Origin of the sequence: Micromonospora sp. KLBMP9576 (genome assembly GCF_050941805.1) — a bacterium.
GTDB lineage: Bacteria > Actinomycetota > Actinomycetes > Mycobacteriales > Micromonosporaceae > Micromonospora.
This window is the reverse complement of sequence record NZ_CP194567.1, coordinates 4,236,226-4,293,578: the sequence shown is the minus strand read 5'-3', so window position 1 is coordinate 4,293,578 and position 57,353 is coordinate 4,236,226. Positions and strand designations below refer to the sequence as shown.

The window sequence follows — 57,353 nt, the reverse complement described above, 5'->3', positions numbered from 1 at the left end:
AGGCCGATCGGCGTCCACATCCGGCGCTTGATCGGAATGGGCCAGAGGATCGGCACCCCGGCGCGAGTGATCATGTCGCCGAGGATGTGCACGAAGCAGCCGACCCCGACGGCGGTGCCGATCAGCGGATAGCCCCGGCCGCCGGGCAGGTTCACGAAGGTGAACCAGGCGGCGGCGGCCGACGCGAGGGTCACGATGACCCAGCCGGCGCGCTCCGCCCACTTGTCGAACAGGCCGCGCAGCGCGAGCCCGAACATGAAGAACAGGACACCGATGACCGCCCACTTGCCGTACGCGGCGCAGAGCGTGGTGGTGCCCCAGCCGACGAGCAGGGTGAACGGGATGGTGTGGGTCAGGGTGCGGTGGCCGTTGTTGCGGCGCGGATCCTTGCTGAGCTTCGTCGCGTAGTAGACCCCGAGCGAGACCTTCTCCATCACCTCGGCGATGAAGAGCGAGAACACGCCGAAGGTGCGGGCGACCGTCGCCCCGCCCTGGTTGCGGGTCACCTTGCCGGACAGGTCGAGATCGGGGAAGAGCGCCCCACCGGCACAGACCGCGGTGCCGACGGCGAGTTCCAGCGGCGACTGGTGGTAGTCGGCGAACTGTTGCAGCGCCCAGGACCCGGCCAGCCACACCGCCGCGCCGGACAGCGCGTGGGACGGTCCCATCATGTCGGCTCACCCTCCCCAGGGATCTTGAGCGCCAAAGCTACGCCACTGTAGTTCGCCGGTGTGGCGCAGGGGCATCGCCCGGACGGTCCACCGGGGACGGTGATGGGGAAGGGGTGGGTGGTTCTGCCGCACCGGCAGGAAGTATGCCCTGCCCAGCACCCGACGGGGCCGGTGTGTCGGGCATCGGACGGCGGTGCGGGCGCGGTCCTGACGGTCGCCGAACTGCCCGTGGGGAGGCGACCGCGGTGCTCTCCGCTCAGCGGGCGGCGCCGACCGCGAGCAGGTTCCCCTCCGGGATGGTGATCTTCTGGTGGGCCCCGCCGAGCCGGGCGGCGGCGCGGCGGGCCCGCGTCGGGCCGTGCTCGCGACGGGCGGTCGCGTACGTGCCCGCGGTGCGGGCGGCGATGGTCGCCCAGCCGTAGCGCTGGCCGACCATGGCGCGCGCCCGTCGGGCGACCCGCCGGGCGAATACCTCGTCGCCGAGGAGCTGGTCGACGGCCGCGCCGAGGGCGACCGGGTCGCTGTGCGGGAACGTCACCCCGGTGACGCCCGGCTCGACGATCTCGGCGAGACCGCCGGTGCGGGCCACGGCCAGCGGCGCACCGGCCGCCGCGGCCTCCAGGGCCACCATCCCGAACGGCTCGTAGAGGCTGGGCACCACGGTCGCGTCGGTGGCGCCGAGCAGGGCGGGCAACCGGGTCGCGTCCAAGAAGCCCGCGAAGCGGACGGTCTGCCCGAGCCCGAGGCGGTGGGTCTCCTCCGCCAACTCGGCGCGGTGGGGGCCGTCGCCCGCGATCACCACACGCAGCCCGGGGTGCCGCTCGCGCAGGTACGGCACGGCACGCACCAGGTGCTGCACGCCCTTCTCGTAGACCAGCCGGCCGGCGTACCCGACGAGCGGGCCGTCGCCGGCGAAGCGGGCCCGGGCGGCGGTGACCGCCCCCGCCCCGGCCCGCCAGGCCCGGCCGTCGACCCCGTTGGGCACCACGTCGACCTGCCCGGCCGGCACGTCGAAGAGCGTCGTGACCTGGTCGCGCATATAGCCGGAGCAGGCGATGACCCGGGTGGACGCCCGGCTCAACCAGTGCTCGACGCCGTGGATGGTGCGGTTCATCTCCGCCGGCAGCCAGCCCTGGTGCCGGCCGGCCTCGGTGGCGTGGATGGTGGTCACCAGAGGCAGGTCCAGGTGCTCGGCGAGAGTCGCCGCGGTGTGCGCGACGAGCCAGTCGTGGGCGTGCACGACGTCGTAGGCGCCGGCCTCGGTGGCGCGCAGCGCGGCGCGGGTGAGGGTGTGGTTGAACGCCATCGTCCAGGCCAGCAGGGAGGAGGTGGCCAGCGGAAAGGTGACCGGGTCCTCGGCGGCCCGCAGGATCCGGACGCCGTCGGCGTACTCCTCCAGGGCGGCGCCGTCGGTGTGCCGGGTGACGACTGTGACCTCGTGCCCGGCGGTGGCCAAAGCCACGGACAGGGCGTGCACGTGCCGCCCGAGCCCACCGACCAGGACCGGCGGGTACTCCCAGGAGAGCATCAGCACCCGCTGTCGCCGGGCGGGACAGATGTCGATCACGTCGGCGTCAGGTGACATGCAACCCCCTTGAGTTGTCCCCCGCCTGCGCCCGCCGGGCACCGCAACCGGCGCCCGTGGCGGGCACGACGGGATCGGGACCCATCCTGCTGGTGGTCGGTCAACCGGTGGAGACGCCGCCGTTGCGGTCGTGTAAAGCGCTACCGGCCGTCGGCGCGGACGCGCAGCAACTCGGCGACCGACCACGCCTGGAAGGGACACCCGGTGGCGGCGTGCGGCGCCAGGGCGTCCGCCGTCTCGCTGACCGAGCCCAGGCCGTACTCGCTCAGGTGGGCCTCGAGGCCGACGAGGACGTCGTCGGCCGGCATCCCGGCCCGCCGCGCGGCGTCGACGTACGGGCCGACCAGCCACGGCCAGACGGTGCCCTGGTGGTAGGCGCCGTCCCGCTCGGCCGGACCGCCCCGGTGCCGCCCCACGAACTCGGGCGAGTCGGGGGAGAGGCTGCGCGGGCCCAGCGGGGTGAGCAGCCCGGCGGCGACCCGGCGCACGGTGGGCTCGTCGGGCGCCAGCGGGGCGTACGGCAGCGACCAGGCCAGCAGCTGGTTGGGGCGCAGCAGGTCGTCGTCGTGGTGCGCGGCCCCGCCCAGCGGGTACGCCGGCGCGGGCGCGTCCAGCACGTCGTGCAGCCAGCCCGTCGGGGCCGGGAACCGGTCCCGGAACGAGGTGACGGCCCGCCCGTGCAGCCGCCACAGCCCGCCCGCGTCGCGCCCCGCCAGCTCGGTCAGCTCGGCCAGGCCGGCCAGCCCGTTGACCCAGAGCGCGTTGACCTCCACCGGCTTTCCGGTGCGCGCGGTGACCGGCACCCCGTAGACCCGGGCGTCCATCCAGGTCAGCGCCGTGCCGGGGGTGCCGCCCTGGGTGAGCAGCCCGTCGGCCGGGTCGACGGCGATGCCGAAGCGGGTGCCGGCGAGGTGCGCGTCGACGACCCCGTGCAGCGCCGGCAGCAGTTCGTCGCCGAGGTCGGTGTCGCCGGTGACTGTGACGTGCCGGCTCACCGCGTGCAGGAACCACAGGGTCGCGTCGACCGTGTTGTATTCCACCCGCCCGGTGTCGGCGGTGTTGGCGAGCATCCCCTCCGACAGCGTCGCCGCGTACGACCGCAGCAGCTCCCGGCCCTCGTCGGCCCGGTTCGTGCAGAGGAGGAGCCCCTCGTAGGAGATCATCGTGTCCCGCGACCAGGCGCCGAACCACGGGTAGCCGGCCACCACGTCGGGCCCGTTGGCGGTGTCGACCACGAACGCGTCCGCGGCCAGCGCGAGGGTCTCCCCGACCGGATCGGCCGGCTTGGCGGCGGCCACCACCCGCCGGTTGCGGGCCCGGCGTGCCGCGACCACCTCCGTCGCCGGGGGCGGCTCCTCGGCCAGCTCGCCGGCCCAGGCGAGCACGGACACCGTGTCGCCCGGGCGTTGCAGCTCGCCCGAGAACCGGCCGGCGTACCAGAGGTCCTCGTCCGGGTTCAGGCCACGCGCCGCCTCCTCCCGGTGGTGCGCCCCGACCCACCACTGGCCCTGCGGGGTCCAGTCCGGCCCGGCGAGCCGGTACGCGCCCTCCACCACCGCACCGCCCGGCACCGGCTCCACGCGCGGGGCCGGGCCGTCGGCGCGGCGTTCGCCGTGCGCGTCCCGCCACGTGCAGACCGCCGCCAGGTCCAGGTGCACCGGGGTGCCGCAGACCAGTCGGTGCACCACGGCCACGCAGGAGCGGCCGTGCGTCATCGCCAGTTCCCGCTCGATCACCACGTCGCCGATCCGCCAGCGCCACCGGGGCAGACCGTCGGTCAGGTCGAAGCGTTCCAGCAGCTCGAAGCCGCGCGGGTCGACGTCGCCGGAGGACCACTCGTGCGCACCGAGGCGCACCCGGGCGCCGGAGGGGAACACCACGGCCGGGTCCAGGCCGACGAGTCCCACGCGGCGGGACGCGGGCGTCTCGCCGGCCGCCACGAGCAGGCCGTGGTAGCGGCGGGTGCGCAGCCCGCTGACCGTGCCGGTGGCGTACCCGCCGAGACCGTCGGTGACCAGCCACTCCCGGGCGGCCCCGCCGGTCAGGTCGCCGCACACCTGCGGGCCGAAGCGAATGTCGATCAACTTTCCTCCACCGGCGGCGGCGTGTAACACGCCACGACGAGAACGGCTCCCTTGGTGAAGTCCCCCGCCGGCGTCGAAGATGTGCGAGTGATCACCGACGCGCCGACCCCCGACGACACCGCGCCCGACCCCGAACGGCTCCGGCTGGCTCAGGCCGACGCCGGGGAGCAGGACTGGCGCGCATGGGGTCCCTATCTGTCCGAGCGGGCGTGGGGGACGGTACGGGAGGACTACAGCGAGCACGGTACGGCCTGGGACTACTTCCCGCACGACCACGCGCGGTCGCGAGCCTACCGGTGGAGCGAGGACGGCATGGCCGGGGTCTGCGACGAGCGGCAGACGTTCTGCTTCGCCCTCGCCCTGTGGAACGGCAGGGACCCGATCCTCAAGGAGCGGATGTTCGGCCTCGGCGGCGACAGCGGCAACCACGGCGAGGACGCCAAGGAATACTGGTTCTACGAGGACTCCACCCCCACCCACTCGTGGATGCGCTGGCGGTACCACTACCCCCAGACCGCCTTCCCGTACGACGAACTCGTCGCGGTCAACGCGCTGCGCGGCCGGGACGACACCGAGTACGAGCTGGTCGACACCGGCATCTTCGACGACGACAGGTACTGGGCGGTGACCGTCGACTACGCCAAGGCGACCCCCACGGACATGTGCGTCGTCGTCACCGTCGCCAACCGGGGCGACCGGGCGGCCACCCTGCACGTGCTGCCCACCCTGTGGTTCCGCAACACCTGGGCGTGGGGGCTGCCCGGCGGTGACCGGGTGCCCCGACTGGTCGGCGAGGGGTCGCGGCTCGTCGGCGAGCACCGGGTGCTGGGCCAACTGCTGCTGGAGGGCGACGGCGAGCCCACGCCGCTGCTCTGCGACAACGACAGCAACGCCGAGCGGCTCTGGGGGCTGCCCGGCCGCTCCCGCTACCCGAAGGACGGCATCAACGACCACGTGGTCGACGGGGCCCCGACGGTCAACCCGGCCCGGGAGGGCACCAAGGGCGCGCTGCACTACGTGCTGGACGTGCCGGCCGGGGCGCAGCGGCGCATCCGGCTGCGGCTGACCCGTACCGCCCCGCCGCCGGCCGCCGCCCCGCCGCCGCCCGCGGACCTGGGCGACGGCTTCGACGCGGTGGTGTGGGCCCGCCGGGCGGAGGCGAACCGGTTCTTCGCCGGGGTGATCCCGGCCGCGGCGACCCCGGACGAGACCCTGGTCGCCCGGCAGGCCTTCGCCGGGCTGATGTGGGGCAAGCAGTTCTACCACTTCGACGTCAAGCGCTGGCTGGAGGGCGATCCCGGCTCGGCACCGCCGTCCGGGCGCCGGCACGGGCGCAACAGCGCCTGGTGGCACATGACGAGCTTCGACGTGATCTCCATGCCGGACCCGTGGGAGTACCCCTGGTACGCGGCCTGGGACCTGGCCTTCCACTGCGTCAGCATCGCCCGGGTCGACCCCGGTTTCGCCAAGGAGCAACTGCTGCTCCTGCTGCGCGAGTGGTACCTGCATCCCAACGGCCAGATCCCCGCGTACGAGTGGGCGTTCGGCGACGTGAACCCACCGGTGCACGCGTGGGCGGCGCTGAAGGTCTTCGAGATCGACGGCGGTCGGGACCACGAGTTCCTGGCCCGGGTGATGCACAAGCTGCTGCTCAACTTCACCTGGTGGGTCAACCGCAAGGACACCGGCGGCAACAACGTCTTCGAGGGCGGCTTCCTCGGGCTGGACAACGTCGGCCCGTTCGACCGTTCGGCGGCGCTGCCGGTGGCCGGCGTGCTGGAGCAGTCCGACGGCACGGGCTGGATGGCCATGTACGCGCTCAACCTGCTCGACATCGCCGTCGTGCTGGCCGAGCACGACCGCACCTGGGTCGACACCGCCACCAAGTTCTTCGAGCACTTCGCCTACATCGCCGCCGCCGCGTACGAGCAGGGGCTGTGGGACGCCGAGGACGCGTTCTTCTACGACGTGCTGCGGCTCGCCGACGGCACGAAGGTGCCCCTGAGGGTCCGCTCGGTGGTCGGCCTGCTGCCGCTGGCCGCGACGACCCGACTCACCGCCCGCACCCTGCACCGGTTGCCGGAGCTGAGCGCCCGGCTGCGCTGGTTCCTGACCAACCGGCCCGAGTACGCCGACGTGATCGGCACCCGGCGGCTCGGGCCCGACGGCCGCCAGCACCGGCTGCTCTCCATGGTCGGTCCGGAGCAGATCGTCCGGCTGCTCGCCCGGATGCTCGATCCCGACGAGTTCCTCTCCGAGTACGGCCTGCGCACGCTGTCGCGCGCGCATCTCGACAAGCCGTTCTCGGTGACCCTCGGCGGCCAGGAGTTCAGCGTCGGCTACGAGCCGGCCGAGTCGACCAGCGGCCTGTTCGGCGGCAACTCGAACTGGCGCGGCCCGATCTGGATGCCGACCAACTTCCTGCTGATCAGCGCGCTGCGCGACTACGCGGCCTTCTACGGCGACGACCTGCGGGTGGAGTATCCGACGCACTCCGGGGTGAAGCGGACCCTCGACGAGATCGCCGACGACCTCTCCGCCCGGCTGATCTCGCTGTTCACCCGGGACGGCTGGGGGCGGCGGCCGATCTACGGCGCCGCCCAACTCTTCCAGACCCACCCGGACTGGCGGGACCTGATCTCCTTCCCCGAGTATTTCCACGGCGACAACGGCGCCGGGCTGGGGGCCTGGCACCAGACGGGCTGGACGGCCCTGGTCGCCGACCTGATCCTCACCCTGCGCCGCTAGCCGGGCGGTTCGCCGCAGAGTCGTCAATCCGTCGCGATGCCCTCACGGGCGGTGACGCTCGCTAGCATCGACGGGGTGTCGCCAGCAGACGGAGCAGACGCCGAACCGGGCGATCGGGAGCGCGTCGTCCTCGCCGCCCGGGAGTTGGCCGAGGCCGAGGGCTGGGTGGCGGCGACCCACCGCCGGCTGGCCGAGCGGGCCGGCGTCGACATCGAGGCCCTCTACCGCCGCTTCCCGGACCAGGCCGCGCTCATGTCCGCCGTGGCGGTGCGCGGCTTCGCCGACCTGGCCACGGTGCTCGCCGCGGCCCGCGCCACCGCCGCCGGACGCGGAGACTGGCCGGCGGTGGTGGCCGCCTACCTGGATTTCGCGTACGCCAATCCCGAGGTGTACGACGCGATGCTCGCCCACACCGCGGACCTCACCCTGGGCCGCGATCCGGGCCCGGGCGCGCCCCGGGCCGCCTTCGCCGAGTTGCGTGCCGCGCTGTCGCCACTGGCCGCCGGCCGCGATCCCGACACGCTCGCGGAACTGGGCTGGGCGCTGCTGCACGGCACGGTCATGCTCACCCGGGGCGGGCGGTTGCGCCCCGACAAGCAGGAACAGCGCGAGGACATGATCATGGCAAGACTGCTCGCCGGCCCGTGAGTCGGACGCCCGCCGACAGCGCGCAAAATCGCCTGCCGGGGCCGACGCCGCCCAGTATCGTGGCCCCCGCCGACACCAGGGGGAGGAAAACCATGGGGTACGCGACCGGCCGGCGCGACGGGCAGGTGCTCGTCTTCGACGCCGACGACACGCTCTGGGAGAACAACGTCCTGTTCGAGCGGGTGATCGACGACTTCCTGGAGTGGCTGGACCATCCGACCCTCGACCGGGCCGAGACCCGGGCCATCCTGGACGACATCGAGCGGGCCAACGCGGACGCGCACGGCTACGGCAGCAAGGTGTTCCTGCGCAGCCTGGCCGAGTGTCTGGAGCGGCTGCGCCAGCGGCCCGCCACGGAGGCGGAGCGGCGCGAGATCGACGGCCTGGCGGCGGCCCTGGTCGCGCACCAGGTGGAGCTGATGCCCGGGGTGGCCGAGGCGCTGGACGCCCTGGGCACCCGCCACGACCTGCTGTTGCTCACGAAGGGCGAGCGCGAGGAACAGCAGCGCAAGCTCGACGCCTGCGGGCTGCTGCACCACTTCCGGGCCGCGCACATCGTGCCGGAGAAGGACGTCGAGACCTACCGGTGGCTGACCCGGGAGCACGGCGTCGACCCGGCCGTCACCTGGATGGTCGGCAACTCCCCGAAGTCCGACATCCGGCCCGCCCGCGCCGCCGGGCTGAACGCCGTGTTCATCCCCAACGACAACACCTGGGTGCTGGAGCACGACGAGCTGGACCCGACCGACCCGGGCGTGCTGCGGCTGTCGGCCTTCCCCGAACTGCTGCACCACTTCTGAGGCGCAGCAGTCCGGCTCCCGACCGGAAACCGCCGCACCGCCACACCGCCACACCGCAGCGGCGGGCCGCCGCACCGCCGCACCGCCGGGCCGGTCAGCCCGGCTGGCGGTGCACCTGCAAGGGCGCGACGCTCTGCGCGACCGGCGTCAGTTCGATGGTGTTGACGTTGACGGTCTTTCCGGTCTTCCGCGGCGGTGGCCCGCGCCTCTTCGACGACGGCCTGCCCGGCAGGGCGGTGGGCGCTGGCCAGCCAGGAAGCAGGCGCGCACGGCACGCTGGCGCTCGTCTACGACCGGGTCCGCTGAGCCGGCGATCAGCGCACTCAGCCGGACGGCCACGTGGCGTGGGTCGGCGCCGACCAGGACGGGACCATGAGCACGGGGGAACCGCACGGCCGGTGATGCCGGGCGGTTCCCCTGTGACGCGTTTCGCGGTGCGGGTCTTGTCCTTGCGGTTGGTGGAGGGGGCAACCTGGTGTCATGTTGTCGATCAGCGAGTTCAGCGAGATGTGCCACCTCTCGCCCCAGGCCCTGCGCTTCTACCATGCCGAGGGCCTGCTCGTGCCCGCCGAGGTCGACGAGCGCACCGGCTACCGCTCGTACGCCTTCGAGCAGGTGGAACGGGCCATGCTGATCACCCTCCTGCGGGACACGGGGATGAGCGTCAAGCTCGTCCGGCAGGCCCTCGACGAACCGGACCGCGCGGCTGCCCTGCTCGTCCGGCACGGCGACGAGGTACGTCGCCAGCGCACCGCCCAGGACGAGGCGATCCAGGCGGCTCGTGCGGTCTTCGACGCGCAGCCGGAACCCCGGTTGCGACGGGTGCCGGCGATGACCGTGGTGGCCAAGCTGGTGCACGGCACACCTCGTGGACGTGACGCCCGGGAGTGGGACGAGGCCGAAACCCTCATCGAGGCGACCCTGACCGAGCTGGTGAAGACCGTGCGGGAGGGCGGCGTCACGACGCTGGGCAGGCCGTGGCGGAGCCTGGCGATCGAGACCCAGGAACAGGACCGCCGCGTCCTCGACGGCGAGGGGCCCTTCTGGATGGTCAAGGTTCCGGTGGTCGCGCCCGAGGAGGCGCTGGTGGCGCTGCCCGCCGAACTCCTGGTGCAGGAACAGGAGGCGTACGACGAGCTGTCGATCTTCATGCCGGGGCGCAACACCATGGCCAAGTACTGCACGGTGATCCTGCGCCTGCTCAACGCAGCCCCGCTCGACGGCGAGGCGTTCGTGAACCTCGCGCGACTGCGCCACGAGGTCCATGACGACGGTGTCCTGACCGGTGCCCCTGTCGAACGACGACCGCAGTGACCAGGCTGCGGGCCACAGGTTGGATCTGCGACTCGCGCGGGGCCCGATCCCGTTCCCGCTGAGGAACAGCGACCGGCGGCGGGGCGTTGACGCAGGCATGATCACTTGTGTCGTGCGCTACACCATCGATCCGGCCAAGATCGAGGACTTCGAACGCTTCGCCCGGGCGTGGATGCGGCTGGTGGCCAAGCATGGTGGCGTGCACCACGGCTACTTCCTGCCCGCCGAGGGGGCGAGCGACCAGGCCGAAGCGTTGTTCAGCTTCGAGAGCCTGGCCGTCTACGAGCGTTATCGCGCCCGCTTCGGCACCGACCCGGAGTTCCTCGCGGCTGATCGTATTCGCGACGATTCGGGCTGCGTCGCCCGGTACGAGCGCACGTTCATGCGCCCGCTCCTGCCGACTGACTGACCGTCCACCGTCAATCGATGCCGGAGAGCCCCAACAGGTCGTGCACCGCCACCTTTCCGGCCGGCGTGAGCCGCACCGCCCGACCGGACCCGATGCGCACCACCCAGCCGTTGCCGAGGAACGTCTCGCACACCCTCGCGCCGGCCAGCCCGGCGAGGTGCTGCCGCCGTTCCGTCCAGTCGAGGCAGCCGCGGGCGAGGGGGCGTCCGCCGGGCCGCAGGCTCTCCGGGCTCAGGCCCAGTGCGTCGGTCAGCCAGGCCAGGCCGGCCGAGGTGAGGGCGAAGCCGCCGGTCTGCTCCAGCAACCCGGCGGCGGTCATCGCGTCGGTCACCGCCACGCCGAGCCGCCCGGCGAGGTGGTCGTAGCAGGTACGACCCCGTTGTAGGGCCGTGCTGGCGGTGACGGCCCGCAGCCCGCGCGGCGAGGCCGCAGGGCGCTCGATCCGGCCCGCCAGGTCCTCGAGGAGTTGCGCGACGGACGCGTCGGCGAGTTGCACGTAGCGGTGCCGGCCCTGGCGTCGCTCGACGAGCAGCCCGCCGTCGATGAGGCGGTGCAGGTGCTCGGTCGCGGTGGAGGGCGCGACGCGGGCGTGGGCGGCCAACTCCCCGGCGGTCCACGCGCGGCCGTCGAGCAGCGCCAGGCACATGGCCGCCCGCGTCCGGTCGGCCAGCAGCGCCGCGAGCGACGCCAGGTCCGCGGCGGAAGTCACCCCTGCAGCCTAGGTCCCGTCCGTTCGGCCGCTGCCGAAGCGTCCGGGCCGTAGTTTCGCCCCATGCGCCAGATCAACGACCACGATGCCGCCCTCGCCGTGCTTACCGACCCGGCCTTCGTCGTGCCGCCGGTCCCACCCGCCTGCGCTGGCGTTGCCTGGCTCCGCGCCACGGTCGGCCGGTTCAGCACCGGAGAGACCCACGAGCGCCGACGCGCGTCGGCGGTCGCGGTCCTCGACGCGATCGCGCCGGAATCCCTCAGGAGCCATGGTGCGACGGACCCGGTGGCGGCCCTTGCCCTCGAGATGGGCATCGACGAGCCCGTCATCGATCTGGTGCGGGACGTCGCGCAGGCATACCAGCCGGGTACGGGAGACGAAGCCAGGGCAGACGCGGCGGTTCCCGGGTTGGTCGCGGCCCGCGGTGGCGTCTTCGACGAGCCGACGGCAGCTCGCATCGGGGTGCTCGTGCAGGCTTGCCAGCCCACCATGACCCTGATCGAACGCGCCCGGCGCCGACACGTCGACGACGTGTTGCGCGACGACCCACCGGTCCCGACGACCAGGCGGCAGGCGCTCGTCGCCACGACCGTCGGCGGCGTCCCGGTCGAAGCCGGTGCGGTGGTGCGGGTGCGCCTGGCGGCCGACCTGGCGTTCGGCGCCGGGGCACACCGCTGCCCCGGCCGCGAGCACGCCCTCGCCCTGGTGCGGGGACACCTCGGATGAGGAGCTTCGCCGACCTGCACCGTCTGGGAGACCCGCTCGTGCTGCCGAACGTGTGGGACGTCGCGTCGGCCCGCTGCCTGGCCGGGGCCGGCTTCGCGGCGCTCGGCACCACCAGCCTGGGCGTCGCGGCCGCGGGTGGCCTGCCCGACGGTGTCGGCGCCGCCGACGCGGAAACCCTGCGCCTCACCCGCAGCCTGGCGGAGCTGCCCGTGCACCTCACCGTCGACATCGAGACCGGTTCGGTCGGCGCCGCGGTCGCCGTCGCGGCGGCCGGGGCGGTCGGCGTCAACATGGAGGACGCCATGCGTCCCGCCGCCGTGCACGCGGCGTTGATCCGATCGGTGAAGCAGGAGGTGCCCGGGCTGTTCGTCAACGCCCGGACCGACACCCACTGGCAGCGCACCGGCGAGCTCAGCGAGACCCTGCTCCGGGTACGGCGCTATGCGGACGCCGGCGCCGACGGGGTGTTCGTCCCCGGCCTGGCGGAGCCCGCCGACATCGCCGCCGTCGTGGCGGCGGTGGAGGTGCCGGTCAACATCCTGTTCCTGCCCGGCCGGCACACCGTCGCCGCGCTGACGGAGCTGGGGGTACGGCGGATCAGCACCGGCTCCCTGCTCTTCCGCGCCGCGCTGGCCGCCACTGTGGACACCGCGCGGGCCGTCCGCGACGGCCGAACCATCGGCCCGCACCTGCCGTCCTACGCCGAGGTCGCGGCCTGGTCGCCGCCGGCGTGACACACCGGCTGTGGTGGCACGCCCGCCGGACCCGCGGTGCCGGGAGGCGGGTGGTGCCGCCTCGACGGGAAGTAGCGTCTGCCCCGGGGGCCGCGTTACGTCGACCTGCCGCTTTTCCACCTTGACGTCAACCCCGCCCGGATCGTCCTTGTCCGGACCGGTGCGCACGCCTAACCTGATCCGGCGCTCGCGGCCCGTCGGGGTGGGTCGGGGGCGTGCCGAAGTCCGGCGGTCGGGCACAGTGGAGCTGAGTGCGGGCGGCGGGCTCACCATGTTGGGCCCGGCGTGCCACGCCGAGGCGCTCATCCGGCGACGCCCGCCACCACGCCGGACGGCTGGGGCAGGATCGGGGAGTTGCGGCCCCGGTCCTGACCACCCCTTCGGGTCGATGCACACCCCCGGTGCCACGTCGAGATCGGGGTAGACCGTGCTGCGTAGGGATCATCAGAAATCGGGTCGGCTGTCAGATTGGCCGGCGTGAAGCGGAGGACCTTCATCCTCGCCGCCGCCAGCGGCGCGGTGGCGCCCGCCCTCGTCGCCCCCCGCGGCGAGCGCGGCCACGGCGACCGGGGACGCGACCTGGAGCACGACCACCACGGGCCGCTACCCCGCCGACCGGCGTATGTGGGTCGAGCCGGGCAACCGCGCCGCCGCGCTGCGGACGCTGCCGGTGCAGACCAGGCAGGTCATCATCGTCGGCGGCAACGGCTACGCCACCACGCACGCGACGCCGGAGACGTACACGAAGGTGTTGGGCCACTGGCGGCGGATGTCGGCGGCGTTGCCCGCCCGGATCGGGTCGAAGGGGTTCAGCGACAACCACGTGGAGGGCGTGCCGACCACCCCGACGGGGGTCTACTCGATCGGCCCGACCATGTACGGCATCGCGGCCGACCCGGGGGTGCGGTATCCGTACCACCGGCTGGTCAGCGGCGACTGGTGGAACGAGAACCCGCCGGCTGGTTCCGGTCGTTGGTCGCCGGTCGACGGCTGCTGCTCGTGGTGGACGGGGTCACCCGCGCCGCCCAGGTCCGCCCGCTGCTGCCGGCCGGGCCGGGCCCGGGCCTGATCGTGGTCGGGCAGCGCCGGTTGGGCAGCCTGGACGGCGTACGGGGGGTGCCGCTGCGCCCGCTCGCCGCCGCTGACGCGCATGACCTGCTGGCGGCGCTCGCCGGCCCGCAGCGGCTGGCAGTCGACCCGGCGGCCACCGGCGAGCTGGTGCGTCTCTGTGCCGGATCGGTGCTCGCGCTGCGGGTCGCCGGCACCCGCCTGGCGGCCCGACCGGGGCTCTCGGTGGACACCCTGGTCGGTCAGCTCGCCGACGGGCGGGAGCGGCTGGACCTGCCGGACTACGAGGACCTGTCGGCGCGGGCCAGCCTGGACACTGCCGTCGCCGCCGTCCGCGCCGACGACGAGGCGGCCGGGCGGCTGCTCGCTCTGCTCGGCGCGAGGCCCGACGCCCTGCTCCAGCCCGAGCGGGTCGGCCGGCAGCTCGGGATCTCCGCCGCGCGGATGCGCCGCACCCTGGACGACCTGGCCGACGCCCACCTGCTCCAGGTCCGCCGGACCGAGCCCGGGGGTCACCTGCTGCCGGCGCTGGTCCGGGAGTACGCCGCCGAGCTGGCCGCCGTACCGACCGTGGCGGCACACCCGTTGACCGGCGCGCGGGTCGACCCGCGCGCCGCCTGAGGGGCGCAGCCCGCGACGTTCGGCCCCGGCCAGGGCATGACATGCCAGCGTGCGGGTCGCCTCGGTGCACGTGGGTCGGAGCTGACACGCGTCGACCGCGCCGGCCCGGGAGCCGGCACGGTCGGATGTCGCGTGTCTCAGGAGCCCTCGCGGCGCACGATCGCCACCGCCACGCGGCAGAACTCGTCCATGTCCGGGTTGAACCCGGCGGCGATGTCGGGGTGCAGCCCGGAGCGGGTCTCGTCGAGCAGCCGCTGGCAGATCTGCTCGACCGGCTCGCCGGCGTAGCTGGCGCTGACCCGTTCCGTGGCGGCCTGCAACGCCGAGGTCAGCTGGTCCTCCAGCGGGCCCCGCAGCTTCTGCTGCACGGGGTCCAGACCGCGAGGGTCCAGCGTGACATGTGGCTCCGACATCGGCACTCCCTTCGTCGGCGTCCGCGGTACCCCACGACGGCAATCGGTCAAACCACAGTGGCAGGCCGCGCGCCCCGGGCGTCGGCACGGCAGCGTGGGTGCCCGGCACGACGGGCGCCTCCTCGTTGGGGCCGATCCTGCCCAACGCCCGGGGTGGCAGCAGGAGGTTCGGCGAGAATCAACCGATCGGGCGGGTACGGATCGGCCCGTCGGGCGGCCCCGCCGGTCAGTGGCCGGGGCGTGGGGCGAAGGCGCAGAACTCGTTGCCCTCGGGATCGGCGAGGATCCACCAGCTGATCGCGTCGTCCGGCTCGCGCAGCAGCGTCGCGCCCGCCCCGACCAGGGCCGTTGGCGCCGGGTCGGTCAGGTCGACGTCCCAGTGCAGCCGGTTCTTGACCGTCTTACGCTCGGGCAACGGCTCGAAGACCCACCGCCGCCACGGAAACCCGGCGGCGTCCACCACGGACGCGGCGCCGATCGCGCCCTGCACCGACGCGGTGCCGGTGTCGCCCGCCTCGACCGTGCCGCCGGTCACGCCGGCCCACCAGGCGGCCTGGGCGGCCGGGTCCGCCGCGTCGACGACCAGCGCGAACGGGCCCGGGCGGGCGCCGTCGCGGGGCGGGAACGCGCAGAACAGGTTGCCGTCCGGGTCGGCCAGCACCCACCTGTCGCCCTCCGCGTCGGGCTCGCGGACCAGCCGGGCGCCGGCCGCCAGCAGCGCCGCCGGATCCGCGCCGGCCAACCGCAGGTCGAGGTGTACGCGGGTCCTGCCCGTACGCGGCTCGGGCACCGGGTCGACCCAGATCGACTCCGCGTCGGAACGGGCCGCCCGAGGGACGATACGAACGCCGCCGTCGCCGACGTCCACCAGATCGCCGTCGAGCACCCGGCTCCAGAATCCGCCCAACTGCCGGGCGTCGGTCGCGTCCAGGCAGACGTCCTTGAATCGCGCGATCATCCGCCCATCCTGCCACCCCGGTCATGGAGTCGGCGGTGGCGGAAGCGGGCGGGGCGGCCGTCCCGGCGCCTGACCGGACGCCGCCCCGCCGAGGGTCAGTGGCGGGCGCGCTTGATCTCGTGGAAGGCGGGCATGCGGATCAGCGGGAGCAGCGAGTCCCAGATCGTCAGCGCGTCGTCGGTGCCCGGCACCTCGGTCAGGATCGGGCCGTGGATGCCGCGCTCGGCGCCGGGCACCATGAGCACCGGCGCGCCGATGTCCGGGCCGGCCGAGGCGTACGCCAGGGCATGTGACTCGCGTACGGCCTCGTCCCAGCGGTCGTCGTCGAGGGCCGGCGCCGCGGCACCCAGGCCGGCCGCCTCGACGGCCGCGGCCACGATCCCGCTCGACAGCGGGTTGCCGGCGTCGTGGCTGCGGGCGCCGATCTCGGCGTAGACCCGCGCGATGTCGTCGTGGCGGCCCTCGGCGCGCAGCGCCTCCACCAGTCGCAGCGCGCGGCTCGATGCCGTCATCGCGTCGGCGTACTCCGGCGGCACCTGCCCGGCGTTGAGGATGGACAGGCTGAACGCCCGCCACTCGATGCGCAGGCCGCGGGCGTCGGCGACCGCGACCAGCCAGCGCGAGGTGCGCCAGGTCCACGGGCAGGCGGGGTCGAAGAAGAAGGTGGCGTCCATCGGCCGAGACTACGGCCCGCCGGTGGCGGCCGCAGCACGGTGACCCACGGCACACGCGGCGTTGTCGGCCCCGTCTCCGCGGCGCCAGGTTTCGTGCCCGCGCTGCTCGGGCAGTGTCTGTGCCACGAAACGTCCGGGGCGACGAAACCGCTGGTCAGCCGCTCCGAGCGGCTCGCCGTGCGCCGGGGCGCGGAGCCCTCACCCCGGTTGGCAGAAACGAGGGGAGGGGCGATGAGCGACCCTGGCAGGGCCCGCCGGCGGCGGCCACGCGTGCGCGCGGTGGCCGCCGCCGCGGCGTTGACGCTGGTGGCGCCGATGGCGGCGGCCTGTGGTTCCGGCGAGGACGGCGGTACGCCCACGATCAACCTGTACCACCCGCCGGAGCAGAACATGCAGAGGGTGGTCGACGACTGCAACGCGCAGGCCGGTGGGCGCTACAAGATCGTCTACCGGGTGCTGCCCCGGCAGGCCGACGACCAGCGGGTGCAGATGGTGCGTCGGCTGGCCGCGCAGGACACCGGCATGGACGTCCTCGGCCTGGATGTCACCTGGACCCAGGAGTTCGCCAGCGCCGGCTGGATCCGGGAGTGGACCGGGCAGGACCGGGCGGAGGTGGAGCGGGGTACCCTCGCCGGCCCCCTGGAGACCGCCCGCTACGAGGACAAGCTCTACGGGGCGCCGAAGAACACCAACGTCCAGCTGCTCTGGTACCGCAAGGACCTGGTGGCGCAGCCGCCGAAGACGTGGGACCAGATGATCTCCGCGGCGCAGGAGCTGAAGCAGCAGGGCAAGCCGCACCAGGTGCTCACCATGGGCGCCCAGTACGAGGGCCTGGTCGTGCTCTACAACACCCTCGCCGAGAGCGCCGGCGGCAAGATCCTCAGCGACGACGGCAAGCAGGCCGTGATGGACGCCGGCACCGTGCGGGCGCTGGAGCAGCTCCAGCGGTTCGCCACGTCGGGCGTGGCCTCACCGTCGTTCAGCAACGCCACCGAGGACCCCGTGCGGCTGGAGTTCCAGTCCGGCGACGGCGCGTTCCAGGTGAACTGGCCGTTCGTCTACCCGGCGATGCAGGAGGCCAACCCGGAGCTGGCGAAGCAGGTCGGCTGGGCGCGCGTCCCCGGCATCGACGAGAACACCCCGAGCAAGGTCACCATCGGCGGGGCCAACATGGCGGTCAGCGCCTACTCGGAGCACCCCGAGGAGTCCTTCGAGGCGGCCCGGTGCCTGCGCAACGAGAAGAACCAGAAGTTCTCCGCCATCAACGACGGCGTGCCGCCGACCATCGAGAGGGTCTACGACGAGCCGGAGATGGCCGAGGCGTACCCGATGCGGGACGTCATCGTCGAACAGCTCAAGGAGCCGGCGGTCCGCCCGCTGACCCCGGCGTACCAGAGCATCTCCACCGTCATGTCGGCGCTGTTGTCGCCGCCGTCGGCGATCCGCCCCGAGCAGACCGCCGGCGAGCTGCGCGACGCCATCGCCGACGCCCTCGAGTCGAAGGGGGTCCTGCCGTGAGCGTGAACGCCACGCCCGCGGGCGCCGACGTGACGGCCGACGAGACCGCCCGCCCCGGCGGCGACGCCAGGGTGCCGGCCCAGCGCTCCGGTGGGGGCCGCAAGGCCCCGCTGAGCGAGAACAAGAAGGCCGAACGCCGGCTGGGCTGGCTGCTCTGCGCGCCCGCCGCGCTGGTCATGGTGCTGGTGACGGCGTACCCGATCATCTATTCGGTCTGGCTGTCGTTGCAGCGCTTCGACCTGCGCTTCCCCGACGAGCGCGAGTTCGTCGGGCTGGAGAACTACGTCACCGTGCTGACCAACGAGTTCTGGTGGACGGCGTTCGGGGTCACCGCCCTGATCACGGTGGTCACCGTCGTCATCGAGCTGGCGCTCGGCATGGGCCTGGCGCTGATCATGCACCGGACCCTGGTCGGCCGGGGCATCGTGCGCACCGCCGCGCTGATCCCGTACGGCATCGTCACGGTCGTCGCCGCGTTCTCCTGGCGGTACGCGTGGACGCCCGGCACCGGCTACCTGGCCAACCTGTTCAGCGACGGCGCGCCGCTGACCGAGCGGGCCAGCTCGCTGGCGATCATCATGCTGGCCGAGATCTGGAAGACCACGCCGTTCATGGCGCTGCTGCTGATGGCCGGCCTGGCCCTGGTCCCCGAGGACCTGCTCAAGGCCGCCTCCACCGACGGCGCCACCGCCTGGCAGCGCTTCACCAAGGTGATGCTGCCGGTGATGAAGCCGGCGATCCTGGTCGCGCTGCTGTTCCGCACCCTGGACGCGTTCCGGGTGTTCGACAACATCTTCGTGCTGACCGCGGGCGGCAACGAGACCTCGTCGGTGTCGATGCTCGCCTACAACAACCTGATCCGGGGTCTCAACCTCGGCATCGGGTCGACGATGTCGGTGCTGATCTTCCTCACCGTGGCGGTCATCGCCTTCGTCTTCGTGAAGCTGTTCGGTACCGCTGCTCCCGGCAGCGACGACGGGGAGAGGCGCTGAGATGGCTGACACCGCCACCATCCGGGCCAAGGCGCGCTGGGGGCTGCTGGACGCCATCGTGGTCGTCTTCGCGCTGGTCCCGGTGCTCTGGATCATGTCGCTGTCGTTCAAGACGCCGGCGACCCTGACCGACGGGAAGTTCATTCCGCAGGAGTGGACGCTGGACAACTACCGGTCGATCTTCCAAACCGACCAGTTCGTCCGCGCCCTGTTCAACTCGATCGGCATCGCGCTGATCGCCACCGTGATCGCCGTGGTGCTCGGCGCCATGGCCGCGTACGCCATCAGTCGGCTGGACTTCCCCGGCAAGAAGCTGCTGGTCGGCGTCTCCCTGCTGATCGCGATGTTCCCGCAGGTGTCGCTGGTGTCGCCGCTGTTCGAGATCGAGCGGCAGCTCGGCCTCTTCGACACCTGGCCGGGCCTGATCCTGCCGTACATCACCTTCGCGCTGCCCCTGGCGATCTACACGCTGTCGGCGTTCTTCAAGCAGATCCCGTGGGACCTGGAGAAGGCGGCGAAGATGGACGGCGCCACCCAGGCCCAGGCGTTCCGGCGGGTCATCGCCCCGCTGGCCGCGCCGGGGCTGTTCACCACGGCGATCCTGGTCTTCATCTTCTGCTGGAACGACTTCCTCTTCGCCATCACGCTGACCTCCACCGAGCGGGCCCGCACGGTGCCGGTGGCGCTGTCGTTCTTCACCGGCGAGTCGCAGTTCGAGGACCCCACCGGGGCGATCTGCGCCGCCGCCGTGGTGATCACCGTGCCGATCATCCTGTTCGTCCTCTTCTTCCAGCGCCGCATCGTGTCCGGCCTGACCTCCGGCGCTGTCAAGGGATAGGTGGTACTCATGGCTGACATCGTGCTCGACAAGGTGAGCAAGAGGTTCCCGGACGGGACCGTCGCGGTGGCCGACGTCGACCTGGAGATCGCCGACGGCGAGTTCGTCATCCTCGTCGGCCCGTCCGGTTGTGGAAAGTCCACCACCCTGAACATGATCGCCGGTCTGGAGGACATCAGCTCCGGCGAGCTGCGCATCGGCGGCCAGCGGGTCAACGACAAGGCCCCCCGGGACCGGGACATCGCCATGGTGTTCCAGTCGTACGCCCTCTACCCGAACATGACCGTCCGGGAGAACATGGCCTTCCCGCTGCGGCTGGCGAAGCTCGACAAGGAGACGATCCGCCAGAAGGTGGAGGAGGCGGCGAAGGTCCTGGAGCTGACCGCGCTGCTGGACCGCAAGCCAGCCAACCTCTCCGGCGGCCAACGCCAGCGGGTGGCGATGGGGCGGGCGATCGTCCGGCAGCCCAAGGCGTTCCTGATGGACGAGCCGCTGTCCAACCTCGACGCCAAGCTGCGCGTGCAGATGCGCACAGTCGTGTCCCGGCTGCAGAAGAAGCTCGGCACCACCACCGTCTACGTGACCCATGACCAGACCGAGGCGATGACCCTCGGCGACCGCGTGGTGATCATGCGAGGCGGCGCGGTGCAGCAGGTCGGCCCCCCGCAGGAGCTGTACGACCACCCGCGCAACCTCTTCGTCGCCGGGTTCATCGGCTCGCCGTCGATGAACTTCCTGCACGCCGCCGTCGAGGACGGCAAGCTGCGTACGGCGCTCGGCGACGTGCCGATCGGCGAGCGGCTCCGCCGCGAACTGGAGGGCGCCGACGCCCCACGCGAGTTGATCGTCGGCGTCCGGCCGGAGCACTTCGAGGACGCGGCGCTGATCGACGACGACACCCGCCGCCGGGGCATGGAGTTCGAGGCGCCGGTCGACATCGTCGAGTCGATGGGCTCCGACAAGTACGTCTACTTCAGCATCGAGGGGGAGCGGGCCAGCGCCGCCGAGCTGGAGGAGCTGGCGGCCGACGCCGGCGCCGACTTCAGCGGCGGCGGCACCAGCCTGGTGACCCGGCTGTCGGCCGAGTCCCCGGTCGAGGAGGGCCAGACCCGGCGGGTCTGGTTCAACCTGGAGAAGATCCACCTGTTCGACCCGTCCAACGGGCGCAACCTCACCCTGCACGAGGGCCGGGCGGCCGGCGCGCTCGCCGACTGACGTACGCCGCACCGGGCGGGTGGTTCGCACCGATCCACCCGCCCGCCGCCGTGTCAGCGGCGGGACGGCTGGTCGCGGTGAGTGGACGGCCCTCCTGGTCACGACGGTCGCGTCGTGCCCGGGGTCAGCCGGGCCAGTCGATGTCAAGCGGCAGGCCCAGGAAGTCGGCGTAGCGGCCCAGCGCGCCCGCGACGCGGGCCCGGCTCCGCTCGTCGAGGGGCACCAGCGGGAACACCGTGACCGTCGCCCGGGTCCTGCCGACCACGCGCTTCCAGGTGCCCACGACCCGCCCGTCGTGGACGACCGTGGCCCGGAAGACGCCGTTGCGCCCCGGCACGATCGCGTCGGCGTGGGCGGGATCCAGCATCAGCGAACGGTCCTTGAAGCCCAGCAGGTATTCGTCGAAGCCGGGCAGCACCAGCAGGTCGTCGACCGGCTCCCGGGGCGCGTCGAGCAGGGCCGCGTCGACCAGCGCCTCCTGCCCGTCGACCCGCACCACGGTCAGGGCGTCGCCGGCCGCCGCGAAGCCCCGGCGCGCGTCGGTGAGCGTCAGCCCCGTCCAGCCGGCGAACTCCCGGGCGGTGACCGGCCCGTGCCCGCGCACGTAGCGCAGGGCGAGGGTCGCCAGCGCCTCGTCCCGCTCCGGCCGGCGCGGGTCGGGCGCCCACTCGTCGAGCAGGGCGAAGGTCTGTTCGGTGCCCACGTTGGGTGCCAGGCAGGTGACGCCGCGCACGCTCGCGTACCAGAGCAGGTGGTAGCCGCGCTGGCCGCCGGTGTCGATGCCGGCCGCCCGCAGCGCGGCCAGGCAGTGCGTGCGGGTGAGCCGGCCGCCGCCGGCCAGCGCGACGCCGAGCACGTCGAGCGCGCGTTCCGCGTCGGCCTCGGGCAGCCCGAGTTGCGCGCGGCGGGCCGTGACGGTGGCCAGCGAGCGCACGCCTGTCAGCTCCAGCATCCAGCGGGCGTCGCGGGGCGGCACGAGGTGCACAGTGCCCCGCATCGGCCAGGTGCGCATCGCCTCCCGGCGTTCCAGCGCGGCGTGCACGTCGGCGTGCCCGAGCGCCGGCAGCCGCGCCCCGAGCGACCACATGCCGCTGGCCAGGTCCTGCGCCTGCATGGCCCCGAACCACTCCACCACGCCCGCCACCCCGCCCGGGCACACCGTGGGGTGCGGGCGAAGCAGCAGGCTGGTCATCCGTAGCGCGAGCGCCTCGCGCCCGGTCAACTGCGCGGGCATGGCGCTCCTCCGGGTCAGGTGAGGCCCCAGCCTAGGGCCGACCCCCGACATCCGACGCATGACCGTCGCGGCAGCGGGAAAGCGGCCGGCCAGCAGGCGCGCCGTCCGCGCGCCCGAAGGGAGCGACATGACCGCGTCCAGCGAACCGGCCCGGGGTGCCGGCGTACCGGGCCGTGCCGGCCGTCGCGGGCCGACCGCGAAGACCAGCGCCGCCGCCGCCTTCGCACTGGTGTTCGGGGTGGCCGCGCTGATCAGCGTGCTGACCGTGATCCTGTCCTGGATCGGTCTGCTGCTCGGCGTCATCGGCGTGATCCTGGGCATCGTCGGGCTCAAGATGGCCGCCCGGCCCGGGGTGACCGGCCGGGGTGTGGCGATCGGTGGCCTGGTGCTCAGCGCCCTGGCGGTGCTGATCGGGCTGGCCTTCGCCGCCGGGATCAGCACCTTTCTCAACAACGAGAGCGGCGTGGACCGGATCCAGGAGAAGGTCGACGACCTGCGCGACCGCCTCGACAACTGACCCGACGTGAGGAGGGAACACCCGATGGCTGCCCAGACCAAGGTCGCGGTGATCTACTACAGCGCCACCGGCATCACGTACCAGATGGCGCAGGCGGCGTGCGAAGCCGCCGGCGAGGCGGGTGCGGAGGTGCGGCTGCGCAAGGTCCGCGAGCTGGCGCCGGACGAGGCGATCCGCTCCAACTCGGGCTGGCAGGCGCACCGCCTGGAGACCCAGGACGTCATGGAGGCGGAACCGGACGACCTGTCCTGGGCCGACGTGGTGATCTTCGGGACCCCGACCCGGTACGGCGTGATGGCCGCCCAGCTCAAGCAGTTCATGGACACCACCGGGCCGCTGTGGTCGCGGGGCGCGCTGGCGAACAAGGTCTATTCCGCCTTCTGTTCGACGGCCACCTCGCACGGCGGCCAGGAAGCGACCCTGCTGTCCATGTTCAACGTCTTCTACCACTGGGGCGGAATCGTGGTGACGCCCGGCTACACCGACCCGAGCCAGTTCGTCGCCGGCAACCCCTACGGCGCCTCGCACACCAGCAACAACGGTGAGACGGCGCCGGACGACATCGCGCTGGGCGCCACCGCGCTGACCGCGAGGCGGGCGGTGCTGATCGGCGCGGCGCTGAAGGCGGGCCTGGCCGGCTGAGCCCGGTGGCGACCGGCGGTCCGGGCGGGGGCTCTCGACCCGTGCGGACCGCCGGTCGCAGCACCCCTACCCCCGGCCGTCGCGACTATGCGTGGTCCGCCGCCCCCGACAGCCGCCCGGCCGGCAGCAGCCCGCTCAGCAGGTCGGCGAGGACGGCCAGGCCGTCGGGGCTGAGCACCGACTCGGGGTGGAACTGCACCCCCGCGAACCCCCGCCCGCGCAGCGCGTGCACGGCCCCGTCCGCCGGGTCACGGGCCAGCTCCACCGGGCCGTACGGGGTCACCAGCCGGTCGACGTCGGCGCGCGCCGTGAAGGTGGCGTAGAAGCCGACCCGGCGGCGCGTGCCGAAGAGGTCCACCTCCCGCTGGAGCCCCTGGTAGGGCGCGTCCCGGCGGTGCGACGCCAGCCCGAGCAGGCCGGCGAGCAACTGGTGGCCCAGGCAGACGGCCAGGGTGGGCCGGCCCTCGGCGAGCAGCCCGGCGAGCAGGGTGCGCATCGCGCGCTGCTTCGGCGCGGTCGTGCTGCCCGGGTCGCCCGGACCGGGGCCGACCACCACCAGGTCGTGGGCGTGCACCGGGCCGGCGGCGTGCCACGGCCGCAGCGTCACGGCCAGGCCGAGCGCGCCCAACTGGTGGGCCAGCATGCCGGTGAAGGTGTCCTCACCGTCGACGATCAGCACCCGCCGGCCGGTCAGCCCGGGTGGCCCGCCGGCATCCGGCGAGCGCTGCTCCAGCCAGAACCGGGCCAGCGGCGCGTTGCGCGCGGCCAGCGCGGCCCGCACCGCCGGGTCGTCGGCGAGGCGTACGGCGGGTTCCGCGCCGGTGGCGGGCGCCTGCGGGCCGAGGCCCAGCGCGGCGAGCACGCCGGCCGCCTTGGCGTGCGTCTCGGCCACCTCGCCCTCGGTCGTCGAGTGCCGCACCAGCGTCGCCCCGACGGGCACCCGCAGCGCACCGGCGGGGGAGATCTCGGCGGTGCGGATCAGGATCGGCGCGTCCAGGGTCTGCCGGCCAGCGTCGTCGCGGCCCAGCAGCGCCAGCACCCCCGCGTAGTAGCGCCGCCCGGTGCGCTCGTGCCGGGCGATGACCCGGCAGGCGTTCTCCATCGGGCTGCCGGTGACGGTCGGCGCGAACATGGTCTCCCGCAGCACCTCCCGCACGTCCCTCGTGCCGCGTCCCGCGAGCAGGTACTCCGTGTGGGCCAGGTGGGACATCTCCTTGAGGTACGGCCCCACCACCTGGCCGCCGTGCTCGGCGACCGTGGCCATCATCTTCAGCTCCTCGTCGAGCACCATGTACAGCTCCTCGACCTCCTTGGGGTCGGCGAGGAAACGCAGCAACGCGCTCCGGTCGGCGGCCGTGCCGGTGTGCCGGAAGGTGCCGCTGATCGGGTTCATCATGACCAGGCCGTCGTGGACGCTGACGTGCCGCTCCGGGCTCGCCCCGACCAGGATCCGGGTGCCGGTGTGCACCAGGAACGTCCAGTACGCCCCCCGCTCGGCCACCAGCAGCCGGCGCAGGGCGGCGAGCGCGGCGACCAGCGGGTCGCCCTGCACGGTGGCGCGCAGGCAGCGATGGATGACGAAGTTGGCGCCCTCGCCCCGCCCGATCTCGTCGGCGAGCACCCGGGCGACGGTCGCGGCGTACTCGTCGTCGGCGACGTCGAAGGCGGCGTCGGCGGTGCGCACGGGCACGTCGGGCAGGGCCGCGAGCGCCTCGGACAGGGCGATTCGCTCGTGCCCGACGATCTCCAGGAACTCCAGCGGAACACCGTCGTCGACGCAGGCGAAACCCCGCTCGGTGATCTGCCGGTAGGGCACCAGCGCCAGGGTCCGCGGGCCGGGCGCCCCGTCGGGCAGCGGGAGGTCGGCGAGCCGGTCCGCCGCGCGTACCGGGCCGGTGAACAGCTCCAGGTGGGTGCCGCCCTCGCCGCGCACGAGCGCGAACGGGCCGGGGTCGACGCCGTCGGCGACGGCGGCGAGCAACTCGGTCAGGTGGGTCATGGGTCTCCTCGGCCGGGCGGCGTCCGGTGGGGCGACCGGGAGGGCCGGGGAGAGACCGGCGGCCGCCTCGTCGGGCGGCCGCGTGGGAAGCTACGCGCGGGAGATGGCCGCCGGGTCGGCGGGCCACCAGCAGGACAGGTGCGCGAGCATAGGGTCACCCTACGGCTCCCCGCGCACCCCGGGAAGCCCGTCGGGCGTACGGTCCATCGGCTGGGACGCGGGCCACGGGCACACCGGGTAACTTGACCCGCGATGAACATCCTCGCGCTCGACCTGGGCACCTCCTCGGTACGCGGGCTCGTGCTGGACGCGGACGCCCGCCCGCTGCCCGGCGCGCTGGCCCGGCGGCGGCTGAGCCTCGCCGCCGCCGACGACGGCACCGGCACCCTGGACGGCCCGGGTTACCTGGCCTGCCTGGTGGAGTGCCTGGACGAGCTGGCCGCCGGCGGGCACCTGCGCGAGGTGTCGCTGGTGGCGACCTCCGCGCAGTGGCACTCGGTGCTTCCCCTCGGGGCCGACGGCGCCCCCCTCGGGCCGGTGCTGACCTGGTTGGACACCCGCCCCACGGCCCCCGCCGGGGCCACCGGCCCCCTCGACGTCGACGACTTCCACCGGCGCACCGGCACGTGGTGGCACCGCTGCTACTGGTCGGTCCGGCTGCCCTGGCTGCGGGAGCGGGCGGGCGCCCCGATCGCCCGGTTCGTCGGCCTGGCGGAGTACGTGCTGGGCGAGCTGCTCGACGCGGCACCCATGTCGATCTCCCAGGCCTCCGGCACGGGCCTGCTGGACCTGCGGACGCTGGACTGGGACGCCGAGGCGTTGGCGCTGGCCGGCAGCCGCGCCGAGGAGCTGCCCGAGTTGGCCCCGCCGGGGTGGCGGGGCCGGCTGCGCCCGGCGTACGCGCGGCGCTGGCCGCAGCTCACCCAGGTGCCGTGGGCCGCCCCGGTGGGCGACGGCGCGGCGTCGAACGTCGGCTCCGGGTGCGTGCGGCCGGACCGGGTCGCGGTTACGGTCGGCACGTCGGCGGCGGTCCGGCTGGTGCAGCGCGTACCGGCCGGGCAGGAGATGCCGCCGCTGCCCGCCACGCTGTGGCGCTACCGGGTCGACCACGAGCACGTGGTGACCGGCGCGGCGTACTCGTCCGGCGGGAACCTCTTCGCCTGGGCCGACCGGGAGCTGCGGCTGCCCCGGGGCGCCGAGCTGGAGGCCGCCCTGGCCCGGGTGCCGCCCGACGGGGGTCGGCCGGCGAACGTCCGCTTCGGCGGGGACCGGCCGCCCGGTCTGGTGCCGGCCGGCTCGGGTGAGCTGCGGGGCCTGAGCTTCGGCACCACCGCGGTGGAGCTGCTGGCGGGGCTGATGCGGGGCCTGTGCGACCTGGTTGCCGAGGACCTCGTGGTGCTGGAGTCCACGGTCGACGGGCCGGTCGAGGTGGTGCTCGGCGGGGGAGCGGTGGCCGCCTCCCGTTGGTGGCGTACGACGTTCGCCGCGGCGCTGGCGCCCCGACCCGTGTGGCACGGGCGCAACCCCGAGGTGGGGGCGAGCGGCGCGGCGCTGGTGGCGTCGGGCCGCCTCGGCGACGCCCGCCGGCTCGCCGCCATCGGCCGGACGGACGAACCCGCGTCGCCCTCCTGAGTCGCACCTCAACCCGGCCCGTTGACACAGCTCGCGGGACTGATTGGATGGACTCCGCTCCCCGGTCGCGGCGGACGCGAGACAGGCAGGAGACAGGGTGGGGCAAGGTCCGGAACCATCCGCCGGGGAGGTGTCGGCGCACCGCCGGCGCCGGTTCGACGTCCGGGTCGTGCCGCACCGCCGCCGCTCGCCGTTCCGGCTGCGGGACTGGCGGATGCGCACGAAGCTCGCCACCGTGCTGGTCATCCCGTCGGTCGCGTTCCTGGTGCTGGCCGGCGTGCAGACGCACACCCTGGTCGGGCGGACGACGGCCCTGGGCGACTTCGCCCAGCAGGTGGGCATCGGCCGGGAGATCGTCGCGGCGGTGCACCAGCTCCAGGAGGAACGCGACCAGGCCGCCGGCGAGCTGGGTGAGCTGCGCCGCGGTGGGGCGGGCGCCGACGACCGGGACGCGGCGATCGTGGTGCTGAAGCCGTTGCAGAACGCCGTCGACCAGGCGCTGCGCGACCTGCGCCGGGCCGCCGAGCCGCTGACCGACGCGGACGCCGCCTGGCGGGTCGCCTACTCGCAGGTGCTGGAGGCCTACGACCAGGTCATCTACATCCGGGCCGCGATCCCTCCGGCGGTGCTCGGCACCGACACCATCCTCGGCCACTACCACCGGGCCGTCGACGCGCTGCTGCGCCTGCTCGCCCAGCCCTCGCCGGGCGAGGACCGGCCCGCCCTCAGCGACGCGGTGCTGCGCTACGTGCAGCTCGCCCGGGTCAAGGAGCTCTCCTCACGGGTGCGGGCGGAGCTCTACGAGGCCGCCCGCGCCGGCCGGTACGGCGTGGAGGACCAGGTGGTCCTGACCGACCTACGCGCCCAGCAACTGACCGCGTTGGGCGCGTTCCGGGCCGCCGCCACCGCCGAGCAGATCGGCCGCTACGACGAGACCTCGGCGGACCCGGCGTTCCTGGGCGCCGGCCGGCTGGAGGAACAGAGCCTGCTGGCCGGCACCGCCGCGCCGGCCGTGCTGCCGGCCACGCAGTGGTGGGCGGCGGGCGGGCAGCGTCAGGAGCTGCTGCGCCGGGTCGAGGCGTCCGTGCTCGACGACGCCGTGCGCCAGGCCGACGAGGTGAGCGCGACGCAGTTGCGTACGACCCTGCTGGTCGTCGGCGGCATCGTCGCGGTGCTGCTGGTCGCCCTGCTCATCTCCGTGCTCGTCGGCCGCTCGATCGCCCGGTCCATGCGGCTGCTGCGCGGGCAGGCGTTGCGGATCGCCCAGCTGGAGCTGCCGGACGCCCTCGACCGGCTGCGTACCGTGACGGGGGGCGTGCCCACGATCGAGGTCGCGCCGGCGGTGGTCCGGTCGCTCGACGAGATCGGCGAGCTGGCGGAGGCGTTCGTCGCGGTGCACCGCAGCGCGGTCAACGTCGCAGTCGAGCAGGCCACCACCCGCCGCAACGTCAACGCGATGTTCGTCAACCTCGCCCGGCGCAGCCAGGTGCTGGTGGAGCGTCAGTTGGAACTGCTCGATGACCTGGAGCGTGAGGAGAGCGATCCGGGGCAGTTGGAGAACCTGTTCAAGCTCGACCATCTGGCCGCTCGGATGCGGCGCAACGACGACAGCCTGCTGGTGCTGGCCGGCACCGAGTCGACGCGCCGGTGGAACCGGCCGGTGGGGCTCGGTGCGGTGCTGCTCGCCGCCAGCGCCGAGATCGAGCAGTATCAGCGGGTCCGGCACGCGGCGGTGGCGGACCTGCACGTCGTCGGCCACGCCGTCGCCGAGCTGATCCACGTCCTCGCCGAGCTGCTCGAGAACGCCACCGCCTTCTCCCGACCCGACACGGTCGTGGCGGTCACCGCCCGGGCCGACGGCGCCGGGGCCGTCGTCGAGGTCACCGACCAGGGGCTCGGGATGAGCCCGGCCGCGCTGGCCGAGGCGAACGCCGTCCTCGCCACCCCACCGGCCGCCGACGTGGCGGCCGTGGAGCGGATGGGGCTGTTCGTGGTCAGTCACCTGGCCGCCCGGCTCGGCGTGGAGGTGCGCCTGGCCGGCGGGGAGGACGGCCTCGTCGCCCGGGTGCGGTTGCCCGCCGACCTGCTGGCGTCGGCGCCGCAGCGGGAGGTGTCGGTGCCGACGCGGATGCGCGTCGCCGTGGCCGCCGGCGTGACCGGGGACCCGACGCGGGCTTCCGGCGTGCCGCCGGTGGCGGGGTGGGCCGGGGCGTTGCCGGTGGCCGGGCGCCGTCCGGAGGCCCCGTCCCGGCCGGCCCCGTCCGCGCCGACGCCGGTCCCGGCGCGGGCCGGGGAGACGCTCGCCCCGGTGGCGGGGGCGAGCGCGTCGGCGGGTGGGGGCTGGTGGTCCCGGCAGGGGCCGGCAGGCGGTCCGGTCCCGCAGGGCTCGCCCACGCCGCCGGCGGTGCCGGTCACCGGCGGAACCAACGAGCGCGGCCTGCCCGTCCGGGTGCCGATGGCGCAGCTCTCCGCCGTCACCGGGCCGGCGCAGCCGCAGCCGCAGCGCTCGGCGGTGCGCCAGGACCCGGACCCGGAGGCGGTCGGCGGCATGCTGTCCCGGTTCTACGGCGGGGTGCGGCGGGCCGAGGCCGAGGAGACCATGGAGATCTTCATGCCGCCGGGCGGCGTACGCACCGAAGGGGGACAGCGATGACGACGTTGAGTCGGGAGGCCCGCGACCTGAGCTGGCTGGTCAGCGGGTTCACGGAGCGGGTGCCGGGGGTGGTGCACGCCATCGTGGTCTCCTCCGACGGCCTGCTGGTCGCGATCTCCGAGCACCTGCCGCGCGACCACGCGGACAAGCTCGCCGCGGTGACCTCCGGGTTGATGAGCATCACCGCGGGCGCGGCCCAGATGTTCGACGGGGACGTGGTCAAGCAGACGGTCGTCGAGATGGGGCGCGGCTACTTCCTGGTCATGCAGGTGCGCGACGGGTCCATCCTGGCGACCCTGGCCGGCACGGACGCCGACATCGGGGTGGTCGGCTACGAGATGGCGCGGCTGGCCAAGCAGGCGGGGGAGATGCTCACCCCGGCGCTGCGGGCGGAGTTGCAGCGGGCCCTGCCGCGCTGACGCGGGACGTGCGGCGGGACGCCGGGGCTCGGCGGCCCGCCGCTGACGACGGGCTGACCGGCGTGCCGGCGTCCCGCTCGCCGGGGCGACGCTCAGATGCCGTTGGCCGCGATGACCCGGCGGTACCAGTGGGCGCTGCGCTTGAGCACGCGCCGCTGGGTCTGGTAGTCCACGTGGACCAGGCCCCAGCGTTCGTCGTACCCCGCGTCCCACTCGAAGTTGTCGAGCAGGGACCAGACGTGGTAGCTCTCCAGCGGCACGCCGTCGGCGATGGCGCGGTGCGCGGCGGCGAGATGGTCGCGCAGGAAGGACACGCGTCCGGCGTCGTCGACCGTCCCGTCGGCGCCGAGGGTGTCGGGGGTGGGCAGCCCGTTCTCGGTGACGGTGAGCGGGACCGGGCCGTAGTCGCGGGTGACCCGGGTCAGGATGTCGTACATGCCGTCGGGGTGGATCTGCTGCCAGGCGGCCTGCGAGGTGGGCCAGCGCGGGAGCGTCGTGCCGTCGGCGGTGACGTAGTACGGGGTGTAGTACTGCACGGCGAGCAGGTCCACCGGCGCGGCGATGGCCGCCAGGTCACCGTCGCGGATGCCGCGTGCCAGCCGGCTGTCGCCGCCGAGGTCGTCGAGCACGTCCTGGGGGTAGCGGCCGGTGAGGACCGGGTCGAGGTAGAGGCGGTTCTCGTAGCCGTCGTGAATCCGGGCCGCCCGGGCCGCCGCGGGCGAGTCGTCGGCCGGGTAGCAGGGATGCAGGTTGAGCGCCGGGCCGATCCGGCCGGCGCCGGCGGCGCGGTGTGCCGCGACGGCGAGCCCGTGGGCCAGCAGCAGGTGGTGGGCGACCAGGTACGCGGCGGCGGGGTCCTGCCGACCGGGGGCGTGGTGCCCGACGAGGTAGCCGTTCTGCACCACCGTCTTCGGCTCGTTGACGGTCAACCAGACCGGCACCCGGTCGCCGAGCGCGCGGAAGACGATCTCGGCGTAGTCGGCGAACCGCAGGGCGACGTCGCGCGACTCCCAGCCGCCGGCGTCCTGGAGGGCCTGGGGCAGGTCCCAGTGGAACAGTGTCGCCATCGGCGCGATGCCCCGCTCGTGCAGCCCGTCGACGAGGCGGCGGTAGAAGTCCAGGCCGCGTTGGTTGGGCGCGCCGGTGCCGTCGGCCTGCACGCGGGGCCAGGAGATGGAGAACCGGTAGCTGCCCAGCCCGATGTCGCGCATCAGGTCGAGGTCCTCGGCGTAGCGGTGGTAGTGGTCGGCGGCGACGTCGCCGGTGTCGCCGTTGCGGGTGCGGCCCGGCGTACGGCTGAAGGTGTCCCAGATCGACTCGCCCCGGCCGTCCTCCTTGGCCGCGCCTTCGACCTGGTACGCGGACGTCGCCGCCCCCCAGGTGAAGCCCGGCGGGAAACGCAGCCCGGCCGCGGGCGTCTCGGGCGCGCGTGTCGCGGCGGCACCGTGGCCGGCGGTGGTGTCCGGCCCGGTGCCGGGCGTGACCTCGGGGGCGGCGGGCGCGGCGCCGTGGGGCGGGCGGGGGCTGGGCATCGACATCGGTCTCTCCTTGTTTTCTGCGTGGCCACCGCCGGGCCGGGAGCGCTCCCAGCATAGGGCAGGAGTCGGGGCCGGTCGCCCTCGCCCGCGTCGGCGGGACGGCCGGGGCGGGATGCGCCCGCAGGGGGCGGGCCGGGAGCGGGTGTGCGGTGCCGCGCCGGCGCTGCGGACGGCCGGGCGCGGGCTCCCGGGGCCGCGACGTGCGCCGGGTGCCGGACGCGCGGGTGCGACGGACGCGCGCGCAGGTGTGAACGGTCTGGCCGGGGATTCGGGCGCGAGCCCGGGGCCGGGTGGTGGGCGGGCCCGGTCGGATGTACGACCGGGCCGGTCCCGTTGGCCTCTTTTCCCGTGGTGTCGGTGGGATTAGTGTGGGGACGGGGGAGGGCAACCCCCGTCCCCACCATTGCGGCACACGCACGTGCGGAATTGGCGTCCTGTCGTGCGTGTCGCGCGGGAGCCGGGCCACGCGAGTGGCTGGGGCATCCACCTCCCTCCGTGTCGGTGGGATGGCTGACGGCGGTGTCCGGGCTGGCCCGCCGTCAGCCCTTGGCTGACTTCCCGGTTCCCCGTCGGTGACGGACCGGGTGATCTCCTTGGTTGAACCCCGGTCGATGGAAGCGCTCCCATCGACCGATGTTGCGACTGTAACCTCCGTCACGCCTTTGTGAAAGCCCCAAAACGAGATCGAAACACGTTGCTGCTCCCGTGCGCTCCGGGGCATTGTGGGAGCGCTTCCATGCATGGCACACTGTCGCCACCGCGACGCGGAGCCAGATCGCGCACGCGTGGGTCGCCGAGGGCAGCCGGTCACCGGCACGGCATCCGACGCAGCCGGTGGAACCGCCGCCCCGGCAGGGGCGGCCACCGCCGGACCCCCGGCCCGGGCCGGGGCGACCACCATCCCCGGGCGCCTCGAATCCGTTCACGGGCGGGCGCCCCGCCGGGACCCTTTCGTCCCCGGCCAGGTCCGAGGAGACACCGCGCACATGAAAAATCTGGCAAGACGTCGCCGCCTGGCGATGGTCGCCGCCGCCACGCTCGTCGTGGGCGGGGTGACCCTGCCGGCAAGCGCCGCGCAGGCGGCCCCCGCCTGCGACGTGGTCTACGCGACCAACGACTGGAACACCGGCTTCACCGCCAACGTGACCATCAAGAACCTCGGTGACCCGATCAACGGCTGGACGTTGACCTTCGCCTTCCCCGGCGACCAGCGGGTGACCCAGGGCTGGTCGGCCAGGTGGAGCCAGACCGGCAACCAGGTCACGGCCACCAACGAGTCCTACAACGGCAACCTCGGCACCGGGGCCTCGACCAGCATCGGCTTCAACGGCACGCACGGCGGCGCCAACCCGAAGCCGACGTCCTTCGCGGTCAACGGCGTTACCTGCGGCGGCACCCAGCAGCAGCCGCCGACGGTCGGGCTGAGCGTGCCGGCCGGTCCCTTCGAGGCCCCCGCCGACGTGCCGCTGAGCGCCACCGCCAGCGACCCGGACGGGACGATCACCAAGGTCGAGTTCTACCGCAACGGCCTGCTGGTCAACACCGACACCACGGCACCGTACGGCTACACGCTGGAGGACCTGCCCGCTGGCGCGTACACGGTGCAGGCCAAGGCGTACGACAACGCGAACCTGACCGCCACCGCGGAGAAGGCCTTCACCGTCACCGCGGCCTCCGGGCCGGTGCTGGTCGCCACCCCGTCGGCGGTGAGCGTGGCCGAGGGCGGCAGCTCGACGGTCAACCTCAAACTCAGCGCCGCGCCGGCGGCCAACGTGGCGGTGTCCCTCGCCCGCAGCGGCGACACCGACATCACCGTCTCGCCGGCCTCGGTGACGCTGACTCCGAGCAACTGGAACACCGGGGCGAGCGTCACCGTCGCGGCGGCCGAGGACGCCGACACGCTCGGCGGCACCGCCACCCTGACCGCCTCGGCCACCGGCTACGCGCCGCTGGCGATCACCGCCACCGAGGTCGACAACGACACCGGCGGCGGGGACAACACCTGGGTCACCCGGTTCCTCGACCAGTACGGCAAGATCAAGAATGCCGGCTACTTCAGCCCCGAGGGCGTGCCGTACCACTCCATCGAGACGCTCATCGTCGAGGCGCCCGACCACGGCCACGAGACCACGTCGGAGGCGTTCAGCTTCTGGCTCTGGCTGGAGGCCCAGTACGGGCGGGTGACCCAGAACTGGGCGCCGTTCAACAACGCCTGGACGGTGACGGAGAAGTACATCATCCCGTCGCACGCCGACCAGCCGACGGCCGGCTCGGCCGGCACCGCGCAGTACGCCGCCGAGCACGACCTGCCCAGCCAGTACCCGTCGGCGCTGGAGCCGTCCGTGCCGGTCGGTCAGGACCCGCTGCGCTCCGAGTTGCAGAACACCTACGGCACCGGCGACATCTACGGCATGCACTGGCTGCTCGACGTCGACAACACCTACGGCTACGGCCGCTGCGGCGACGGCACCACCCGGCCGGCGTACATCAACACCTTCCAGCGCGGCACCCAGGAGTCGGTGTGGGAGACCGTGCCGCAGCCGTCCTGCGACACCTTCGCCCACGGCGGTCGCAACGGCTACCTGGACCTGTTCGTCAAGGAGGCGAACGCGCCGGCCAAGCAGTGGAAGTACACGAACGCCCCCGACGCCGACGCGCGCGCCGTGCAGGCCGCGTACTGGGCCCTGACCTGGGCCAAGGAGCAGGGCAAGGAGGCCGACGTGGCGGCCACCGTGGCCAAGGCCGCCAAGATGGGCGACTACCTGCGCTACGCCATGTTCGACAAGTACTTCAAGAAGATCGGCAACTGCGTCGGGGCGTCGGCCTGCCCGGCCGGCACCGGCAAGGACTCGGCGCACTACCTGATGTCCTGGTACTACGCCTGGGGCGGCGCGTACGAGCCGAACCAGAACTGGTCGTGGCGCATCGGCTCCAGCCACAACCACTTCGGCTACCAGAACCCCTTCGCGGCCTGGGCGCTGACCAACGTCAACGAGCTCAAGCCGAAGTCGCCGACCGCGGTCACCGACTGGACGAAGAGCATGGAGCGGCAGCTGGAGTTCTACACCTGGCTCCAGTCCGCCGAGGGCGGCATCGCCGGCGGTGCGACCAACAGCTGGGGCGGCAACTACGGCCAGCCCCCGGCCGGCACGTCGACCTTCTACGGCATGTACTACGACGTCGACCCGGTCTACAACGACCCGCCGTCGAACCAGTGGTTCGGCATGCAGGCCTGGTCGATGCAGCGCATCGCCGAGTTGTACCTGGAGACCGGCAACGCCAAGGCCAAGGCGCTGCTCGACAAGTGGGTGCCGTGGGCCATCGCCAACACCACGCTGGGCGCCAACTGGTCGATCCCGTCGGACATGAAGTGGACCGGCCAGCCGACCACCTGGAACCCGGCGAACCCGCAGCCCAACACCAACCTGCACGTCGAGGTCACGGTCAAGGGACAGGACGTCGGCATCGCCGCCGCCTACGCCCGCACCCTGATCGCGTACGCGGCGAAGTCGGGCAACGCGGCGGCGAAGACCACCGCCAAGGGGCTGCTGGACGCCCTGCACACCGCCAGCGACGCCCAGGGCGTCTCCACTGTGGAGAAGCGTGGCGACTACCGTCGCTTCGACGACGTCTACGACGCCGGCACCGGCCAGGGCCTCTACGTGCCGCCGGGCTGGACGGGGACGATGCCCAACGGTGACGCCGTCGCCGCGGGCAAGAGCTTCCTCGACATCCGCTCGTTCTACAAGAACGACCCGGCCTGGCCGAAGGTCAAGGCGTACCTCGACGGTGGTCCCGAGCCGGAGTTCAAGTACCACCGGTTCTGGGCGCAGGCGGACGTCGCCATGGCGTACGCCGACTACGGCAAGCTCTTCCCCAACGGCTGAACCGGCTCCCGTGGGTGGGCGGCCCGTCCGCCCACCCACGGCCCCGGGCCAGGGGCGCCCACCCACCCGGATACGCACCGGGCGCGAAAACGCCCGAAAAACCGGCCACCACGGGATCACGGGTGGCACCGGGACGGAGTAACGTACGTCACCGGAGAGGCCGCTCCCCCCGTGGCGGCCTCTCCCTTATCTTGTCGTCGGTTCCGCCGCTTCCGCCGGCGCGACGACCGGGTGGCGCAGCCCCGGATGACCGGCCGGCAGCGACCGGCGCAGCACCACCCAGCTCACCGCGAGCGCCCCCGCCACCAGCGGCCACGACAGCGCGACCCGGGCCACCGTCAGCGCGACCACCTGACCGCCGAGCCACAGCGGCAGGAACACCGCCACCCGCACCACATAGGTCGCCGCCCAGACCCAGCTGGCCCGGCCGTACCCGCGCAGCAACGTCGGATCCCGCCGCCACCGGGTCCGCTGACCCAGCGCGACACCCACCACCACCCCGAGCAGCGGCCAGCGCACCACGATGCTGACCGCCCAGGCCAGCGCGCTCGCCGCGTTCGACAGCAACTGGACGAGGAAGAAGTCCTCGGCGCGGCCGGTGCGCAGCGCGACCAGCGCGGCCACGCAGACAGCCAGCAGCCCGACCAGCACCGAACGCGGCCGGTCGCCCCGGTGCAGCCGCCAACCGGCCAGCGCGGTGCCGGCGACCACCGCCGCGCCCACCCCGCCCCACAGCCCGCCGAGCAGCCAACCGAGCGCGAACGCCACCGGCGGCAGGCTGGCGTCGACGGCGCCCCGACGCCCGCCGAGCAACTCCGCGAGCGTCTCCGGCCGGTCCGCCGGGGTCGTTCGACCCTCCGGTGCACGCCTCACCGCCGCCTCCTCACGTCCGTCACCAACCTATCCGTGGCGAACGGCAGGGCATTGGTCGACCGGCTGGTGGCTGCCGCTACGGTGTGCGGGTGCGAGCGACGGCAAGAGGTTGGACCGCGGTCTGGTTGGTCGTCCTGGCCATGGCCCAGGCGGCGGCCTTCATCGCCGTGTGGCGGGTCGCGATGCACGGCGAGGTCGGCCAGTGGGTCGACACCGTCGCCCTGACCGGCAACCGGATCGGACAGGACCGCATCGACGGGCCGGTGGACCGGATCCTCAACGCCATGTCCATCGTCTCGCTGCTGGCGGCGACCGCGGTGATCGGCTTCATCGCCCTGATCCGGGGCCGCATCGCCCTCGCCGTCACGGCCACCCTGCTGATCGGCGGCGCCAACGCCACCACCCAACTGCTCAAGTACGGCCTGGTCCGGCCCGACTTCGGCATCGACCCCGAGCGGATCTACGCCGGCAACAGCCTGCCCAGCGGGCACGCCACGGTCGCGGCCTCCGTCGCGGTGGCCCTGGTGCTCGTCCTGCCGCGCACGGTACGGGTGTTCGGCGCGTTCCTCGGTGCCGGCTACGCCGCGATCGCCGGGGTGGCCACCCTCTCCGCCGGCTGGCACCGGCCCAGCGACGCGGTGGCCGCGTTCCTGGTGGTCGGGGTCTGGGCTGCGCTGGCCGGGCTGGTGCTGCTGATCACCCAGCGGGAACAGGCGCAGGTGGAGTCGGCCGACGCCCACCGGGTCGCCGCGACGGTGCTCGGCATCGGCGGCGTGCTGGCGGTGGTGGGCTGCGGCCTCGCCCTCGCCTGGCTGGTCGACCTGCGTGGCACCCCACCCGCCGAACTGGGCCGCCGGCCGCTCTTCGTCGCCTACGCCGGCAGCGCCGCCGGGATCGCCGGCACCATGGGCGTGGTGATGGCGCTGGTGCTCACGGCCGTGCACCGGCTGGTGCCCCGGGTCAAGGGCTGACCGCTCAACGGGAGTAGGTGCCGACCATCGTCCCGCTCGCGACGTCCCGCTCGACGAGCAGGCGGTGCACCTCGTCCGCCCGGGGTGCCCCGGGCAGCTCCAGCGGCGGCGACACGTTGCCGCCCTCCTTCGAGAAGCGGGTCGGCAGCATGTCGTGGTCGTTGAACGCGGTGCTGCGCAGCATGATCCCGGCCATCCCTGGCGCTCCTCTCGTCGGCCCGGCCGGGACGACGCCGAAACGGCGGGCGGCGCGCGAGACCCGGTGTGAGAGGGTGCGAGCGCGTAAGGGCGAAAGGCGCGGACGGGGGAGGACCATGGCGGGCGTACGGGCGGCGTTCCGGAACGAGTGCGCGCGACTGGGCGAGGCGCTGCGCGGCGTCGACGAGGCGGACCTCGACCGTCCGACCGACTGCCGGCCGTGGACGGTGCGCGAGCTGCTGGCCCACGTACGCACCGGCGCGGGCCGGCTGGTCGACATGCTCGCCGCGCCGGCCCCGCCCCGCGCCGCTGTCGACGCCGCCACCTACTACGGCGCCGCCAAGTTCACCCCGCGCGTGGACGCCGCCCGCGTCGACAGCGGCCGGCGGGAGGCCCGGGAACTCGACGGTCCGGCCTTGGTGGCCGACTTCGACCGGGCCTGGCGGGCCGCCCTCGACGCCGTCGACGCCGCACCGCCGGGTCGGGTGGTACGCACCCGGCACGGTGACGCGATGGCACTCGACGAGTTCCTGCGTACCCGGGTGGTGGAGGTCGGCGTGCACGGCCTGGACCTCGCGGCGGCACTGGACCGGCGGCCGTGGCTGACGCCGAGCGCCGCGGATGTCGTCGCCGACCTGCTCACCGGCGGGCGGGCGGTCCCGCCCGGGCTGGGCTGGGACCGGCTCACACTGATCCGCAAGGCGACCGGCCGGGCCCGCCTCACGGACCGTGAGCGGGTCGTCGCCGACGCCGCCGGCTTCCGCTGGCTCGCCTTCGCCGGCTGATCCGGGCAGGTCCCCGCCGTCCCGCAGGGCCCATGCGCCGCCGCCCCGCGGACCCGTCCCCGCCGCCCCGCGAGGTCTGGACCGGATGCCCCTAGGCCGGGACCGGGGCGCCGCCCGGCGGGCGGGTCAGGCGTCCGCGCCGAGCGGGTCAGCCGCCGGGCGCGGAGCGGGCACGTGCGGGGCGGCCTTGCGCAGGTGGTCCAGCACGACCGGGTCGATCCGGCCGGGCACCAGGCGCTCCTCCAGATTCTCCAGGCCGGCCCAGGAGAAGAGCGCCTCCTCCGGTCGCGCCGGGTCGACCTCGTGACCGAGCGCACCCAGCAGCGCGCCGACCTCGGCGGCGACCACGCCCGTCAGGTCGAGCAGGGTGGCCGGGTCGGGCCGGCTGAAGAGCAGGGTGTGCATCGCGAGCAGTCGGCCCAGCTCGGTCACCGGATCGGGGTGGTCGTCGATCCGCAGGTCGACCAGCACGTCGCCGGTGCCGTCGTACCCGCCGCCGCGCTCGACCACCAGCAGCCCGGCGCTCTGCCGGCCGCGCCGGTCGCCGCCGGCCCGGTCCCCGGCGCGCAGCGCGGCCAGCAGCCGGTCGGCGAACGGCAGCGCGGCCCCGCCCAGCCAGGCGTCCCGGATCGCGTCGATCACCTGCGGGCCGACCAGGATGTTGCCCTGCGCCGCCCAGCCGTCGCCGGCCTGGCCGCCGGCCCAGGGGTGGCAGGTCGGCCCGGTCCAGGTCGCGCCGGGGCCGGTGACGGCGACCACGCCGAGCTGGCGGTGGTCCCGGTCCGCGTCGGCGGCGACCAGCCCGGCCACCACATCGGCCGCGGCCACCCCGGTGCGCAGCAGCGTCAGCCCCTGCGGACGGTAGGCGAGGTTGACGTGCGCCTGGGTGGCGAGCGCGCCGACCTCGGCCTCGGCGGCCGGCACCAGCGCCCCGGCGGCCAGGAACCGGCTGGCCACGACGACGCCGTGCCGGCGGCCGTCGTCGGAGCGGGCGACGAGCGAGAAGGTCACGCATGGAGACTAGCTCGCCCCGCTGCGTGCATATCCCTCAGCTTTGATGCGGGTGGAATCCCCGACGGGATCTTGCTCTGCGGCGCGCCGAGCGGGCACGATCGACCGATGACGACGCGATGGGGCATGACCGTGCCGCTGGACGGCATTCCGCTCGCCGAGCACGCCGCGGTCTACGCGGCCCTCGACGCCGCCGGATTCACCGACGTCTGGTCCTCCGAGGTCAACGGGGCGGACGCGTTCACCCCGTTGGCGCTCGCCGCCGCCTGGCAGCCCCGGCTGCGCCTGGGCACCGCGATCGCGCCGGTCTTCACCCGGGGGCCGGGCCTGCTGGCGATGAGCGCGGCGGCGCTGGCCGACGCCGCGCCGGGCAGGTTCGCCCTCGGCATCGGCGCGTCCTCGCCGGTCGTCGTCCGCAACTGGAACGCCGTGCCGTTCGACGAGCCGTTCCGGCGCACCCGCGACGTGCTGCGCTTCCTGCGCGCGGCGCTGGCGGGAGAGACCGTGGACGAGGAGTACGACACCTTCACCGTGCGCCGCTTCGTGCTGGACCGCAAGCCGGCCGTGCCGCCGCCGGTGCTGCTGGCCGCGCTGCGCCCCGGCATGCTGCGGCTGGCCGGCACCGAGGCCGACGGGGTCATCCTCAACTGGCTCGCCGCCGCCGACGTGCCCCGGGCGCTGGCCGAGGTGGGCGAGCGGCGCCCCGGCTTCGAGGTGGTCGCCCGGATCTTCGTCTGCCCGACCGCCGACGCCGCGCACGCCCGCGCGCTGGGCCGGCGGCTGATCACCAGCTACCTCACCGTCCCCGCGTACGCCGCGTTCCACCGCTGGCTCGGCCGGGAGGAGGTGCTCGGGCCGATGTGGCGGGCCTGGGCCGCCGGGGACCGGCGCGGCGCGGGCGCGGCGGTGCCCGACGACGTGGTCGACGCGCTGGTGCTGCACGGCACGCCGGAGCACTGCCGCGAGCAGGTCCGTCGCTACGCCGACGCCGGCGTCGACGTGCCGGTGCTGGCCCTGCTGCCCACCCCCGAACTGGCCGCCGGTGGCGCGGCGGCACTGGGAGACCTCATCACCCGCCTGGGCGGGGGTGGGTCGCGGTGAACCTCACCGACCGGGTCGTGGTGATCACCGGCGGGGCCGGCGGCATCGGCTCCGCCCTGGCCCGCCGCTTCGCCGCCGAGGGCGCCGCCGCCGTGGTGGTGGCCGACCTCGACGCCGACGCGGCCCGCGCGGTGGCCGACGGTCTCGGCCCGCTCGCCCACGCCGTCGGGCTCGACGTGACCGACGAGGAGCAGGTCCGCGCGCTGGTCGCCGACACCGAGCGGCGGTACGGGCGCATCGACCTGTTCTGCGCCAACGCGGGCGTCACCACCGGCGGCGGGATGGAGGTCGACGACGCCGGCTGGGACCGCGCGTGGCGGGTGAACGTGCTCTCCCACGTCTACGCGGCCCGCGCGGTGCTGCCGGCGATGCTGGCCCGGGGCGGCGGTTACCTGCTGCACACCTGCTCGGCGGCGGGCGTGCTGACCTCGGTCGGCGACGCCCCGTACGCCACCACCAAGCACGCGGCCGTCGGCTTCGCCGAGTGGCTTTCCGTCACCTACCGCGACCAGGGTGTCCGGATCAGCGCGCTGTGCCCGCAGGGGGTGGACACGCCCATGCTCGCCGACGGGCTGGCCGCCGGGCACCTGGGCGCTCGGGTCGTGGCCGCCTCCGGCGCGGTGCTCACCGCCGACCAGGTCGCCGACGCGGCGGTCGCCGGCCTCGCCGAGGAGCGTTTCCTCATCCTTCCGCACCCCGAGGTGGCCGCCTACGCCCGGCGCAGGGCAGAGGACCCGGACGGCTGGCAGTCCGGCCTGCGCAAACTGGTCCGCCGCCTGCGCGCCTGAGGTCGCGGGGTCGGGTTCGTCGCACCGGGCGCGGGGCCTGGCTGCGCGGCGCTAGAAGCTGCTGACGAGCTTGACGAACGCGTCGTCGATCTTCGCCGGGTCGCGGGCGTCGAACGCCTTGCCCGCGGACGCCTTGGCGATCCGGTCCAGCGTCCCGAAGTCGGACTTCTCGTCGAAGGCGATGCAGAAGATCTTGATCGGTCGCTCCGGGTCCAACGCGACATCCTTCAGCAGCCGGGCGAGGTTGTTGTCCTTGGTGTACTCGTTCGTGCCGTCGGTCAGTACGACCACGGCGTTGATCCGGGACTGGTCGTAGTGATCGAGCATGTGCCGGTGTGCCGCCCGTACGGTGGCGTACAGCGCGGTCCCGCCCTCGACGTGGAGATTTCCGATCTCCCTGGTGAGCGCCTTCCGGTCGAACGGCGACAGGCGGACCTCCTCGCTGTACGGCGACTTCGGCCGCTGCGGGGTCTCCGACGAGAACGACCAGAGCGCGACCTTGTCCTCGGAGTTCAGCAGGCCGAAGCCCTTGGCGGCGGCCCTGGTCGCCACCTGGAACCTGGTCCGGTCACCGATCTTCGCGTTCATCGAACCGGACGTGTCGACGGCCACGAGGATGTTGGCCTTCTTCCGCAGCGTGCCCCAGCCGGTGAGGATCGCCTTGACCACGGTGGGATCCGGCGGGTCGAAGTAGGTGAGGTTCTCGGCCCCCCGCCCGCCGACGGCGGCGATCAGCGGGCCGGCGCGTTCCGTTCGTGGTCGCGGAACCCGTGCCGGCCGAAGCTCTGCTGCTGCGGCGGCTCCTGGAGGAACGTCAGGAAGTCGGCGGCGGCGTCACGTTGCTCCGGGCTGGCCGAGGGAAGCACCACGTACGGGTGGTCGAGGTTGAACGTGCCTTCCTTCGGATAGATCGCGACCAGCGGGACCCTCGGCTTCTCGCCCAGGGTCGGGCTCAGCTTCCCCTCGTTGTACAGGTAGACCAGTTCCTCCTGCGTCACCACCGCGCTCATGTCCGTCGGTGCCGCCGTGTCGGCGCTGGACAGGTCCGCCTCGGCGCGGTCCTTCAGCAGGTCCACGATGTCGTCGCTGTAGTGGGACACGTTGGCCTCGATGCGGCGGACGAACTGGGTCACCGCCGGATTCGCGACGTCGCTCTCGGTCAGGTCGCTGGCCCGGTTGATGGCCGCGTAGTAGCTCGCGATCGTGGCCGCCAGCCCGGAGGTGGACAGGTTCGGGTTGACCTTGCCGAAGCTGAACCGCCCCCAGTCGGGGCGACCGAAGGCGGCCCAGCCCGTGCGCCCGGACGAGCCCAGGACCTCACCCCAGCCGAGTGGGCCCTGTTGCTGGAGGTGCCTGCCCTTCGACTGCGGCATGGCGATCACCAGCGGGCTGTTCGCGATCGACGGGTGCCGGCCGGCGGTCTGTGCCGGGCGTCCGGCGGCCTCGTCCAGCAACGTCAACTGCCCGGTCCACAGGCTCGACGTCGGCAACCACACCTGCGGCCGTGGCAGGTTGGGCTGCTTGACCGCCCAGTCGCCGGCCAGCGCGGCCGTCGAGGCGCCGGAGGCGAGGCCGTGCACGGTCACCACGGCGCACCGGCCGTCGACTCGCCGATCGCTCCTGTTGTAGCGTTCCGCCAGCTCGCCGAGCAGCACGTCCTTCTCGATCGACGCGCTGACCTCCAGCGGCGTGCACCCGGCGTCCGCCGCCGGTCGGACGATCAGGTAGGCCGCCGCGATGACCGCGGATCCGGCCAGGATGGCCGCGGTGTACGGCAGCCACGGCCGGGCGGTCGGTCGACCTGAAACCATCTGGTCCTCCAGGGGTGCGGTGATGGCGTCGGCGATGGCCTGCCGGGTCGCCCGCCGCCCGGCCGCCGTGTGCGTCCCTGCCCGGGTGGACGACGCCCCGGCCACCCGCTGAGCTGGCAGGGCCCCGCCGTGCGCGGATCACCCGGACGCGGCGGCGTGGTGCCCGGCCAGCCCAGCCGTCCGACCCCACCGAAACCTTGACGAGCCGCGCCGGTGCGACGGACGACACAGGTATGGTGTCACGGCCCGTCAGCCCGAAAGTCACTCGCGTCCGGCGTGTCGTGCCGTCTCCCGGCTCGACCGGACGCAACGATGACGGTGCATCCGTCACGCGGGCGGGCGGTGGGTGGTTCGTCCGCCGGCAGCCGGTCGCGGAGCCCGTGCCGCAGCGCCGTTCACAGTCGGACGACCTGACCCACGCGCGGCGGCGTCCGGCCGGCGAGGACTTCCAGCCAGGCGCGCTGCAGGGCGTCGGGCCCGGATCCGGTCCGGACGTCGAGCCATCCGCCCACGACCCCGGCGAACCGTTGCCAGGCGTCGGTGAACCGCCGGTCTAGCCCGTCGCGGCCCCAGTCCTGGCGGCGCTTGCGCATCTGCACCGGGGCGAAGAACACCTCTCCGGCGGCGTCGGCGTTCGGGATCCGGGTGGTGAGTCCGACCGCGACGTCCCGCACGAGCCGGTCGCCGAGATGCTCCCGCAGGGCGGCCCGGGTGGCGGGCGCGCCGGACAGGTCGAGATAGGCGGTCGGTACGGCGTCGAGGGAGTGGACGTCGTCGTAGGAGACCACGTCGTCGTAGCAGCCGAGCGACCGGGTGAACGCGAGGTTGCCGGGTGAGGTGAGCCCCACCAGACGCGGGCCCCGGCCGTGCAGCTCGAAGGCGGCGGCGTACGCGGTCTTGCTCGACGCCGACGACAGCACCAGCGACCGCGCCCCGTGGAAGTCGTTGTCGACGACCTGGTCGGCCAGCATGAAGGAGGTGAAGAAGAGCGGCCGGAACAGGACCAGCAGGTCCTCCTGGTCCTCCCGGTACGCCGGGTCGCCGGTGGTCGCCCGGTACACGTTGTACGGCGAGGGCAGGTCGGCCCGGTGCGCGCTCGCGTCGCGGAACCCGGAGGCGTCCACCCGGTCCGGACGCACCACCAGGTGACCCGCCGGCGGGAGGTAGCCGTAGACCCGCTGCCCCGCCGTGACCCCCTCTACCGTGGACTCGACCACCTCGGCGAAGCCCCACAGCGGCGGGAGCCCCCACTGCGGGCCGAGCCCGCGGGGGCCGGGCGGGAAGAACTCCCAGTACCGCATGGAGTCGCCGAGCACCGCATAGGTGACGTTGTTGGCGGTCAGGCCGACGCGGTCCACCCGCAGCAGTGCCTCGCCGTCGGCGAGGGTGGGCGTCGTGGCGTCGACGAGGGTGGTCCGGCTCAGGTCGTCACGGGCCACGGCGAAGGTCCAGGAAGCAGGCATGGGCCGACGCTAGGCAGCCCCGACGGGCGAGACAAGTGCACTGCGAGTGCAAAATCCCACTCGGCGGCCGGGTTGACGGGACGCCGGTTCAGCGAGGCCAGCGGAGGGGACCGGGGCGTACGGACCACAGGAGACGCCGCCACCAGGGGCGGGCGGCGCGCAGCGCGGCGACGTAGTCGCCGGCCGTCGTGGCGGCCCGGGCCGCCTGCTGCGCGCTGGCCGTACCCGGGGCGAACGCCGTCTGGTTGAGCAGCCCCGCCAACTCGTCGACCCCCGCCTCGAGGTCCCCGCCGCCGGCCGGGTGGCCGGCCGTCCCGGCGCGGGCCTCCGCGACGGCCCGGCGGGCGTGCACGGCGACCTCGGTGGCGGAAAGGTCCCCCCGGACCGGCCGACCGGCCAGCCGCAGCGCGTCGGTGACCTCCCGCCAGGCGCCGGCGATCCGCTGGCCGGGGTCGCCCCGTTCCAGCCGCCCCCGGGTCAGTGCCCGGCGCATCAGCAGCAGGACGAGCAGCGCGGCCACGACCAGCAGCAGCATGCCGCCCGTCCCGCCGCCCACCAGCAGCGCCCTCGACGGCCCACCGCCCCCGGCCGGCCCGCCCGGCCCGGCCACCGGCTCCGGGGTCGCGGTCGGCTCGACCGTCGGCTCCGGCACCTCCGACGGGGGCGGATCGTCCGGTGCGGGGCGGAAATCCTCCTCCACCGGGCGCGGCTCCTCGTCGGGGCGGGGCAGCGGGTCGAACGGCACCCAGCCCAGGCCCTCGAAGAGCACCTCCGGCCAGGCGTACGCGTCGCCGGCCCGGACCGGGCCGTCGCCGGCGGCGCGGAAACCCACCACCACCCGGGTCGGTAGCCCCGTCAACCGGCCCAGCACGGCGAACGCCGCCGCGAACTGCTCCGAGGTGCCCCGCTGCCCGCCGGCGTCGCGGGGTCCGAAGAGGAAGAAACCCAGATTCGGGTACGCGTGCCCGCTCGGCGCGTCCGCGACGAGGCGGTAGTGCTCGGCGAGGAACTGCTCCACGGCGGCGGCCCGCGCATAGGGGGCGCCGTTGGACTCGGCGAGCTGGGCGGCGAGCCGGCGCACCGGTTCGGGCACCCCGTCCGCGACCCGCAGCACCCGGGCCACCTCCTCGCCGGCCGGCACGTCCGCCGTGCCGAGCAGGTTGCCGTCGGGGCTCTCCAGCGCCGAGGACACCGTGTAACGCAACCCGGGGACCAGACCCTCCGGTCGGATCAGCGTCCCGGTCGACGGGTCGTACGCCACCCGGGCGCCGGTGACCTCGCGCGGGGTGGCGACGGCGGGCAGCAACCGGCCGCTGAGCCCGGCGACGGTGATCTCCTGCCGTACCGTCTCCACGGTGCTGTCCGGGGCCGGCGCCGTCGCGGGCAGGATCCGCCCCGCGTTGCGGTACGTCGCGCCGACCCGCCAGGTGACCCCGTCGTAGTCACTGAGCACGGCCAGCCGGATCGGCACCGGGGGGTCGGCGCCGCCCGGCGCGGGAGCGGCACCCGGCTCCGGGGCGGTGACCGGCCCGCCCGAACGGTACGTCCGTACGTCGAGCAACTGCTGTCGCGGGTTCAGCGCCCAGCCGGAGATGCGGATCAGCGGATTCTCGTCGAGCGTCTCCACCCGCGGCGGCTCGACGTAGCGCCGGGGGTCCACCGGCCGGCCGTCGACCTGGCCGGCGACCAGCGGGCCGAGCAGCGCGGCCAGCCCGACCACCACGGCCAGCCCGGCGGCGGAGGCGGCGGCGGTCCGGGCCCGCACGGCGGCCCGGACCGCCGGCGTCAGTCCCGCCGCCAGATCGGCCGCCGGGTCGGCGCCGGCGGTGGCAGCCCGGCCGGCCGGCACCGCCAGGCCGAGCACCGCCACGGCCACGAAGGCAAGCGTCGGCCCGATGGCCGGATCGGCGTTCGGGCCGACGACGTAGAGCGCGGCGACGTAGAGCAGCGCCGGCGGGAGGTAGCCGGCCAGCCTCCTGCCGGCCCGCAGCGCCACCTCCGCCGCGGTGAGACCGGCCAGCCACGTGGCGACCAGCGGCACCAGCACCGTGTCGGGCGTCGGCTCCACCGGGATCATCGCCGTCAGCAGCCGGGGGATGCCGTTCGCGGCGGCGTCCGCGCCGACCTCGGCCAGCCCGCCGGGCAGCCCCGCCCGACCGGCGGTGAACCAGAGCGACCAGGCCGTCCACGCGGCCATCGCGAGCACCGAGACGGGGGCGACCAGCCACGAGGGCAGCCGGCGGGCGGCCACGCTGATCAGCACCGAGCCCGCCGCGGCCCCGAGGACCAGCAGGGTCAGCAGCGCGCCGGCGTAGACCCGGCCGAGCACCACGCCGGCCAGGCCGATCATCGCGATCAGCGCCAACGGCGCGGGTGCCTCCCGCAACACCCGCGTCAGCGCTCGCCGCGGCCCGCGGGCCCGGCCGCGACCGGCCGCCCCGTTCGTCCCGTCGCCGGCCGTCGCTCCGCCGTCGCCGGTCCGCGCTGCCGGGCCCTCGGACGCCGTCACCACCTGCGCACCCCATCCCACTCGGCGGCGAACGCGGCCCCGTCGGCGGCGTCGATCACCACCAGGCCGGCCGCGCCCGACGGTGCCGGCTCCGCCGCCCCGAACACCCCCACCACCACCGACGGGTACGCGGCCCGCAGCGCGCCCACCGCCCCCAGGTCGTCGCGGCCACCCGGCCCGGTGAGGAAGACCAGCGTGTCGCCGAGCCGCTCCCGCCGCAGCCGGGCGGTGGCGGGCCGCAGATCGCCGTCGTCGGCGAGCACCACCGCCGCGAGCCGGTCCAGCGGCCCCCGCGCGCCCGCGCCGCCCGCCATCTCGTCGCCTGTCGCCACGGTGCCGTCCCGGGCCGGCGGGCCGGCCGGTTCCGCCGCGACCAGCAGCAACACCACCGGCAGACCCTCGCGGTACGCGGCGACCAGCACTGAGGCGGCGGCCTCACACGCCGACTCGAACGACTCGGCCACCCCGTCGACGCGCCCCGGATGCGCGCCGGACCGGTTGTCCAGCAGCACCACGAGCCGGGGCAGGCTGGTGTCCACGTTCTCCCGCACCATCAGCTCGCCCACCCGGGCGCTGGTACGCCAGTGCACCCGGCGCAGCTCGTCACCGACCACGTACTCCCGCAGCGAGTCGAACGTGATCGACCCGTGCGGCACCCTGTCCACCCGCCCGTCCAGGCTGCGCCCCGCCCCGGTGGGCACCGCGTTCAGCGGATGCACCCGCGGGTACACCCACACGGGCACCGGTGCCCCGTACGAGCGGGCCAGCGCCACCAGGCCCAGCGGATCACGCCGGGTCACCCGCAGCGGCCCCACCGCCACCACGCCCCGCCGGGACGTCGGCACGTCGTAGCGGACCGTGGTGTCCCTACCCGGGCGCAGCCGCAGCAGCGGCACCGGGACCGCCCGGTCCCCGCACCGGTCCTCGGCCACCAGGCTCGCCGCCCGCAGCCGCCCCGCGTTGCGTACGGTCAGGGTCATCGCGGCCGGCTCGCCCCGCGCCACCCGGTCCGGGTCCGCGCTGCGGCTCACCTCCAGGCGGGGCCGCCAGGCCGCCGTCAGCACCGCGTAGCCGACGGCGATGCCGGCCGCCGCCCCGAGCAGCGTCAACTCCGGGTACGCGAAGCGGAAACCGGCGCCGAGCAGCACGACGGCGGCGACGAGCAGCCCGACACAGCGGGCGGTGAGCGCGGACACCGGCGTCGCCGGTCAGCCCTGGACCGGGGCCGGCTGGCCCGAGGGGAGCGGCACCGGCACCGAGGCGACCGCCTGGCGCAGCACCTCGGCGGCCGTCACCCCACGCACCTGCGCGTCGGGGGTGAGCAGCAGCCGGTGCGCGAAGACCGGCCCGGTCAGGGACTTCAGGTCCTCCGGCATGATCCAGCCCCGCCCGTCGGTCAGCGCGTACGCGCACGCCGCCCGGGTCAGCGCGATCACGCCCCGGGGGCTGACGCCCACCCGCACCTGCGGATGGGTACGGGTGGCCGCGGCGAGCCGCACCGCGTACGCGTAGAGCGGCTCGGCGATGTGCACCCGGCGGGCCATCCGGACCATCTCCCCGAGGGTGTCCGTGTCGGTGACGGCGGTGAGCGCCTCGGGGGAGCGGACCGTCGCCCCGCGCAGCACCTCCACCTCGACGGCCTCGTCGGGATAGCCGACGGAGAGCTTCACCAGGAACCGGTCGAGCTGGGCCTCGGGCAGCCGGTAGGTGCCGTCCATCTCCACCGGGTTCTGGGTGGCCACCACCAGGAACGGCTGCGGCACCGGGTGCCGGACCCCGTCGACGGTGACGGTGCGCTCCTCCATCACCTCCAGCAGCGCCGACTGGGTCTTCGGCGACGCCCGGTTGATCTCGTCGGCGATGACGATGTTGGCGAACACCGGCCCCGGATGGAACTCGAAGCCCCGGGTGGCCTGGTTGAAGATCGTCACGCCGGACACGTCGGACGGGAGCAGGTCGGGCGTGAACTGGATGCGCCGCCACTGCCCCTTGACGGTGGCGGCGATGGCCCGGGCCAGGGTGGTCTTACCCACGCCCGGCACGTCCTCCAGCAGCACGTGCCCCTGGGCGAAGAGCGCCGTCAGCGCCAGCCGGACCACCTGCGGCTTGCCCAGCACCACCGAGTTGACGTTCTCCGCGAGCCGGGCGGCGAGGGCGGCGAAGCCCTGCACCTCCGGCTGGCTGAGCGGTTCTGCGGTGTTCACTGCGGTGGTGCTCCTCGCCTGGGGTGGGTCAGCAGGTGGGCAGGGCCTTGATGTCGTCGCCGCCCTCCAGGTTGAGCCAGGCCCAGGGGATGTAGTTCTTGCCCTTGAAGTCGACCCGCACCCACCAGTTGCTCTGCTTCTGGTCGTTGTAGATCCAGGAGTCGACGTTCTCGCCCGACTTCTTGCAGTGCGCCTTCAACCGGGTGCCGGGCTTCGCCCAGCCGACCTGCCGGTCGTTGTCCTGTCGGGGCACGGAGAAGACCTCGTTGCCGTTGCGGCCGTCGACCTCGGAGTCGCAGTACGTCCGCTGGTCGTCGTCGGGCCCGTTCTCGCACGTCGCGATCCCGTAGAGGGCGGTCGTGGCCTGGGTGCGCGCGGCGGTGCCCTTGCCGGCGGCGTTGCTCGCCGTCACCGTGAACGCGTACTTCGTGCCGGGGGCCAGGCCCGTCATCGTGATGGCGGAGCAGTTTCCCGCCTTCACGGGCTCGCCGCCCGTGCTCAGCGTGCAGGTCGCCCTGCCGCCCCCGGCGTCCACGGTGAACGTCACCGTCGCCGACGTCGCGTTGGCCGACGAACCGGTCACGGTGACGCGGGGCTGGGCCACCGTACGCGCCGTGGTGGTGGCCTCCGGGCCGGGACCGGCCTCGTTGACCGCCTTCACCTGCACCGTGACGTTCTGACCGTTGCCCAGCCCCTGCACCGTCGTCCGGGTGTCGGTCGTCTCGCTGGTGCGCCCGCCGACGTCCACGAGGTATTTCGTCACCGGCCGGCCGTTCGCCACCGCCGGGGACCACTGCACCGCGACGGCTCCCGGCTGGTCGGGCACCGTGGTCGCCCGCAACTGCGCCGGGCGGTCCGGTGCCGCGTACGGCACGACGGTGTTGCTCACGGGCGAGGCCGCCGAGCCGGCGCCCCGGTCGTTGACCGCCACCACCGTGAACGCGTACTGCGTGCCGTACTCCAGCTCGCCCGCCGGCACCACCAGTTCGGTCCTGCGGGACTCGCCGGCCGGCGCGTTGGCGCCCGCCGAGGTGGCCGTGACCGCGTACTTCGCGATCGTGTTGCCCTGCCCGTCGGCGGCCGGCCACTTCACCAGCACCGTGCCGTCCGGGCGCTCCTGGGCGGTGACGCCGGCCGGCGGATCCGGCACCGCGGCCGTCGGCGTCACCGGGTTGCTGTTGCGCGCGGGGCCGTCGCCCTTCGCGTTGACCGCGTGCACCGAGAACCGGTAGGTCTCGCCGTTGCTCAGGTCCTTGATCTCCACGGCCCGCTGGTTGGCGCCCACCTCCACCCGCTGGCCCGCGCCCTGCACCACGTACCGCGTGATCTCCGCCCCGTTGGCGGGGGCCGGCCGCCAGCTCACCCGGGCCTGGGCGTTGCCGGCGGCGGCGGTGACGCTACGCGCCGCGCCCGGCTTGCCCACCTTCGGCTTCTTCGGCGGGGGCGGCGGCGGGGGAGCCGGCGGCGGGTCGCCACCGAGCACGTCGTTGGCGTACTTGTCGACCTCGCGGACCTGGTGCCGGTCGTCCACCACGCGGGCGGTCGCCGCGTCGGGGGCGTTGATGAACAGGTGGTTCTCCCGCACCTCCAGCTCCAGCGGACCGGCGCCCCGGCCCCGGATGGTGTCGACGAGTCGGCCACCGGAGTCGAAGGCGTAGACCGTGCCGGACGCCGCGTCGGCGCAGTAGTATCGGCCCGCCCACGCCACGGCCGGGCTGAGCTGGTCGCCCGTGCCCGGAACAGCGAAGGCCCGCACCGCGCCGGCGTCGTCGACCACGTGCACCCGCCGCTCGCCGGGCACCGTCACCGGCACGTCCGGCCCGCTGGTGCGCGCCGGCAGCTCGCCCGGCGCGGTCATCGTCAGCCGCGTGGTCCGCACCTCGCCGCGCTGTACGGTGACCAGCGCCCCGGCCGTGCGGTCGAGCACCGCGACGCCGTCGTCCAGGGTGGAGACGACCAGTTCGTGGCTGGCGTCCGCCACGTCGTGCGTCTCGACCTTCTTCGGGCTGAGGCCGGCGCCGGCGGGCGCCGCCGACGCGGGCGTGGCGGGCAGCGGCGCGGCGGTGACCGCCGAGACGGTGCCCTCGCTGGGCACCGCGATCCAGAGGCGCCCCTCGCCGTCGAAGGCGCCGCCGGTGATGCCCGGCGGGTAGCGCACCGGCTCACCGACCGGGGTCAGCGACCGCGGGTCGAGCTGCCGGACGACGCCCTGCACGGCGTCGACGACGAACGCCGCGTCCTCGTGCAGGGCGACGTTGACGCCCAGCCCCGGGGTCGTGGGGGTCGTCGCGGTGATCTGGAGGGTGGCCAGGTCCAGCGAGCTGACCTGGCCGGTGTTCAGGTCCCGCAGGACCAGCAGCCGGTCGGTCTGGGTGACCTGCATCGGGTGCCGGCGGGCCGCCGGGACCGCGACCCGGGTGTCGACCCGCGCGGTGATCCCGTTGACCCGGGCCAGCTCGCTACGCGCGGCGCTCCAGAGCCAGGAACTCGCGTCATGGCTGGCCACCGCGTTGTCCGCCGCGCCCAGCCCGAGGACGGTGAGCCCCATGGCCGCCAGCAGGGCGCTCACCGTCGCGATGGTGACGGCCCCGCCGCGCATCCGCCGGGGCCGGGGTCGCGGGGAACCGGTGCCGGCCTGCCCGGCGTCATCGATGGTGGCCACTACCGGCTGCCTCCCGTGTCGTCCCTGGCAGGTGGCACGCCGTGCGCGGCGACCCTCCCCTGAGCCGGGTGCCATCATATGGCCCGGTCAGGGGCGGGGGAACCCGCACCGTCGGCCTGTGGACACCGAGCGTGCGCGCCACGCCGCCGTGCCGGTCAGCTCGACGGCGTGTCGCCCTCCCGCTTCGTGCACACCTGCCCGGAGGTGGCGAACGAGTCGGTCGAATAGACGGCCAGCACGGTGAAGCAGTAGTCCACCCGCGAGCTCAACCCGTTGACCGTGTAGCTGGTCTGGCCCGGGTCCACCGTGGCCAGCACACCCAGCGCCTGCCCGACCCGGCCGCCCGCCACCATGAACGGCACCCCGCCACCGGCCGGGTCCCGCCAGTTCAGGGTGATCGTCGCCGAGTCGTCCTTGAGCGTCAGCCCGTCCGGCGGCGGCCCGGTGGCGGTCGCCGCGGACGGCGTCGCTGTCGCCGGCGCGGCCGGCGCCGCCGCGTCCCGGTTGAGCACCAGCACGCCCACCCCGACCAGCGCCGCCACCGCGAGGACCGCGACGACCACCGCGACGACGATCGCCGTCCGGTTCCGCCCGCCCTCCCGGGACCCCGCCGCGTCGGGGTACGCCGACGCCGGCGGGAAGGCCGACGCCGGCGGGAAGGCCGGTGGCGGGGGCGGACGGTCGGCTGCCGCCCGGCGGGGCTGTGCCTTCATGGGGAACGTCTCGTCGATGTCGAGGTACGCCGGCGGCAGGTCGTCCGCCTGCTCCCGCTCCGTCTCCGCCGGCTGCGGCAGCGCCTGAGCCAGTTCCGCCCGCTCCCGTTCCGCCTGCTCCAGCGCGTCCTCGACGTCAGCCGGCGCGTCGTCGTCGGTCGTCGGGCCGGTCAACGCCTGCGGGGGTGCCGTGCTGCTCCACGGTGGCGCGGACATGCTCCACGGTGGCGCGTCGCCCGCCGCAACCGCCGGAGGCGCGCTCACCGGCGGCGGAGGCGCGCTGAACTGCTGCGGCTGGCCGGGCGGCGCGCTGACCGGCGGTCGCATCACCGGCGGTGGCGGAATCGACGGCGGCGGCGGTGGCGGAACGGCGCCGCGCGGTGGTGCGCTGACGGGCGGACTGCTCGCCCAGTACGCCGGTGGCGCGCTGACCGGTGGTGTCGGTGGCGCGCTGACCGGTGGCGCGGGTGGCGCGCTGACCGGTGGCGCGCTCACGGGTGGCGCGGGTGGCGCGCTGACCGGTGGGGCCGCGTGGGCCGCCGCCGGGGGCGTGGTGTCCGGCGACGAGGCCCCCGACGACCGGGCGGGACCGGCCGGCGCGTTCGGGCCGGCGTGCCTGCCGGCGGTCCGGGCGGCCTCCTCGGCGAGCAGTGACTCGATCTGCTTGACCTGGATGGTCGGCTTGGCCCACCCGGGCGGGGTCCCCGCCGGTCGCCCGGCTGCCTCCGACTGCCCGGCTGCCTCCGACTGCCCGGCTGCCTCCGACTGCCCGGCTGCCTCCGGCTGTGGCGTTGCCTCCGAGGGCGTCCTTGGCTCCGAGGGCGTCCTTGGCTCCGAGGGCGTCCTTGCCTCCGAGGGCGGCGTTGCGTCCGGCAGCGGTGCTGCATTCGACAGGGGTGCTTCGTCCGACTGCGGCGGTGCCCCGGTGCTCGGGGTCGATGAGTGTGCGCCCTCGGGGGCGGGCCGGGACGGCCCTGGCGCCTCGACGGCGGGCGCGGACGGCTCGGCCCGCGTCGCCGTACCCGCCGCACGCGCAGCCGTCCCGGGCGGGCCGGCGACCGACGGTGTCGCGGGCGCGGCGGCGTGATGCGGGACGGCGACGGGCGGCGTCTCAGCGGCCGGCGGCGGCCCCCAGGGCTTCTCCGCAGGTGCCGTGGACGCGTGCCGGCCGATCGGCGGGACGGGTGGTGCCGTACTCGCCGTCGCGGCCGGCGGAGCCGACACCGCAGCCTCCGGTGCCGGCGGAACCGACACCGGTGGGGTAGGCGTCGGCGGGGCCGTCCTCGGGGCCGGCACGACCGGAGCGCTCCCCGCCGCCGGGGTGGGGCGCAGCGGGCCCTGCGGCGCCGGCGCGGTCCCCGTCGCGGGTGGTCGGGTCGCACCGGGTGGGGGACCCCAGGGGGATTGCGGGGAAACGGGCCCGGACCGTTGCGACGGGACGACCGGAGGCGGCGGTACGGGCACCGCGGGGGCGGGTGGCGGTGGTGCCGGGGCGGCGGCCGAGGGCGGTGGCATCACCGGTGGCGGGGGCACCGAGGCGCGGCCCTGCCCCGAGGGCGCGGGCACGACCGGCGGCGGCGGGATCGGTGGCGGCGGCGGGATCCGCTGCGGCGCCGCCGCGTACGGGTCGGCTCGTCCCCACCCACCGCTGTGCGGCGCCGGCGCCTGGGCGGCCTGGGGCTGTGCCGGCACCTGGGGCGGCACCGGCGGTGCCCACGCCTGGCGTGGCCCACCGGGGACCGGCGGCGGGGGCGGTACCTGCGCGGCCTGCGGCGGCTGGGCGGCCTGCGGCGGTGCGGGGTACGGCTGTGATTGCGCGGGGTACGGCTGCGCCGGCGCGGGTGGTACCTGCGGCACGTGGCCGGCCGGGTGGGGCTGATACGGGGCGGGGGGCGGCGCGACACGCGGTGCCGGTGGCACGGGGGCGGCACGCCCCACCCCGCGTGCACCCGGAACGGGCGGGGGAGGCGGGATCGGCGGAGCGTACGGGGACGCCGGCGGGCCACTTGCGACGTGCGGCGGCGTCGGCTGCGCGGCCGGCGGCTGCACCGGGCCGACCGCGCCCGGCTCGTGCGGTCGCCAGGCGGTGGAGAGGACCGCCAGCGACATCGTCGGCTCGGAAAGCGCCGCCATGCCCGGCCGCGCGCCACCAGGGGCGGGCGGGGGAGCGGCATCGCCGAGATACTGCCGTGCGGTGCGTACCGCCGGGTGGTCGACGCCGAGCACGGCGGGCCCGAGGGAGGCGACGCGGGCGTAGTTGCGCCGGGCCTCGTGGCGGTTGCCCAGTTCGTCGGCCACCGCGGCCAGTTCGAAGGAGAGCGCCAGCATCAGTGGATCGGAGGTCGGCCAGAGCCGTTCGCCGGCGGCGAACGCCTCCTCCAGCACCCGCCGGGCGGCGCCCGGGTCGTCCGCCTCCCGATGCAGTCGGGCCAGCAGATGGGCGGAACTCAGCACATCCGGATGATCCTTACCGTACGGCGGCCGCGCGGAACCGACGGCGTCGGTGAGCAGCCGACGGGCGGAGGTGAGATCGCCCGCGGCGCGATGGGCGAGGGCCCGGTGCTGCACGGCGGCCAGGGGAGAGGGTTGTGACACGTGGCCATGCTGCCGCGTGAGACCCGTCGGACGCTACCCAGGTCCGCCGGTTGACTGCGGTTCACGCGGGTCGCGGCCCCCCGGTGAGCTGCCTCGACCACCCGTCGGAAGCCGATGTGCATGATCCATCCGGGGCGTGTACAGTAACTCCCCGTGCGGCCCACCAGGGCGGCCGGCGGTGGAGAGGTCACCTCGGTCGACACGGTAGGCTGTACGAGCAGGTCCGGGTGGCGGAATGGCAGACGCGCTAGCTTGAGGTGCTAGTGCCCGTATAGGGCGTGGGGGTTCAAGTCCCCCCTCGGACACAAATTTGCGGCATCCATGCCGTCTCTTACGTACTGGTGGTCAAGTCTCCTTGACCACGTGGATCTGATCTTCCGGACCAACCTCGCCGACCCTGTGTCGGTCGACGGTGGTGGTCGCTGTGGCTGATCCCTCTCTGGCTTCCGTCGTTCCCCCGGTTCTTCTGCCGGACCGTGGGCGAAGCAACCCTCGTGACTCACACGCACCCCTGCGACGGGCTCCGTTACCGATGCCAGCGGTCGCGCAGCAGCGGACCGAGGCCAAGGTGTACCGCCTAGCGGCGGTCGATGCCAGCGGCCGAATCCGTGATCAAGGCATCGTCCGTGCCCTGGCTTGGGAGCCGGGTGCCCGACTGGAGATCCGCGAGAGAGCTGGCGTCATTGTCGTGCGTCGGGATCTCGGTGGAGTTTTCGCTCTCACCGGTCAGGGACACCTGTTGCTGCCGGCTGCGGTGCGGCACTGGTGTGGGCTTGTAGCTGGGGATCGGGCCTTGTTGACCGCCGATCCTGTTGCAGACCTGCTCGTGGTGTATCCGCCGACGGCCTTGGACGACATGGTCGCCCAAGCTCAGCGTGCGGTGTTGGGTGGTGATGACGCATGAGCGCGGCGATGGCAGGCAGGGCGGAGTTGGATGCCGCGCGGTTGTTGCTGGCGCGGATGGGGATCTCGCCGGCGGATCTGGTGGGGGCGGCGTCGGATCGCCCAGCGGTGCCGACGTTCGCGGAGTACGTGCCGGTGGTGGCGGCTGCGGTCACGGTCGGCACGCGGCGGGCGTACGGCTCGTACTGGAAGCGTGTGGTTGAGCAGTGGGGTCAGCGGCGTATCGATGAGCCGACGCCGTCGGAGATCGAGCGGTTGGCGGAGTATGTCAAGGCGCATGTGGTGGCTCGGCGTAACGCGCGGGGTGGGCGCAGTGCGGCGGAGCATCTGATCGCGGCGTTGCGTTGTCTGTACCGGCGGGCGGTCGCTGACGGCCTTATCACGGAGGCGGACAATCCCGCGTTGAAGGTGGCGAAGCCGCGGCGGTTGCCGAGTACGCGGCGGGCGTTGGCCGACAGCCGGCTGGCGGAGATCAATGAGGTGGCGGCGTCCACGGGTGATGATCCAGCGTTGGACAGTCTGCTGCTGCGGTTGCACATCGAGACAGCGTGCCGTCGGGGTGGGGCGCTGGCGTTAAGGCCAGTGGATCTGGACCGGGATCAATGTCTGATCATGTTGCGGGAGAAGGGCGAGACGGTGCGGTGGCAGCCGGTGTCGCCGACGCTCATGCGGTACCTGCAGCGGCATGCGGAGCAGCGGCATGCCACCGAGGCAGGGCCACTGTTCCGATATCGCAGCGGGCAACCCATCACCTACCGGCGATATGACCACCTGTGGGTGCGCATCGGTGAGCGCCTGCCGTGGGTGCACGCCCAGCAGATCAGTACGCACTGGCTGCGGCATACCACGTTGACGTGGGTGGAACGGAATTTCGGCTACGCCATCGCCCGTGCATATGCCGGTCACTCGGGCAGCGGTGGCGACACCGGCACGACCGCTACCTACGTCCGAGCGACAGTCCATGAAGTCGCCGCCGCACTCGCGGCACTTACCGGTGAGCCGCACCCGTTGGCGTGAAGCGGGCCCGGAACAGGTCTCCCCAACAGAACAGGCACGATGACCCGATGAGCAGCCCCTACGAGACCGGCAGATTCACCAACATCCGTCCCGACGAGGTCAGCCACGTCACCACGCACACCGACGCCGCCGACATCGTCGGCCGGATGCTCACCGACCTGCGCACCCACCCCACCGAGTGGGAGAACCACACCCTCGAACGCTTCCTGGGCGCACTCGAGTCCTCACTCAAAGCCCTGCCCGGCCTCTACCTGAACCGAGGAGAAGACTTCCCCGACCAGCCGACCTGGAAGCAGTTCACCGAGGCCCTCATCATGGCCACCGGCCGCGAATAGCCGTCCGGCAGCAGCGCCGACCGGGTCGTGGGATCAGCCCCGCAGGCGCGGGGAGCAGCCGGGGTGAGCTTCGCGAAGTCGATCCCTCCGGATTCTCCCCGCGTACGCGGGGAGCAGCCTGCGGCCTTGGGATTAGAAGTTGGATCCCGGCCATGATTGCCTGTGATT

The 57,353-nt window shown here is 74.1% G+C and carries 46 protein-coding genes, 1 tRNA gene and 1 pseudogene (1 of these 48 running past the window's edge); 26 read left to right on the top strand and 22 right to left on the bottom strand.

What is annotated here, in order from left to right; translation table 11 throughout:
- The 3 genes from ACQ452_RS18725 to ACQ452_RS18715 form a co-directional block, all read right to left on the bottom strand.
- On the bottom strand, positions 1-671 hold the 5' portion of the coding sequence (locus tag ACQ452_RS18725) for a metal-dependent hydrolase (protein WP_433386343.1). Its footprint begins 139 nt before the window's first position; 671 of the gene's 810 nt are visible here — the first part of the coding sequence; the start codon lies at positions 669-671; its stop codon lies off the left edge, out of view.
- Between the two features lie 256 nt (positions 672-927).
- Positions 928-2,256 (bottom strand): glycosyltransferase family 4 protein, encoded by a 1,329-nt coding sequence (locus tag ACQ452_RS18720; RefSeq protein WP_433386341.1) that lies wholly within the window; start codon positions 2,254-2,256, stop codon positions 928-930.
- A 140-nt stretch (positions 2,257-2,396) separates the two neighbouring features.
- Positions 2,397-4,340, bottom strand: coding sequence for an amylo-alpha-1,6-glucosidase (locus ACQ452_RS18715; protein WP_433386339.1), 1,944 nt, complete (start codon positions 4,338-4,340; stop codon positions 2,397-2,399).
- 87 nt (positions 4,341-4,427) lie between these two features.
- Here ACQ452_RS18715 and ACQ452_RS18710 point away from each other — a divergent pair, with 87 nt between their 5' ends.
- From ACQ452_RS18710 to ACQ452_RS18690, 5 genes are all read left to right on the top strand, one after another.
- On the top strand, positions 4,428-7,088 hold the full coding sequence (locus ACQ452_RS18710) for an MGH1-like glycoside hydrolase domain-containing protein (protein ID WP_433386337.1): 2,661 nt from the start codon (positions 4,428-4,430) through the stop codon (positions 7,086-7,088).
- Positions 7,089-7,163: 75 nt separating this feature from the next.
- Positions 7,164-7,736 (top strand): TetR/AcrR family transcriptional regulator, encoded by a 573-nt coding sequence (locus tag ACQ452_RS18705; RefSeq protein WP_433386335.1) that lies wholly within the window; start codon positions 7,164-7,166, stop codon positions 7,734-7,736.
- A 92-nt stretch (positions 7,737-7,828) separates the two neighbouring features.
- Positions 7,829-8,536 carry an HAD family hydrolase gene (locus ACQ452_RS18700; protein WP_433386333.1) on the top strand — a complete coding sequence of 236 codons (708 nt, stop codon included), beginning with the start codon at positions 7,829-7,831 and terminating at the stop codon, positions 8,534-8,536.
- 480 nt (positions 8,537-9,016) lie between these two features.
- Positions 9,017-9,850 (top strand): MerR family transcriptional regulator, encoded by an 834-nt coding sequence (locus ACQ452_RS18695; protein ID WP_433386331.1) that lies wholly within the window; start codon positions 9,017-9,019, stop codon positions 9,848-9,850.
- A gap of 112 nt (positions 9,851-9,962) precedes the next feature.
- Entirely contained in the window at positions 9,963-10,259 is a 297-nt protein-coding gene (locus ACQ452_RS18690; RefSeq protein WP_433386329.1) for an NIPSNAP family protein, read from the top strand.
- Positions 10,260-10,269: 10 nt separating this feature from the next.
- Here the strand turns inward: ACQ452_RS18690 and ACQ452_RS18685 are convergent, their stop codons facing one another.
- Positions 10,270-10,968, bottom strand: coding sequence for an ArsR/SmtB family transcription factor (locus tag ACQ452_RS18685; RefSeq protein ID WP_433386327.1), 699 nt, complete (start codon positions 10,966-10,968; stop codon positions 10,270-10,272).
- Positions 10,969-11,031: 63 nt separating this feature from the next.
- On the opposite strand from ACQ452_RS18685, the gene ACQ452_RS18680 reads away from it, so the two are divergent.
- The 3 genes from ACQ452_RS18680 (at position 11,032) to ACQ452_RS18670 (ending at position 14,117) form a co-directional block, all read left to right on the top strand.
- Positions 11,032-11,694: a hypothetical protein gene (locus ACQ452_RS18680; RefSeq protein WP_433386325.1), complete on the top strand. Its 663-nt coding sequence runs from the start codon at positions 11,032-11,034 to the stop codon at positions 11,692-11,694.
- Complete coding sequence (locus tag ACQ452_RS18675; protein ID WP_433386323.1) at positions 11,691-12,428, top strand: isocitrate lyase/PEP mutase family protein; 738 nt, start codon at positions 11,691-11,693, stop codon at positions 12,426-12,428. Before ACQ452_RS18680 ends, ACQ452_RS18675 begins: the two co-directional genes overlap by 4 nt.
- Positions 12,429-13,367: 939 nt before the next feature.
- Positions 13,368-14,117, top strand: coding sequence for a hypothetical protein (locus ACQ452_RS18670; protein WP_433386321.1), 750 nt, complete (start codon positions 13,368-13,370; stop codon positions 14,115-14,117).
- Between the two features lie 137 nt (positions 14,118-14,254).
- Here ACQ452_RS18670 and ACQ452_RS18665 read toward each other — a convergent pair whose 3' ends face one another.
- The 3 genes from ACQ452_RS18665 to ACQ452_RS18655 form a co-directional block, all read right to left on the bottom strand.
- On the bottom strand, positions 14,255-14,530 hold the full coding sequence (locus tag ACQ452_RS18665; RefSeq protein ID WP_433386319.1) for a hypothetical protein: 276 nt from the start codon (positions 14,528-14,530) through the stop codon (positions 14,255-14,257).
- 226 nt (positions 14,531-14,756) lie between these two features.
- A complete protein-coding gene (locus ACQ452_RS18660) occupies positions 14,757-15,488 on the bottom strand; it encodes a VOC family protein (protein WP_433386318.1) in 732 nt (243 codons plus the stop codon).
- 95 nt (positions 15,489-15,583) lie between these two features.
- On the bottom strand, positions 15,584-16,162 hold the full coding sequence (locus ACQ452_RS18655; RefSeq protein ID WP_433386316.1) for a DsbA family protein: 579 nt from the start codon (positions 16,160-16,162) through the stop codon (positions 15,584-15,586).
- A 231-nt stretch (positions 16,163-16,393) separates the two neighbouring features.
- Here ACQ452_RS18655 and ACQ452_RS18650 point away from each other — a divergent pair, with 231 nt between their 5' ends.
- Genes ACQ452_RS18650 through ACQ452_RS18635 form a run of 4 tightly spaced genes read left to right on the top strand, consistent with a single transcriptional unit; the run spans position 16,394 to position 20,725 of the window.
- Entirely contained in the window at positions 16,394-17,680 is a 1,287-nt protein-coding gene (locus tag ACQ452_RS18650) for an ABC transporter substrate-binding protein (RefSeq protein WP_433386314.1), read from the top strand.
- Complete coding sequence (locus tag ACQ452_RS18645; protein ID WP_433386312.1) at positions 17,677-18,672, top strand: carbohydrate ABC transporter permease; 996 nt, start codon at positions 17,677-17,679, stop codon at positions 18,670-18,672. The genes ACQ452_RS18650 and ACQ452_RS18645 overlap by 4 nt, the downstream gene beginning before the upstream one ends.
- Before the next feature lies 1 nt (position 18,673).
- Positions 18,674-19,510 (top strand): carbohydrate ABC transporter permease, encoded by an 837-nt coding sequence (locus tag ACQ452_RS18640; protein WP_433386310.1) that lies wholly within the window; start codon positions 18,674-18,676, stop codon positions 19,508-19,510.
- 9 nt (positions 19,511-19,519) lie between these two features.
- A complete protein-coding gene (locus ACQ452_RS18635; RefSeq protein WP_433386308.1) occupies positions 19,520-20,725 on the top strand; it encodes an ABC transporter ATP-binding protein in 1,206 nt (401 codons plus the stop codon).
- Positions 20,726-20,849: 124 nt separating this feature from the next.
- Here ACQ452_RS18635 and ACQ452_RS18630 read toward each other — a convergent pair whose 3' ends face one another.
- On the bottom strand, positions 20,850-21,959 hold the full coding sequence (locus ACQ452_RS18630; RefSeq protein WP_433386306.1) for a winged helix DNA-binding domain-containing protein: 1,110 nt from the start codon (positions 21,957-21,959) through the stop codon (positions 20,850-20,852).
- 127 nt (positions 21,960-22,086) lie between these two features.
- Between ACQ452_RS18630 and ACQ452_RS18625 the strand changes: the two genes are divergently transcribed.
- Positions 22,087-22,476 (top strand): DUF4190 domain-containing protein, encoded by a 390-nt coding sequence (locus ACQ452_RS18625; RefSeq protein ID WP_433386304.1) that lies wholly within the window; start codon positions 22,087-22,089, stop codon positions 22,474-22,476.
- A gap of 24 nt (positions 22,477-22,500) precedes the next feature.
- The gene (wrbA, locus tag ACQ452_RS18620; RefSeq protein WP_433386302.1) at positions 22,501-23,118 is read left to right on the top strand and encodes an NAD(P)H:quinone oxidoreductase; all 618 of its coding nucleotides are present in this window, start codon (positions 22,501-22,503) and stop codon (positions 23,116-23,118) included.
- A gap of 85 nt (positions 23,119-23,203) precedes the next feature.
- Here the strand turns inward: wrbA and ACQ452_RS18615 are convergent, their stop codons facing one another.
- Positions 23,204-25,117, bottom strand: coding sequence for an anthranilate synthase family protein (locus tag ACQ452_RS18615; RefSeq protein ID WP_433386300.1), 1,914 nt, complete (start codon positions 25,115-25,117; stop codon positions 23,204-23,206).
- 252 nt (positions 25,118-25,369) lie between these two features.
- Between ACQ452_RS18615 and ACQ452_RS18610 the strand changes: the two genes are divergently transcribed.
- From ACQ452_RS18610 to ACQ452_RS18600, 3 genes are all read left to right on the top strand, one after another.
- Complete coding sequence (locus ACQ452_RS18610; protein ID WP_433386298.1) at positions 25,370-26,749, top strand: FGGY family carbohydrate kinase; 1,380 nt, start codon at positions 25,370-25,372, stop codon at positions 26,747-26,749.
- A 97-nt stretch (positions 26,750-26,846) separates the two neighbouring features.
- Positions 26,847-29,402, top strand: a complete 2,556-nt coding sequence (locus tag ACQ452_RS18605) for a nitrate- and nitrite sensing domain-containing protein (protein WP_433386296.1) — start codon at positions 26,847-26,849, stop codon at positions 29,400-29,402.
- Entirely contained in the window at positions 29,399-29,821 is a 423-nt protein-coding gene (locus tag ACQ452_RS18600) for a roadblock/LC7 domain-containing protein (protein WP_433386294.1), read from the top strand. The genes ACQ452_RS18605 and ACQ452_RS18600 overlap by 4 nt, the downstream gene beginning before the upstream one ends.
- Positions 29,822-29,913: 92 nt before the next feature.
- Here the strand turns inward: ACQ452_RS18600 and ACQ452_RS18595 are convergent, their stop codons facing one another.
- Positions 29,914-31,359 carry a GH1 family beta-glucosidase gene (locus ACQ452_RS18595; RefSeq protein ID WP_433386292.1) on the bottom strand — a complete coding sequence of 482 codons (1,446 nt, stop codon included), beginning with the start codon at positions 31,357-31,359 and terminating at the stop codon, positions 29,914-29,916.
- A gap of 995 nt (positions 31,360-32,354) precedes the next feature.
- Between ACQ452_RS18595 and ACQ452_RS18590 the strand changes: the two genes are divergently transcribed.
- Positions 32,355-35,246 (top strand): glycoside hydrolase family 48 protein, encoded by a 2,892-nt coding sequence (locus ACQ452_RS18590; protein WP_433394222.1) that lies wholly within the window; start codon positions 32,355-32,357, stop codon positions 35,244-35,246.
- 186 nt (positions 35,247-35,432) lie between these two features.
- On the opposite strand, the gene ACQ452_RS18585 is transcribed toward ACQ452_RS18590, so the two are convergent.
- Positions 35,433-36,119 carry a DUF3159 domain-containing protein gene (locus ACQ452_RS18585; protein WP_433386290.1) on the bottom strand — a complete coding sequence of 229 codons (687 nt, stop codon included), beginning with the start codon at positions 36,117-36,119 and terminating at the stop codon, positions 35,433-35,435.
- A gap of 83 nt (positions 36,120-36,202) precedes the next feature.
- Here ACQ452_RS18585 and ACQ452_RS18580 point away from each other — a divergent pair, with 83 nt between their 5' ends.
- Entirely contained in the window at positions 36,203-37,090 is an 888-nt protein-coding gene (locus ACQ452_RS18580; protein WP_433386288.1) for a phosphatase PAP2 family protein, read from the top strand.
- Between the two features lie 4 nt (positions 37,091-37,094).
- On the opposite strand, the gene ACQ452_RS18575 is transcribed toward ACQ452_RS18580, so the two are convergent.
- Positions 37,095-37,286 carry a hypothetical protein gene (locus ACQ452_RS18575; protein WP_433386286.1) on the bottom strand — a complete coding sequence of 64 codons (192 nt, stop codon included), beginning with the start codon at positions 37,284-37,286 and terminating at the stop codon, positions 37,095-37,097.
- A gap of 118 nt (positions 37,287-37,404) precedes the next feature.
- Between ACQ452_RS18575 and ACQ452_RS18570 the strand changes: the two genes are divergently transcribed.
- Positions 37,405-38,073, top strand: coding sequence for a maleylpyruvate isomerase N-terminal domain-containing protein (locus ACQ452_RS18570; protein WP_433386284.1), 669 nt, complete (start codon positions 37,405-37,407; stop codon positions 38,071-38,073).
- A 126-nt stretch (positions 38,074-38,199) separates the two neighbouring features.
- Here the strand turns inward: ACQ452_RS18570 and ACQ452_RS18565 are convergent, their stop codons facing one another.
- Positions 38,200-39,084 carry a DUF1028 domain-containing protein gene (locus ACQ452_RS18565; protein WP_433386282.1) on the bottom strand — a complete coding sequence of 295 codons (885 nt, stop codon included), beginning with the start codon at positions 39,082-39,084 and terminating at the stop codon, positions 38,200-38,202.
- Between the two features lie 126 nt (positions 39,085-39,210).
- Between ACQ452_RS18565 and ACQ452_RS18560 the strand changes: the two genes are divergently transcribed.
- Entirely contained in the window at positions 39,211-40,185 is a 975-nt protein-coding gene (locus ACQ452_RS18560) for an LLM class F420-dependent oxidoreductase (protein ID WP_433394220.1), read from the top strand.
- Positions 40,182-40,973, top strand: a complete 792-nt coding sequence (locus tag ACQ452_RS18555) for an SDR family oxidoreductase (protein WP_433386280.1) — start codon at positions 40,182-40,184, stop codon at positions 40,971-40,973. The genes ACQ452_RS18560 and ACQ452_RS18555 overlap by 4 nt, the downstream gene beginning before the upstream one ends.
- Before the next feature lie 51 nt (positions 40,974-41,024).
- On the opposite strand, the gene ACQ452_RS18550 is transcribed toward ACQ452_RS18555, so the two are convergent.
- From ACQ452_RS18550 to ACQ452_RS18515, 8 genes are all read right to left on the bottom strand, one after another.
- Positions 41,025-41,642 carry a vWA domain-containing protein gene (locus ACQ452_RS18550; RefSeq protein ID WP_433386278.1) on the bottom strand — a complete coding sequence of 206 codons (618 nt, stop codon included), beginning with the start codon at positions 41,640-41,642 and terminating at the stop codon, positions 41,025-41,027.
- A gap of 62 nt (positions 41,643-41,704) precedes the next feature.
- Positions 41,705-42,889 (bottom strand): substrate-binding domain-containing protein, encoded by a 1,185-nt coding sequence (locus ACQ452_RS18545; protein ID WP_433386276.1) that lies wholly within the window; start codon positions 42,887-42,889, stop codon positions 41,705-41,707.
- Positions 42,890-43,179: 290 nt separating this feature from the next.
- Positions 43,180-44,247, bottom strand: coding sequence for a DUF2855 family protein (locus tag ACQ452_RS18540; RefSeq protein WP_433386274.1), 1,068 nt, complete (start codon positions 44,245-44,247; stop codon positions 43,180-43,182).
- 88 nt (positions 44,248-44,335) lie between these two features.
- Positions 44,336-46,777, bottom strand: coding sequence for a transglutaminaseTgpA domain-containing protein (locus ACQ452_RS18535; RefSeq protein ID WP_433386272.1), 2,442 nt, complete (start codon positions 46,775-46,777; stop codon positions 44,336-44,338).
- The gene (locus ACQ452_RS18530) at positions 46,753-47,952 is read right to left on the bottom strand and encodes a DUF58 domain-containing protein (protein ID WP_433386270.1); all 1,200 of its coding nucleotides are present in this window, start codon (positions 47,950-47,952) and stop codon (positions 46,753-46,755) included. Before ACQ452_RS18530 ends, ACQ452_RS18535 begins: the two co-directional genes overlap by 25 nt.
- Positions 47,953-47,964: 12 nt before the next feature.
- A complete protein-coding gene (locus ACQ452_RS18525; RefSeq protein ID WP_433386268.1) occupies positions 47,965-48,960 on the bottom strand; it encodes an AAA family ATPase in 996 nt (331 codons plus the stop codon).
- Positions 48,961-48,988: 28 nt separating this feature from the next.
- The gene (locus ACQ452_RS18520) at positions 48,989-51,622 is read right to left on the bottom strand and encodes a fibronectin type III domain-containing protein (RefSeq protein ID WP_433386266.1); all 2,634 of its coding nucleotides are present in this window, start codon (positions 51,620-51,622) and stop codon (positions 48,989-48,991) included.
- A gap of 155 nt (positions 51,623-51,777) precedes the next feature.
- Positions 51,778-52,551, bottom strand: coding sequence for a fibronectin type III domain-containing protein (locus ACQ452_RS18515; RefSeq protein WP_433394219.1), 774 nt, complete (start codon positions 52,549-52,551; stop codon positions 51,778-51,780).
- Here ACQ452_RS18515 and ACQ452_RS18510 point away from each other — a divergent pair.
- Positions 52,550-53,422 carry a hypothetical protein gene (locus ACQ452_RS18510; RefSeq protein ID WP_433394493.1) on the top strand — a complete coding sequence of 291 codons (873 nt, stop codon included), beginning with the start codon at positions 52,550-52,552 and terminating at the stop codon, positions 53,420-53,422. The two genes, ACQ452_RS18515 and ACQ452_RS18510, sit on opposite strands and share 2 nt — an antisense overlap.
- 1,046 nt (positions 53,423-54,468) lie before the next feature.
- On the opposite strand, the pseudogene ACQ452_RS18505 reads toward ACQ452_RS18510, so the two are convergent.
- Positions 54,469-54,930, bottom strand: a pseudogene (locus ACQ452_RS18505) (tetratricopeptide repeat protein); the annotation flags it as partial.
- Positions 54,931-55,151: 221 nt separating this feature from the next.
- Between ACQ452_RS18505 and ACQ452_RS18500 the strand changes: the two are divergent.
- From ACQ452_RS18500 to ACQ452_RS18490, 3 genes are all read left to right on the top strand, one after another.
- Positions 55,152-55,235: transfer RNA gene (locus tag ACQ452_RS18500), tRNA-Leu, on the top strand.
- Between the two features lie 595 nt (positions 55,236-55,830).
- On the top strand, positions 55,831-56,850 hold the full coding sequence (locus ACQ452_RS18495; RefSeq protein WP_433386265.1) for a tyrosine-type recombinase/integrase: 1,020 nt from the start codon (positions 55,831-55,833) through the stop codon (positions 56,848-56,850).
- Between the two features lie 47 nt (positions 56,851-56,897).
- The gene (locus ACQ452_RS18490) at positions 56,898-57,185 is read left to right on the top strand and encodes a DUF7660 family protein (RefSeq protein ID WP_433386264.1); all 288 of its coding nucleotides are present in this window, start codon (positions 56,898-56,900) and stop codon (positions 57,183-57,185) included.
- Positions 57,186-57,353 lie beyond the last annotated feature (168 nt).

Coding starts and splice junctions, on each gene's coding strand:
- ACQ452_RS18680 (WP_433386325.1), top strand. CDS start 11,032: ATGCGCCAGATCAACGACCACGATGCCGCCCTCGCCGTGCTTACCGAC.
- ACQ452_RS18700 (WP_433386333.1), top strand. CDS start 7,829: ATGGGGTACGCGACCGGCCGGCGCGACGGGCAGGTGCTCGTCTTCGAC.
- ACQ452_RS18595 (WP_433386292.1), bottom strand. CDS start 31,359: ATGTCGATGCCCAGCCCCCGCCCGCCCCACGGCGCCGCGCCCGCCGCC.
- ACQ452_RS18695 (WP_433386331.1), top strand. CDS start 9,017: ATGTTGTCGATCAGCGAGTTCAGCGAGATGTGCCACCTCTCGCCCCAG.
- ACQ452_RS18625 (WP_433386304.1), top strand. CDS start 22,087: ATGACCGCGTCCAGCGAACCGGCCCGGGGTGCCGGCGTACCGGGCCGT.
- ACQ452_RS18610 (WP_433386298.1), top strand. CDS start 25,370: ATGAACATCCTCGCGCTCGACCTGGGCACCTCCTCGGTACGCGGGCTC.
- ACQ452_RS18665 (WP_433386319.1), bottom strand. CDS start 14,530: ATGTCGGAGCCACATGTCACGCTGGACCCTCGCGGTCTGGACCCCGTG.
- ACQ452_RS18540 (WP_433386274.1), bottom strand. CDS start 44,247: ATGCCTGCTTCCTGGACCTTCGCCGTGGCCCGTGACGACCTGAGCCGG.
- ACQ452_RS18570 (WP_433386284.1), top strand. CDS start 37,405: ATGGCGGGCGTACGGGCGGCGTTCCGGAACGAGTGCGCGCGACTGGGC.
- ACQ452_RS18660 (WP_433386318.1), bottom strand. CDS start 15,488: ATGATCGCGCGATTCAAGGACGTCTGCCTGGACGCGACCGACGCCCGG.
- ACQ452_RS18510 (WP_433394493.1), top strand. CDS start 52,550: ATGCTCCACGGTGGCGCGTCGCCCGCCGCAACCGCCGGAGGCGCGCTC.
- ACQ452_RS18515 (WP_433394219.1), bottom strand. CDS start 52,551: ATGTCCGCGCCACCGTGGAGCAGCACGGCACCCCCGCAGGCGTTGACC.
- ACQ452_RS18675 (WP_433386323.1), top strand. CDS start 11,691: ATGAGGAGCTTCGCCGACCTGCACCGTCTGGGAGACCCGCTCGTGCTG.
- ACQ452_RS18635 (WP_433386308.1), top strand. CDS start 19,520: ATGGCTGACATCGTGCTCGACAAGGTGAGCAAGAGGTTCCCGGACGGG.
- ACQ452_RS18655 (WP_433386316.1), bottom strand. CDS start 16,162: ATGGACGCCACCTTCTTCTTCGACCCCGCCTGCCCGTGGACCTGGCGC.
- ACQ452_RS18600 (WP_433386294.1), top strand. CDS start 29,399: ATGACGACGTTGAGTCGGGAGGCCCGCGACCTGAGCTGGCTGGTCAGC.
- ACQ452_RS18495 (WP_433386265.1), top strand. CDS start 55,831: ATGAGCGCGGCGATGGCAGGCAGGGCGGAGTTGGATGCCGCGCGGTTG.
- wrbA (WP_433386302.1), top strand. CDS start 22,501: ATGGCTGCCCAGACCAAGGTCGCGGTGATCTACTACAGCGCCACCGGC.
- ACQ452_RS18720 (WP_433386341.1), bottom strand. CDS start 2,256: ATGTCACCTGACGCCGACGTGATCGACATCTGTCCCGCCCGGCGACAG.
- ACQ452_RS18615 (WP_433386300.1), bottom strand. CDS start 25,117: ATGACCCACCTGACCGAGTTGCTCGCCGCCGTCGCCGACGGCGTCGAC.
- ACQ452_RS18630 (WP_433386306.1), bottom strand. CDS start 21,959: ATGCCCGCGCAGTTGACCGGGCGCGAGGCGCTCGCGCTACGGATGACC.
- ACQ452_RS18490 (WP_433386264.1), top strand. CDS start 56,898: ATGAGCAGCCCCTACGAGACCGGCAGATTCACCAACATCCGTCCCGAC.
- ACQ452_RS18560 (WP_433394220.1), top strand. CDS start 39,211: ATGACCGTGCCGCTGGACGGCATTCCGCTCGCCGAGCACGCCGCGGTC.
- ACQ452_RS18640 (WP_433386310.1), top strand. CDS start 18,674: ATGGCTGACACCGCCACCATCCGGGCCAAGGCGCGCTGGGGGCTGCTG.
- ACQ452_RS18650 (WP_433386314.1), top strand. CDS start 16,394: ATGAGCGACCCTGGCAGGGCCCGCCGGCGGCGGCCACGCGTGCGCGCG.
- ACQ452_RS18575 (WP_433386286.1), bottom strand. CDS start 37,286: ATGGCCGGGATCATGCTGCGCAGCACCGCGTTCAACGACCACGACATG.